Source organism: Paraburkholderia sp. CNPSo 3272 (genome assembly GCF_024206495.1).
Lineage (GTDB): Bacteria > Pseudomonadota > Gammaproteobacteria > Burkholderiales > Burkholderiaceae > Paraburkholderia.
Genome location: NZ_JAMBPQ010000002.1, coordinates 341711 through 397348, shown reverse-complemented (window position 1 = coordinate 397348; position 55638 = coordinate 341711). Strand labels below are relative to the sequence as shown.

Below are 55638 nucleotides of genomic sequence, written 5' to 3'. Positions count from 1 at the left end.
TTCCAGCTGGCTCACCGCGCCGCAGAATGCGCAGCGCCTCGGCGACTACTCGGTGCGCATGATGTCGGGCGTGCTTGGCCTCACCGATGACGCGCGCATCCAGGGGTTCATCCGCGACAGCCTGAACGCGGCGCTCGCGCGCGTCGACTTCTCGAAGTCGGCGGGCGCCATTCTCGACACGCTCACCCGGGATGGCCGCCACCAGGAGCTGCTCGACCAGATGCTCGAGCAGTTCGCCATCCTGTTGCGCGACGAGGGCACGCGCGCGTTCGTCGCGTCGGCCATCGTCGACTGGCTCAAGAGCGACTATCCGACGACCGAGAAGTTTCTGCCGAGCGAGTGGATCGGCGAGAGCGGCGCGCGCGTGGTGGAAAGCGCCGTGAACCGGCTGCTGCTGCAGGTGAGCGAGGATCGCGAACATCGTCTGCGCCAGAAGTTCGACGAGGTCGTGGAAAAGCTGATCGTGAAGCTCAAGAGCGATCCGGCGTTCCTGCGCAAGGGCGAGGAGCTGAAGGCGAGCCTGCGCGAGGGCGGTGCGCTCAACGATTACACGCGCGCGCTGTGGGACAGCCTGCGCGCGTGGCTGCGCGACGACCTGGAGCGCGAGGACTCGGCGCTGCACGCGAAGGTCGCTGCAACGGGCCAGTGGCTAGGCGAGACGCTCGCCGCCGACGCAGACCTGCGCGCCTCGCTCAACGGCCACCTCGAAGACGCCGCGCGCGCCATGGCGCCCGACTTCGCGCGCTACCTCACGCATCACATTCGCGACACCGTGAAGAACTGGGATACGCGCGAGACGGCGCGGCTCATCGAGTTGAAAATCGGCAAGGATCTGCAGAAAATCCGCGTGAACGGCACGGTGATCGGCGGCGCGATCGGGCTCGGGCTCTACTTGTGTTCGCATTTGTTCGAGCTCGTGCGGCTCAAGCTCGGGCAGTGAGATTGATTCGGATTCCAGATGAATGAATCCTGCGACGAGGCGCCTGGCCGGAGGGCGTAGGTCATCTGTAGGGAAATCACCGATGCTTCGGGAATTCTGGCGCGAGTATCATGACTTCGACAGTTTGATCACGTCAGAGCTAATTCCAACGCTCGTCCGGAAACGGACGAGCGTTTTTTTTCGTGCTTTTCCAGCGTTTGTCTTGCGGCGCGGCTAGACCGCTGCCGCCGGTGCTTCGAAGCGTTCGCCGTTTATGACCAGGGCGCCGCTCTTCGCCAGCTCCCCGGCCAGCTCGCGCAGCAGCCCGGGCCACGCGCTGCGCGGGCCGAGTTGTTGCGCCGCGGCGCGCAGCGAGGCGGCGTTTTCCAGCATCGCCAGTAGCGCGTCGAAGGTCATCGCGCGCACTTCCAGCAGCTTGAAGACGATCAGCACCTTGAGCGCGTTCTTCGCGTTGCGGGCCGGGTCGGCGCGCAGCCAGGCGAGACGCGAGAACGCGCGCTCCAGCGCCGCCTCGACGTTTGTGAACGGCTTGCCATGGCCCGGAATCACCACGCGCACGTCGAGCTTCGCGATGGCCTCAAGCACCGCGTGCTGCTCGGCGAATCCGCTTTCGCCTTCGAGTTCGGGAAAGATCACGCCGAAGCCGTGTTCCCAAAGCGCATCGGCGCTGATTAGCAGGCGCGGCCCGGCAGCGTAGAGCATCACCGAGTCGGGGTCGTGCCCCGGCGCGCCGACCACCTCCCAATCGAAACCCCCTAGCGCGAGCCGTTCGCCCGCCGCGAGCGTGCCTGTGAACGCGAATCGCTCGCAGGTCTGCCCGGTGGCGAGAAAGCTCAAGCGCGCCTCGTCCCACTCGCGCACGATAGGCGCGCTCGCCGCGGGGATCAGCGTCGCGCAGGGCCATTGCGCCTGCAGTCGCGCGTTGCCGCCGCAATGGTCGGAGTGCAGGTGCGTGTTGACGATGAGGTCGAGCGCGCGCGGGCCGAGCGCGTGGCGCACGAGCGCGAGCGTCTGTTCGGCGTGCGTGGCGTAGCCGGTATCGACGAGTGCGGCGCGCGCCTCATCGACGAGCAGCACGTTGTTCGACGACAGCCAGCCGCGCTCGAACACGCGGATCGATTCGGGGAGTGCGGGCGCGGCGCTCATGCCGATGCGTGCTCGGGTTTGGGCATGACGAGGATCGTCGCGCGCCCTGCCACGAGCGTTTCGCCTTTCTGGTTCACGGCCTCGCCCACGAGCTTCACGAGATCGCCGTTCAGGCTCGGCTTCCACCACGCTTCATCCACGCGCCACTCGAACGTGATCGTGTCGTTCGCATGTGCGGCGCGCTTGAGCTTCATGTCGAATTCGAGCCCGAGCGGTTGCGCGTACTGCGAGTAGTGCGTGGCGAGCAGCGCCATGAAATGCGCGGTGGGTTGCGTGCCCGATGCGATCAGGCCGCCAAAGCGGCTTTGCGCCGCGTAGGCTTCGTCGTGATGCAGCGGGTTCAGGTCGTTCACGAGCAATCCGAACGATTTCACCGATTCGGGCGTGAGTTGAAGCGTCGAGCGGAACGTTTCGCCGACCGTAACGACGCGGGCGGGCGCGTTCATTGTTGTTCTCCTTGCGACGCGAAGCGCCGCGCGACCCATTCCGTGTGACGTGTCTCGATCGCGTCCCAAACGGCGCGCTTGGCGTCGTCATCGAACGTCGACCAGTTCGCAATTTCGTCGATGGTGCGCAGGCAGCCCTCGCACAAGCCGCTGCGCGCATCCATGCGGCAGATATTGATGCAAGGCGAGGGCGGCGGCGCGACGGTGTCGTGAATCGCGGTCATGCTCACGCGTCGCGCAGCGCGACGTCCACCACGGGCGCGCCGGTCAGCGCTTCGAGTTCCTGTGGCGAGAGGTTGAACACCGCATGTGGATGGCCGGCCGCGGCCCACAGGCTTTCGAGCTCGAACAGATCGGCGTCGATCAGCGTGACGGGCGTCGTGGCATGGCCGATCGGGCACACGCCGCCAATGGCGTAGCCGGTCTTCTCGCGCACGAACTTCGCGTCGGCGCGGCCGATCTCGCCCACGTGCGCGGCCACTTTCTTTTCGTCGACGCGGTTCGCGCCGCTCGCGATCACGAGCACGGGCGCGTCGTCTTCGCGGCGGCGGAACAGGATCGACTTGGCGATTTGCGCGACTTCGCAGCCGAGACCCGCGGCGGCTTCGGCGGAGGTCTTGCCGGTCTCGGGCAGCATCACGACGGGCCTTGCGTGGCCGCGCTCGCGCAGCATCAGGGCGACACGGCGTGCGGAATCGGGCAGGGCGTCGAGGTTGTCGAGGGTTTCCGTCATGAGTTGATTTCCTTCGTACTGCGATTCGATGGGGCGCGTGTCACGAGCAGGCGGCTTCGCTGCGGGCCTTCGCAAGCAGGGCCTTACCCGCGCGCGAGACGTTCGCCCGGCCAATGGCGGTCGAAATGAAGTCACCCGCCGCGACGACCTGGTTCAGGTCGATGCCGGTATGGATGCCCAGGCCGTTCATGAGGTACAGCACGTCTTCGGTCGCGACGTTGCCCGTGGCGCCCTTCGCATATGGACAGCCGCCCAGGCCCGCCACCGAGGCGTGGAAAATGGCGATGCCTTCTTCGAGCGCCGCATAGATGTTGGCGAGCGCCTGGCCGTAGGTGTCGTGGAAGTGGCCAGACAGGCGCTCGCGCGGGAACACCTTCGTCACCGCTTCGAACACTTCGCGCACGCGCTTCGCCGTGCCCACGCCGATGGTGTCGGCAATGTCGATCTCGTCGCAGCCGAGCGCGGCGAAGCGCTCCACCACGTCGACGACCGAAGCGACCGGCACTTCGCCCTGATACGGGCAGCCGAGCGCGCACGACATGCTGCCGCGAATGCGCACGCCGTGCTCCTTCGCGGCTTGCGCCACCGGTGCGAAGCGCTCGATGCTTTCTGCGATCGAGCAGTTGATGTTCTTCTGCGAGAACGCCTCGCTCGCCGCGCCGAAGATCACGATCTCGTCCGCGCGCGCGGCGAGCGCGCCTTCGAAGCCGCGCAGATTCGGCGTGAGGACCGAGTAGATCGCGCCGCTGCGGCGCTCGATGCCGGCCATGACTTCAGCGCCGTCTGCCATCTGCGGAACCCATTTGGGCGAGACGAACGAGGCGGCCTCGATATTCGGAAAGCCCGCGGCCGAGAGCCGGTTGATCAGTTCGATCTTGGTTGCGGTGGGAACGAATTCCTTCTCGTTCTGCAGGCCGTCGCGCGGGCCGACTTCGACGATCTTGACTGCGGTGGGTAAGGCCATTGCCGTGTCTCCAACGATATTTTTGAAAAGGCGTCGCGATGCGCCGCCCGATGTTCAGTAACCGCGCCCGACATGCACCACGCCGCTCACGGTCTCGCCGCGAGCCAGCGCGCCAATCTTGTCGGCGACCTGCGAGATTGCTTCGTCGCGCAGCGTGAGCGCCGAACTGTGCGGCGTGATCGTGATACGCGGCTCGCGCCAGAACAGGTGATCGGGCGGCAGCGGCTCTTCGCGGAACACGTCGAGCGTCGCCGCCGCGAGCGTGCCGTTGGCGAGCGCGTCGAGCAGATCCTGTTCGTCCAGATGCGTGCCGCGCGCCACGTTCACGAGATACGCGCCTCGCGAGAGCTTGCCGAAGGTGCGCGCATTGAGCACGCTTTCGGTGTCGGGCGTGGCGGGCAGCAGGTTCACGAGCAGCTTCACGCCGTCCAGAAAGGCGTCGAACTGCTCGCCGTGCAACTCGCCCGAATACGTTTCGATGCCCTCGATCGTCTTCATGCTGCGCGAAAAGCCGCGTACCGGCACGCCGAGCGAGGCGACCGCGTGCGCGACCTGCGCGCCCAGAACGCCCAGGCCCAGCACGCCCACCGTGAAGGTCTCGTGCGGATGCGGCGCGAGCACGTGCCATTCGCGGCGCGCCTGCGCGAGCGCGTATTCGTCGAAGCGGCGCAGGTAGCGCAGCACGGCATGCTGCACGTACTCGCTCATTTGCCGGCCCATGCCCGAGTCCTCGAGCCGCACGAGCATGGCGGTGCCGGGCAGCGTACCCGGCCGTTCGCGTTCGTGGGCGAGGATCGCATCGACACCCGCGCCCAGATTGAAGATGGCGCGAAGCCCCGGCACGCCGAAGAGTTCGCGCGGCGGGTGCCAGACGACCGCATAGTCGGCGGGATCGGTGTCGCCGGGCTGCCACTCGCGCAACTCGGCATCGGGCAGGGCGCGAGCGAGGCCGTGGAGCCACGTGGAGGCGTCGGTCTGCGGGAACCAGAAAATGATCTTCATGATGGGTGAACCTGTCCCTGGTAACGGCGGTGCGGCTCGAACAGACGCGCGCTGCTGCGTTGCGTGCGGCCCGCCAGAGCCGGCAGAGCCGCGTGCACCGGCACCATTCTACTTTTTCAGGCCCGCGCCCGCCGCGCAAATCGCGGCGCGCCCGAGCGCGGCGTGTCGTGCGCCGGCCCGCGCCGGGCGCGCCGAAAAGCTAAGCAAAAAAAATTGGTTCGGCGCGCGCGGCCCGCAGGCCACAATCGATTCACGCCGTGTTCCAGCGAGGAAAAAATCATGCTTTCGTGCGCGCAAATGCGTTGGCCGCCCCGCCTCGTCACCGTGCCGGGCCTGCACGGCAGCGACGGCGCTCACTGGCAGAGCTGGCTCGAACGCCAGTTCGCGCGCTCGCTGCGCGCGGAGCAGGACGACTGGGACGCGCCCGATCTCGCGGTCTGGGGCGCGGGGCTCGCGCGCCGGCTCGCTGGCGAGCGCGGGCCGTTCCTGCTGGCCGCGCACAGCTTCGGCTGCCTCGTGGCGGCGCATGCGCTGCACACCGGCGTGCTGGGGGAAAACGGCGCCGACATTGCCGGTGTGCTGTTCGTCGCGCCCGCAAGTCCCGAGAAGTTCCGCTTTGCCGGCGCGTTCGAGGCGCGGCAGCTGCCCGTGCCCTCCATCCTCATCGGCAGCGAAACCGATCCGTGGATGCCGCTCGAAGGCGCCCGCGCGCTCGCGCAGCAACTCGGCAGCACGTTCGTGAATCTCGGCGATGCGGGTCACATCAACACGGCGGCAGGCTTTGGGCCGTGGCCGCGCGCGAAGTATTTCGTCGATACGCTCGTTCATGGCGCAGCGCCGGGGCGGTTGCGCGACGCGGTATTCGACCAGGGCGGTCCGGCGTACGCCTGAAGTCAGGGGTAGCGAACCGCTGCGCCGTGCCCGCTCAGTGCCTGAGCGCCGCTCGTAACAACCGTGCCGTATGGAGCGCGATCATCCCTTCTTCGTCGGTGCGGATCGCGAAAACGGGCACGCGGCTTTCGCGCGTGCTCACGCGCTCGTTGCCGTCACTGCTGCCCACCTCGTTGACTTGCGCGTCGAGCACGGTGCCGAAAACCGGCGCGAGCCGCTCGCACACCTGCGCGCGAACGGGCGCCGCATGCTCGCCGATGCCCGCCGTGAACACGAGCGCGTCGAGCCCGCCCAGCACCACGGCGAGCTTGCCCACGTCCTGCGCGATGCGATACGTATAGAAGTCGATTGCGAGCCTCGCCCGGTCGCTGCCGCTCGCAAGCAGCTCGCGCATGTCGCTGCTCAGGCCCGACAGCCCCTTCAGGCCCGACTCCTGATACAGCACCTTCTCGATGGCGTGGTAGTCCATGCCCTTCGCCATCATCCAGAGCACGGCGCCCGCATCGAGCGCGCCGCAGCGGGTGCCCATGGGCAGACCGTCGAGCGCGGTGAGGCCCATGGTCGTCTCGACGCTCTTGCCGTCCTTCATCGCGCACAGGCTCGCACCGTTGCCCAGATGCGCGACGACCACGCGCCCGCGCGCAATGTCGGGCGCGACCTGATGCAGGTGCCGCGCGATGTACTCGTACGAGAGACCGTGAAAGCCGTAGCGCCGCACGCCCTCGCCGTAATAGCTATAGGGCAGGGCGAAGAGCTGCGCCATGATGTCGTTGCCCGCGTGGAACGCGGTGTCGAAGCATGCCACCTGCGGCAGTTCGGGCGCGGCCTGGCGCACCGCGCGGATCGCGGCGAGATTGTGCGGCTGATGCAACGGCGCGAGCGGCGTGAGCGCGTCGAGCTCCTGGATCACTTCGTCGTCGATGAGCACCGCGTCGGCGTAGCGCGCGCCGCCGTGCACCACGCGGTGACCGATCGCGGCGGGCGGCGTGTCGCGCAGGCCCACGGCGAGCACGAGGCGCAGTAGACGAAACGCGGCGTCGTGATCGGTGACCTGCGCAACCGGAAACTTCTCGTCGACGATCAGGCGCCCGTCGGCCATATGCGCGACCACGCGCGGCGCGACGCCGATGCCCTCGATCTGCCCGCCCGCGCCATGCAGCGCGCGCGCGCCGCCTTCCACGTGGCCGTCTTCGATCACTCGAAACACCGAACACTTGATGCTCGACGACCCCGCATTCACGACGAGCACGACATGGCCTTCCATGGCCGGATGGGGCTGGACGCTGCTCACAGGATCTCCGTTGCTTTGCGCGCACGCCGCGCATGCGCGAGCAGTACGGCGATCGCGCAACTGCCGATGCGCGAGCGCACGCTGTCGGCGCGGCTCGTGAGGATGATCGGCACGCGCGCGCCGAGGACGATGCCGGCCGCTTCCGCGCCGGCGAGGAAGGTGAGCTGCTTGGCGAGCATGTTGCCCGCTTCGAGGTCGGGCACGAGCAGGATGTCGGGGTCGCCTGCAACGGGCGACGTAATGCCCTTGATGCGCGCGGCTTCGGCGCTGATCGCGTTGTCGAAGGCAAGCGGGCCGTCGAGCAGGCCGCCCGTGATCTGGCCGCGATCGGCCATCTTGCAGAGCGCGGCGGCGTCGATCGTGGAGGGCATCTTTTCGGACACGGTTTCCACCGCGCCGAGAATGGCGACCTTGGGCGTGCCCACGCCCAGCGACTGCACGAGGTCGATCGCGTTGCGCACGATGTCGGCCTTGTCGGCGAGCTTGGGGAAGATGTTGACGGCCGCATCGGTGATGAAAAGCGGCTTGTGGTACGAGGGCACGTCCATCGCGAACACGTGCGAGAGGCGCCGCTCGGTGCGCAGCCCATTCGCGCCGAGCGCGACTTCGTGGAGCAGTTCGTCGCTGTGCAGGCTGCCCTTCATGAGCAGTTCGGCCTGGCCCTCGCGCACGGCGCGTACGGCGAGTTCGGCGGCGGCGTGGCTGTGCGGCGCGTCGATGAGGGTGATGCCGTCGAGGCGCAGGTCGGCTTCCTCGGCCACCGCGCGGATCTTCGCTTCGGGGCCGACGAGGATCGGCACGATCAAGCCGAGGTTCGCGGCGTCGAGCGCCCCCGTGAGCGAGGATACGTCACAGGGATGCGCCACGGCGGTGGGCACGGGCGCGAGGCCGCCGCAACGGGCGAGCAGAACCGAATACTTGTCGGGCGATGAAGTCATGGCGGTCTCCACTAGGGCGTCCATCTGGACCATGCTGCGGCGCGCAAAGCCGTAACAGTGTAGACCAGCGCGAATGAGCCAGTCGGCTGGATGCGCGCCAGCCCGGCGCGGCATCATGACGCGCGACGGTCAGGGCCGACGGTCGCGCCTGTCATCCTTCGTTCACAGGGCGTTGCGATCATCGAGGGAGGTCCCGGGGGCCCGCCGCGAACTTGACATTCGCCGGGCCGACGCCTAAGTTTTTAGATGCCGCAGTGCAACATGATCTGGCTCTTTTCACGTCGCGGTCGCGAGGCGCACGAAGCGCGCATGCGGCCGCGAATATCTTTTGCCGGCCCCGTTGCCCGCCATGCCGCCATTCTCGGGGCGGCAGAAGAGGGGGCAGCGGCCAGGCCCCGCGCGCCATCCGTCGTGAAGGCGCGCGTCCACGGCCCGCGCCGGCCTGGCGCCTGCTCGCCGCGAGGCGGGCCGGTGCTCCCTTAAAGGAGATTCGTCTCGTGGCAGTTCCCGCCTCCTCGCCGCTCGTTTCGTCGCCGTTTTCGTTTCTGCCCAGGCTCGCATCGGGCACGTCTTTCTGGCCCTTTGCGCCTTTCTGGCCCCTCGCGGGCGCATCCGACGAGGAGTCATCGCCCGAGACGCCGTTGATCGAGGCGGCTTCGGCCGTGTCCTCGGCAGTGAACCGGGCAATCGAATCGGCGCAGGCCGCGCCGACGGCCGCGCAGCCGCTCTACGACTACCTCTACGACGCCTGCCAGCGCAGCGTGCTGTTCCTCGACGTGCTGCGCGAGCGCGGCAACCAGACTTACGTGCACGAACAGGCGGGCATGCCGCCGGTGCTCGCGTTCGACTACGAAGTGATCGTCGACGGCCGCGAACTCGACGATCCCTGCAATTACGCACTCCTGCGCATCAAGCCCGAAGAGGGCGTGCCGACCGATCCGCGCATGCGCCCCTTCGTCGTGATCGATCCGCGTGCAGGCCACGGTCCCGGCATTGCCGGGTTCAAGATGGACAGCGAAGTCGGCATCGCGTTGCGCAAGGGCCACCCGTGCTATTTCGTGACCTTCTTCCCGGTGCCCTGCGAAACGCAGACGATCCAGTCGGTCGCGCAGGCTGAAGGCGTGTTCGTGCAACGCGTGCGCGAGCTGCATCCCGACGCCGACGGCCTGCCGTTCATCATCGGCAACTGCCAGGGCGGCTGGGCCGCGGCGCTGCTCGCAGCCTCCGCGCCCACACTGGTGGGCCCGCTCATGCTCGCGGGCTCGCCGCTGTCGTACTGGGCCGGCGTGCGCGGCAAGAATCCCATGCGCTATTCGGGCGGCATGCTGGGCGGCTCGTGGATGTCCTCGCTTGCAGCGGACCTCGGCGACGGCCGCTTCGACGGCGCGTATCTCGTGCAGAACTTCGAGTACCTCAATCCGGCCAACACGTACTGGGGCAAGCTCTACAACCTCTATTCGAGAGTCGATTCCGAGCGCGAGCGCTTCCTCGAATTCGAGCGCTGGTGGGGCGGCCATTTCCAGCTGAACCGCGCCGAGATCGACTGGATCGTGCAGAACCTGTTCGTGGGCAACCACCTCACGCGCAACGAAGTGTTCGCGAAGAATGCGCGCTCCCCAGTGGACCTGCGCAACATCCGCACGCCGATCATCGTGCTCGCTTCGTGGGGCGACAACATCACGCCGCCGCAGCAGGCGCTCAACTGGATTCCCGACCTCTACGCGAGCGTCGACGAGATCGTCGCCAACGAGCAGGTGATCGTGTACTGCCTGCACGACAAGGTGGGACACCTCGGCATCTTCGTTTCGGCGAGCGTGGCCAATAAGGAGCACACCGAACTATTCTCAGCGCTCGATCTGATCGACGTGCTGCCGCCGGGCCTCTACGAAGCGAAAATCACCGACTCGACGCCGGAAGCCGGGCGCCTCGAAGCGCTCGAAGGGCGCTACGAGATCCGCTTCGAGCGCCGCACCATCGAAGACATTCTCGCGCTCGACGACGGCCGCGAGGACGAGCAGCCTTTCGAGGTGGTGCGCCGCTTCGCGGAGAACAACCAGCGTCTCTACGACCTGTTCGTTTCGCCGTTCGTGCGTGCGTCGAGCAACGCGTTCAGCGCGCATGCGCTGCGCGAGTCGCATCCTTCGCGCGTCGAGCGCAGCGTGCTGAGCGACGCGAACCCGGCGCTCGGGGTGTTGCCCGCGATGGCCGAAGCGGTGCGTGGCAGCCGCAAGCCCACCGCGCCCGACAATCCGTTCACGCTGCTCGAAAAGCAGGCGTCGGCGACCATCGAAGCTTCGTGGGACGCCTACCGCGACGCCCGCGACGCCTGGATCGAAAGCACGTTCTACAACGTCTACACCGCGCCGTGGGTGCAGGCCTGGGTGGGCGTGACGCCGAACGAGCCGCTCGAGCCCATCGCGCCGCCGCTCATGGCGCTACGCAAGGAACTCGCGCAGTACCGCCTGCGCGCGGCGCGCGCGCATCTCACGAAGGGCTCGCTCGTCGACGCGTTCATGCGCATCGCCGCGTACATCGTCGATGAAATGCATACCGTGCAGTACCGGCCGTTCCAGCGCATGCGCGAACTCGCGCGCGAGTATCTCGGCGATCGCCAGCCGAGCATCGCCGAGCTGAAGGAATCGGCGAGGCGCCAGGGCGCGATCGTGCAACTCGATCCGCAGGCCGCGATCGACGCCTTGCCCGAGATCGTGCCCGAGATGAAGACGCGCCGCGCGCTGCTCGCAGCCGTGTACCGCATCGCTACCGTGTCCGGGCCGCTCGAAGGCGAGCGGCGCGAGCGCTATCGCCACGTGCAGCGCGCGCTGGGCGTCGAGCCGGGCAGCGAGAAGACGGGGCTGCCGCCGCTCGACGGCGGCGGGTCGTCGTCGGAGGGCGGCGGTGTTTCGGGCGCCGGCGGCGGTACGGCTGGTGACGGCAGCGCCGAACAGGGCGTCCAGGCATCCTCCGCCGCACAAGCTGCGCAAGCTGAAGTCGAAGCCCCGGCGGCTCCCGCGAAGTCCTCCCGCGCGAAGGCCGCTGTTGCGGGCGAGCACGCCGCGTCCGCGAAACCCATGCGTGCGGCGCGCGCCGGTGTGAAGGTGAAGACCACGGAACCGGCCGAAGCGAAGAAGGCGCCGGCTGCCGCCAAGACGGTAGCGCGCCGCTCGCGCGCGGCATCGACGCCCACCGCCACGCGGGCCGCGGGCACGACGGCCACGCGCCGCCGCGCGACGCGCAGCGCAGGCGAGTAACGAGGCCCGTTGCCGTGTCACCCCGGACGCGCCGCATCCACCGATGCGGCGCGTCGCGTTGAGGTCGGCACACCGGCAGCCAGATCGGCAACTGCATCCGCGGCCGTCACCGGCCGTCTTCCACTGCGAGGTCAGCCATGCATACTCCTCCCGAACGGCCGCTTGCCGGCATGCGCGCGCTCGTCACCGGCGTGGCGAACGCCGATTCGATCGCTTACGGCTGCGCCCGCGCGTTCGCCGATCTCGGTGCACAGCTCGCCATCACCTATCTCAACGACAAGGCCAAACCCTACGTCGAGCCGCTCGCTAACGAGCTGGGCGCGCAGTTGCTGCTGCCGTTGAACGTCGAGGAAGACGGCCAGCTCGACGCCGTGTTCGACGCCGTGCGCGAAACGTGGGGATCGCTCGACATCGTGCTGCACTCCATCGCTTATGCGCCGAAGGAGGATCTGCAGGGCGGCCTGCTCGATTCGTCGGCGCAGGGCTTCGCGTATGCGATGGACGTGTCTTGCCACTCGTTCATCCGCATGGCGAAGCGCGCCGTGCCGCTCATGCCGCACGGCGGCACGCTCTTCGCGATGAGCTACGACGGCGCAAACCGCGTCGTGCCCAACTACAACCTGATGGGCCCGGTGAAAGCGGCGCTCGAAGCCTCCTGCCGATATCTCGCGTACGAACTCGGGCCGGTCGGCATCCGCGTGCACGCGATCTCGCCCGGGCCGCTCAAGACGCGCGCGGCCTCGGGGCTGCCCGACTTCGACCGCATGCTCGCCGAGGCCGTGGAGCGCGCGCCGCTCGGCGAACTCGTCGACATCATGGACGTGGGTTACGCCACCGCGTATCTCGCCACGCGCTACGCCCGCCGCATGAGCGGCAACACCGTGTATATCGACGGCGGTGCGCACATCATGGCTTAGCACGAAAGCCGCAAAGCAAAGCTCGCATCGGTATAAGCCGTGCGCCCCGGCTCGCTAGAATCGGGCGTTCGGTCTGCTTACGAAAATCATGCAGGCAGGCCGAAACGCCTTTCAACGACAGACGGGGATCACCATGGCAGGTTTGGGACGCACGGCGCGCTGGCTCGGCGTGGGCATCATCACATTGAGTGCAGCGGCGGCGCATGCGCAAACGTCGCTGCTGAACGTCTCGTACGACGTGACGCGCGAGCTGTACAAGGACATCAACGCGAGCTTCATCGCCGACTATCAGAAGAAGACTGGCGAGACCCTGTCGATCAAGCAGTCGCACGGCGCCTCGAGCGCGCAGGCGCTGTCGGTGCTGCAAGGCCTGCAAGCCGATGTCGTGACGATGAACCAGCCCAACGACATCGACCTGCTCGCGCAGCAGGGCCATCTCGTGCCCGCCAACTGGCGCACGCGCCTGCCCGACTCGAGCGCGCCCTACACGACGACGATGGTGTTCCTCGTGCGCAAGGGCAACCCCAAACACATCAAGGACTGGAACGATCTCGCCAGACCCGACGTGCAGGTCGTGATCGCCAACCCGAAGACGTCGGGCAATGGACGCTACGCGTATCTGGCCGCGTGGGGCTACCGCAAGCAGCAGGGCGCGAGCGACGCCCAGGCGCTCGACTTCGAGCGCGCACTGCTGAAGAACGTGCCGGTGCTGGACGCGGGCGGCCGGGGCGCGACGACGACCTTCACGCAGCGCGGCATCGGCGATGTGCTCGTGACCTTCGAAAACGAAGTCGCGCTCATCGATACTGGCGAGGGTGCGAAGGACTTCGAAGCCGTCTATCCCTCGGTGAGTCTGCTGGCGGAGCCGCCGGTGACGATCGTCGACAAGGTCGTGGACAAGCACGGCACGCGCAAGAGCGCGCAGGCGTATCTCGACTACCTGTATTCGCCCTCCGCGCAGGAGATCATCGCGCAGCATCATCTGCGTCCGCGCGATGCCGCGGTGCTCGCGAAGCATGCGAGCGAGTTCAAGCCGATCAAGACCTTCACCGTTGAGCAGGTGTTCGGCAGCTGGCAGAACGCGCAGGCGACGCATTTCGCCGATGGCGGCACGTTCGATCAGATCGTCGCGGACCGCAAGTAATTCGGGCGCGACGTAACGACAGCGCGTAATAAAAAGCGCCTCGCAGTTTGCGAGGCGCTCTTCATTTCAGGCTGCCATTCAGTACCAGCCGCGACGGCCATGCCATTCGTTGCGGCCGTACCAGCGGCGGCCGTCCCAGTAGCGGTCGCCGTGCCAGCCGATCACGACAGCCGGCGCGTAGGCCACGCGCACGGGCGGCGCGACGTAGACCGGACGCGGCGCGACATACACGGGCTGCGGCGCATAAACGGGCTGCGGCGCGACATACACCGGTGCGGGTTCAACATAAACCGGAGCGGGCACGCCGACGTTCAGGCCGACCACCACGCCGGCCATCGCGGTTTGCGAGGCGGCCAGGACGAGCGCTCCAGCACCCAGCGCGGCAAAGAGTTTGGTTTTCATTTTGAGCCCCTTCGGTTGAAGATTCGATGGCTTCAATGTAGCCAGGCGCTCGCCGGCTTGAGTTACCAAACTGCAACAAACTGCGCGCGAATTTTACCGGCGGTAATGGGAGGAAAGGGCGCTTGCCCGCCTGCGGCGGGCTTCCCGCATGTTTGGCGCAGGCGGGCGTGTTTCAATTCGTGATCGTCGGGGGAGGTCTGTAAACGGAGCGCCGGGCGCGAACGCCCGGCGCTCGTGCCGTTACTGCACCGCGACGCTCGCGAAGTTCTGGCGTCCGAACGGACTCACCTGATAGCCGCTCACGTTCGTGCGCGTGATGGCGGAGGCGGTCGGGTAGCCGAGCGGAATCCACAGCGCCTGGTCGTGGATGATCTGCTGGGCGGCTTCATAGAGCTTCACGCGCTTGGCCTGGTCGGCGGTGGCCTTGCCTTCGGCGATCAGCTTGTCGAGCTGCGGATCGCAAAAGCGCGCGAAGTTGATGCCCGACTGCACCGCATTGCAGCTAAAGAGCGGCGAGAGATAGTTGTCGGGGTCGCCGTTGTCGCCGGCCCAGCCCATGAAGAGCGTGTCGTGCTGGCCCTGCTTCGCCTGCTTGATCAGCTCGCCCCACTCGATCACCTTGATCTCGGCCTTCACGCCGATCTTCGCGAAATCGGCCTGCAACAGCTCCGCACCCGCGCGCGGGTTCGGGTTCAGCACGCTGCCGTTCGGACGCACCCAGATCGTCGTCGCGAAGCCATTGGGGAAGCCCGCGTCGGCGAGCAGCTGCTTCGCCTTCGCCGGGTCATACGGATACGGCTGGATCGACCGGTCGTAGCCCCAGGTGATGGGCGGCCAGGGATTGGTCGCGGGGGTGGCGGTGTTGTCGAAAATCGCCTTCAGGTACGTCGTGCGGTCGAACGCCATGTTCAGCGCCTGGCGCACCTTCTGGTTGTCGAGCGGCTTCTTCTGCGTGTTCAGCGCGACGAACGCCGTCATGAACGCTGGCGTCTCCACCACCTTGAGCGACTTGTCGTCCTTCGCCGCGGCCACGTCCTGGGGCTTGGGCGAGAGCGCGATCTGGCATTCGCCGGCCTTCACCTTTTGCGCGCGCACGGCGGCGTCGGGCGTGATCGCGTAGATCAGGCGGTCCACCTTCGGTTTCGGCCCCCAGTAGGTCGGGTTCACGTCGTAGCGGATCACCGCGTCCTTCGTGTAGCTCTTGAGCACGAACGGGCCCGTGCCCACCGGCTTCGCGTTGAGATCGACCTGCTTGCCGCCCTTGAGCAACTGGTCGGCGTACTCGGCGGAATAGATCGACGCGAAGCCCATCGTGAGGATCGAGAGGAAGGTGGCGTTCGGCTCGTTGAGCTCGAACTTCACTGTGTTCGCATCGACCTTCGTGACCGCCTTCACGAGCTTCACGAGGCCCATCGACTGCGCGTGCGGGAAGCCGCTCGCGCCGGCTACCTTGTGCCACGGGTTGTTCGCGTCGAGCATGCGATCGAACGTGAAGACCACGTCGTCGGCGTTGAGCGTACGCGTGGGCTTGAACCATTCGGTCGTCTGAAACGCCACGTCGGGCCGCAGATGGAACGTATAGGTCAGGCCGTCGGCGCTCACTTCCCACTTGTCCGCGAGCGCGGGCACGACCTTTTTCTGCGCTTCGTCATAGGCCACGAGCGAATTGAAGATGACGTCGGCGGACGCGTTGGTCGTGACGAGCGAATTGAATTGCACGACGTCGAAGCCGTCGGGACTCGACTCGGTGCAGACTGTCAGCGGTTTGGCGAGCGCGGGAACGGCCGCGAACGCCGCGCCAAGCGCGGTCGCGAGCACGAAAGCAGGCATGAGCGCGCGCGCGGTGGGCGAGGTGAAGCGCATGGGATCTCCGTGGTTTTCGGTGGCGGACGGCGCCCCGTTTTGTTCGATTGAGGAGAGGCGAGAAGGCTCGGAAGGGCGCCCGGACGAGCCAAGCTTATCGAAGGGAAATTGCCGAGACAACAATTTAATCCACATACCCATATGGCATGGGGGCGCCGTGCTGCAAGCCGAAGCGGCTTAGTGGCTCGCTGCGCGCGGCTTGCGCGGCGCCTTTTCGAACACGCGGTCGTAGACCCAGCGCGGCAGCGCGCGCAGCATCATCGCGGCCACGCGCATCGGCCAGGGGAACACCGCGAACGACGTGCCGCGCGCGATCGCTTGCGCGGTCTTCGCGGCGAACTGGTCCGCGTCCATCAGGAAAGGCATGCGGTAGGGGTTCTTCGCCGTCATCGGCGTGCGGATGTAGCCGGGCGCGATGGTGACCACGGGCACGCCGAACGGGCGCATTTCCACGCGCAGCGCTTCGAGATAGGCGAGCGCGGCGGCCTTCGAGGCGCTGTAGGCGCCCGAGCCCGGCAGCCCGCGCACGCCGGCCACGCTCGCGATGCCCACGAGCGTGCCGCGTCTTGCCCGCGCCATTGCCGACGCGAACGGCTCGAAGGTGGCGACCATGCCGAAGTAGTTGGTGTCCATCACGTCGCGGAACGTGGCGAGATCGCCTTCGCCCGTCAGCGCGCCGCGGCTCACGCCCGCATTGGCGATCACGATGTCGGGCATGCCGTGCTGAGCGATGAAGTCGCGCGCGGCGGCAGCGAGCGCATCGGCGTCGCGCACGTCGGCGGGATAGATGGAGATGGGGTGATCGGGGTGGGACTGCCGGAAGCCGGCAAGGGCCTCGCCGCGGCGCGCGACGAGCCCGAGGACGGCGCCCTGCCGCGCGTATTCGGCTGCGAGCGCGGCGCCAATGCCGCTCGACGCGCCGGTGATGAAGACCTTCAGTGGCGCGTCTTGCATGGCGCTAACCCTCACATCTTTTTCGCGCGGATCTGCGAGATGATGTAGTCCATCACCTGGGCCGTACCCGGCAGCGCCTTGTCTTCCGGACCCTGGACCATGGCCGGGCCGGTTTCGTATTTGCCCTGGATGGCAATGGTCGGCACGCCGTCGATCTTGTAGGCGTCGAGTAGGGCCTTGTCGCGCTGCAGCGCGCTCTGCGTCGAGAACGAGTTGTACGCTTCCATGTACTTCTTCGCATCCACGCCTTGCGTCGCGAGGAACTTCGCCTGGTCTTCCGGCGTGAGCAGGTAGTTCTTGTTCACGTGGATTTCGTGGAACACGACCGGCGTGAGCTTCTGGGCGAGACCGAGCGCGTCGAGCGCGTAGTACATCTTCGAGTGCGGGATGAAATCGTCACGGAACGCCACCGGCACGCGCTTGAACACGACGTCCGGGCCCTGCTTCTTGATCCACGCTTCGAGATAAGGGTCGAACGCGTTGCAGTGCGGGCAGCCGTACCAGAAGAACTCGATCACTTCGATCTTGCCCGCGGGCACGTCGAGCGCCTGGGGCGCCTTCAGGACCGTGTAGTCCTTGCCGGCCACGGGTGCCGCGGCCGAGGCGTGGGCCACGCCGGCGATCAGCGAAAGCGAGAGAAAAAGCGTACCGAGAAGTCGTTTCATGGCGTAGGAGTCCACTGTTCTTGGACCGGCGGCGGCCGGTTGTCTGCCGCAGGGCGCCGTTGGCGCGAAGCTGGCGCGTGCGGGTGCTGCGCGGGTGTTGCTTGTTGACGGACGCCGCGCGGCGCGCCGCGGCCCTGCCTCACGCGAACGCCGCTGAATGGCTGCGGCTTCGCTGGGCGGGCGCGGTGCGCGGCGCGCACGGCGATTACTGCTTCGTGAAGCGGATGACGGCCGTATCGATACCGGCGTCGGACAGGCGCTGACGCGTCGAGTTCATGTCGTCGAACTTCGTGAACGGACCGATGCGCACGCGATAGTACGTCACACCGCCGGCGTCGCGCTGCGTGACCTTCGACTCGAACCCCTGGAACGCGAGGCGCGCGCGCTGCTGCTCGGCGTCGCCCGATGTCTTGTACGCGCCCACCTGCAGGAAGTAGCCGGTGTTGGCGTCGCCCTGTGCGGGCACGGCGCTGCCGGGCTTGGCGCCCGGGGGCGTCGGCACCGCGGTGGCGGGCTTCTGCGGCTGGTTGTTCGCGAGGATCTGGGCCGGGTTGCTCGTCGAGTTGCTGGCCGACTGCGGTTTCTTCGCGATCGCCGTGCCGCTCGTGACGTTCTCACCCGTCGACGGTTGCGGCGCGACGGCCACGCCGTTGTTGTTGGCGTTGCTGTTCGAACCCGAGGGCGGCACTTCCACGATCTGCGGCTCTTCGAGCATGCCCGAGGACTGCGACTGGTTCGTGGTCTGCCCCGGCGCCGTGTTGGGCGGCGTGCTTTGCGCGGCCTGCGGCACCGGCTGGCCCGGCGACTTGCCCTGCAGCGCGCGGTTCGGGTCGACCTGCTCGTTGTTCTGGCCGACGTCGGAAGCGGCCGGCGGCGCGACCTTCGAGACGAACGGCGTGGGCGCGCGCGTGATGTAGAGCGCCACCACCACCGCGATCGCAAGGCCGACGATCAGGCCCAGCACGATGCCGAGAAAGGTTCCCCCGGACTGCTTCGACTGCTGTTTTGTAGTGCGGCGCGGTTTTGCCATCGTCTGAATCACCTGCAAACAAGAGAATCCTGGAATGGCCGTCCGCGCGAGGCGGCGGCCCCAAACAAGCTGCTGCGCGCGGGTCTCGCGCGTCTCGTTACATGCGCTCCGGCGCGGACACGCCGATCACGGCCAGGCCGTTCGCGAGCACCCGGCGCGTGGCCGCGAGGAGGGCGACGCGGGCGTCGCGTTCGGCGACGTCGTCGACGAGAACGCGTTCGGCATTGTAGAACGAGTGAAACTCAGCGGCGAGTTCGCGCAGGTAGAACGCCACCGCGTGCGGCGCGAGTTCGCTGGCGGCATGCGTGAGCATGTCGGGGAATTCGCCGAGCTTCGCGATGAGCGCGAGCGCGCGCTCGCTGGCAAGCGGCGCGAGATCGACCTTGGGCAGCGCGGCCGGATCGCCGCCGAACTTGCCCTGCCAGTCGCCGAGAATCGACGAGATGCGCGCATGCGCGTACTGCACGTAGTACACCGGGTTTTCGTCGTTTTCCTTCAGCGCGAGGTCGATGTCGAATACGAATTCGGTGTCGGCCTTGCGCGAGATGAGGAAAAAGCGCACGGCGTCGCGGCCGCGGCGGATGGTCGCCTCGTCGAGCAGGTCGGGCGAGACTTCGCTGCCCGGGTTCGCGCCGCCCGACCATTCGATCAGGTCGCGCACCGTCACGTAGCTGCCCGCGCGCTTGGAGATTTTCACCTCCTGGCCGTCGCGCATCACCGTGACCATCTTGTGCAGCACGTAGTCGGGATAGCCGTTCGGAATGCCGATGCCGAGCGCCTGCAGGCCCGCGCGCACGCGCGCAATGGTGCCGTGGTGGTCGGAGCCCTGAATGTTGATGACCTTCGTGAAGCCGCGCTCCCACTTCGTGACGTGGTAGGCCACATCGGGCAGGAAGTAGGTGTAGGTGCCGTCGGACTTGCGCATCACGCGGTCCTTGTCGTCGCCGTAGTCGGTGGTCTTGAGCCACAGCGCGCCTTCCTGCTCGTAGGTTTGCCCCGACGCGACCAGCGCCTCGACGGTCTTCTCGACGCGGCCTTCCGTGTACAGCGACGACTCGAGGTAGTAGCGGTCGAACTTCACGCCGAACGCCTGCAGGTCGAGATCCTGCTCGTGGCGCAGATAGGCCACGGCGAAGCGGCGGATCGCTTCGAGGTTCTCGGGGTCCTTCTCGCCCGTGACGGGCTCGCCGTCCTTGGCCGCCACGGTTTCGCCCGCGAGGTAGTCGCGCGCGATGTCGGCGATGTATTCGCCGTTGTAGGCCGCTTCCGGCCATTCGGCGTCGCCGGGCTTGAAGCCGCGCGCGCGCGCCTGGGTGGAGACGGCGAGGTTGCCGATCTGCACGCCTGCGTCGTTGTAGTAGAACTCGCGGTGCACGTCATAGCCCTGCGAGGCAAGCACATTCGAGATGGCGTCGCCGAGCGCGGCCTGGCGGCCGTGGCCCACATGCAGCGGGCCCGTGGGGTTGGCCGAGACGAACTCGACGAGCACGCGCTTGCCGGCCTCGCGCTGCGAGCGGCCGAATGCCTCGCCCTGCTCGAACACGGCGCCGATCACGGCGCGCTTCGCGTTGGCGGTCAGACGCAGGTTGATGAAGCCGGGGCCGGCCACTTCGGCCGCCTCGACGAGGCCTGCCGCCTCGGGCTGGGCGAGCACGGCGTCGACGATCTGCTGGGCGAGCTGGCGCGGGTTCGCGCGCAGGGGCTTGGCCAGTTGCATGGCGACGTTGCAGGCGACGTCGCCGTGGGCGGCGACCTTCGGGCGCTCGAGCGTGATCGCGGGCACGATGAACGCGGCCTCGCTCGCGCCTTCGGCGGCCTTCGCCACTTGGGCTACGGCTTGCGCGAGCAGGGTCTCCAGGGTGTGTTTCTGTGCGGGCAGCATGCTGGTTGCAAGTCCTGTGCGGGTAATGGGATGCGGGGCCGGCGCCCGGGGGCGTAACCCGGGGCATGGCCCCTGGCTTGCCGGCGCTGACCGCCGAATACGGGTGAGGGCGCCAGCCTCGCGGCGGGCCACCTGTTATGCGTCAATGCACGTGGGGCCTCGTTGCGGCAGGCGGCGTGGCGGCGTCCCTGATGCCAGAACGTCCGGTCGCCGCACCCTGCGGGTAATTCCGTCCTGACGGATTTTAGCAGGTGCTAATATGTGAAATGAGGTAGCGCGACATGGACCGCCTTGGCCCATCTGGCTTCGCAGGCCGGAACGTCACGCGCAGATCCAAAAAATCATAAAGGGAACAGACATGCTGGTTACTTTTAAATGCCACGCGGCGCCTGACGTTACGATGCTGGAGAACCTCGCACAGTACCTTCTCGGCATCATCGGCAAGCGGCTCGGCCCGCGCGGCGTGATTACCCACGACGAACTCGATACCGCCATCACCAAGCTCGAAGCAGCCATCGCCACGGACAAGAAAGAGCGCCACGAACAGGAAGGCCATTTCCACGAAGGCGAAGATGACCACGTGCATCACGAACTGCCGGTCGGCCTCGCGCAGCGCGCCTTTCCGTTCCTCGATATGCTGCGTGCCGCGAAGAAGGAAGACAACGACGTTTTGTGGGGTATTTGAGGTCCGTGCGTGACTTGACTGGGCGCGGGGGTGCGCCGCCGCCATGGCGCGCAGCAGCGAGCCTGTGAGGGCCGCTCCGGCGGCCCCGCCCGATTCGATGTTCCAAAGCAAAGAGCCCGCAACATTGCGGGCTCTTTGCTTTTGTTCACCTGCGGCTCGCCTTACTCGCTGGCGGCCGCCGGTTCGGCGGCGGAAGCCTCCGACTTCTTCATTTTCTTTTTCTTCGGCTTCTTCACGTGCTTTTCGGTGGGCGCCGAATACGACGTCGCCGGGCTCGCCTGCTCCGGCGCGGCCGGCTGGGCGAACGACGGCTGCGCGAGCGCCGCGACGCCGAAGGCGGTCAACATCAACATCAGCTTTTTCATACGATTTCTCCGTCGAGGTTGCTTCGATTTTGCGTTTTAAGGATTTGCTGATGAGCGAGCCGGCGCGGTGTTGCCGTATATGGCCGGGTGTCATGCAGGTGATACCGGGTCTTGCCGGGCCATCTTACAAAGCCGAAAAATCGCGCGCGCGTAATCTTCACCTTGCCGGATGGCGTATGTCGGGCGCCGACAACAGGGGGTAGCGCGACGGGGGAAAGCGCGCCGCCCGGGGCGGCGCGCCGTGCGGCTTAGAGCTGCGGCGCCAGCGCGCGGCGGGCGTCCGCGTCGGAGAGCGACATACGCTTTGCATAGTCGGCGAGCTGGTCCTGGCCGATCTTGCCCACCGAGAAATAGGTGCTGTCCGGATGCGCGAGATAGAAGCCCGAAACGCTCGCGGCCGGCAGCATGGCGAGCGATTCGGTCACGCTCATGCCGACTTCGCCCGCTTGCAGGAAGTCGAACATGTCGCGCTTCACGAGGTGATCGGGGCAGGCCGGGTAGCCAGGAGCGGGGCGAATGCCCGCGTACTTTTCGGCGATCAGCGCGTCGTTGTCGAGCGTTTCGCTGGCTGCATAGCCCCACAAATCGCGGCGCACGCGTGCGTGCAATGCTTCGGCGAACGCTTCCGCGAACCGGTCCGCGAGCGCCTTGAGCATGATCGCGCTGTAGTCGTCGTGGTCCTTCTCGAACTGCGCCTCTTTCACGTCCACGCCAATGCCCGCCGTCACCGCGAACATGCCGATATAGTCCGCCACGCCCGAATCCTTCGGCGCGATGAAGTCGGCAAGCGAGCGGTTCGGACGCGTCACGCCGTCCACCACCGGGCGCACCGACTGCTGGCGCAGGTTGCGCCACGTGAGTGCGACTTCACGGCGCGTTTCGTCCGTGTAGATCTCGATGTCGTCGTCATTCACCGTGTTCGCGGGCAACAGCGCGATCACGCCGTTGGCCTGCAGCCAGCGGCCCTGAATCAGGCGCGAAAGCATCGACTTCGCGTCGGAAAACACGCGGCGCGCCGACTCGCCGACGATCTCGTCGTTGAGGATCTGCGGATAGGGACCGGCGAGATCCCAGGTCTGGAAGAACGGACTCCAGTCGATGTAATTCGCGAGTTCGTTCAAGTCGAAATTCTTGAACACGCGGCGGCCGATGAACTTCGGCTTCACGGGCTGGAAGTTCGCCCAGTCGATCTTCGTCTTGTTCGCGCGCGCTTCTTCGAGCGTCACTAGCGGCGTGGCCTTCTTGTTGGCGTGCTGGTCGCGAATGCGCTCGTAGTCGGCCTTGAGTTCGTCGAGGTACTTCGCCGCGCCTTCGTCCGAAAGCAGGCTCGACGCCACCGACACCGAACGCGACGCGTCCGGCACGTACACGACCGGACCTTCGTAGTGCGGCGCGATCTTCACGGCCGTATGCACGCGCGAGGTGGTCGCGCCGCCAATGAGCAGCGGAATCTTCTTGATGCGGAAGTAGTCGTCGCGCTGCATTTCGCTCGCGACATAAGCCATTTCCTCGAGCGACGGCGTAATGAGCCCCGAGAGCCCGACGATATCCGCGCCTTCGACCTTGGCTTTCGCGAGAATTTCGTTGCACGGGACCATCACGCCCATATTGACCACTTCGAAGTTATTGCACTGGAGCACCACCGACACGATGTTCTTGCCGATGTCGTGCACGTCGCCCTTCACGGTCGCGATGACGATCTTGCCCTTCGCGCGCACGTCGGCGCCCGCTTCGGCGAGCAGGCGCTTTTCTTCCTCGATGAACGGAATCAGGTGCGCCACGGCCTGCTTCATCACGCGCGCCGATTTCACGACCTGCGGCAGGAACATCTTGCCCTGGCCGAACAGGTCGCCGACGATGTTCATGCCGTCCATGAGCGGGCCTTCGATCACGTTGATCGGGCGGCCGCCGCCGCCCATGATCTTCTCGCGCGCTTCTTCGGTGTCCTCGACAATGAAGTTCGTGATGCCGTGCACGAGTGCATGCGCAAGACGCTTTTCGACAGGCTGGTTGCGCCACTCGAGGTTCTCTTCCTTCTTCGCGGCGCCGGTCTTGAACTTGTCGGCGATTTCGAGCAGCCGGTCAGTGCCGTCGGCGCGGCGGTTGAGCACCACGTCTTCCACGCGCTCGCGCAGTTCGGCGTCGAGGTCCGCGTACACCCCGAGCTGGCCCGCGTTCACGATGCCCATGTCCATGCCTGCCTGAATGGCGTGGTAGAGGAACACGGTGTGGATCGCCTCGCGCACCGGGTCGTTGCCGCGGAACGAAAACGACACGTTCGACACCCCGCCGCTGATCTTCGCGTAGGGCAGGTTCTGCTTGATCCAGCGCGTGGCGTTGATGAAGTCCACCGCGTAGTTGTTGTGCTCCTCGATGCCCGTGGCGACCGCAAAGATGTTCGGGTCGAAGATGATGTCCTCGGGCGGGAAGCCCACTTCGTTCACGAGGATCTCGTAGGAGCGCTTGCAGATCTCGGTCTTGCGCGCGAACGTGTCGGCCTGGCCTTGTTCGTCGAACGCCATCACCACGCTCGCCGCGCCATAGCGGCGAATCAGCTTCGCGTGATGCACGAACTGCTCCTTGCCTTCCTTGAGCGAGATCGAGTTGACGATGGCCTTGCCCTGTACGCACTGCAGGCCCGCCTCGATCACGTCCCACTTCGACGAGTCGATCATGATCGGCACGCGCGCAATGTCGGGCTCGGAGGCGATCAGGTTCATGAAGCGCACCATCGCCGCCTTCGAGTCGAGCATGGCTTCGTCCATGTTGACGTCGATGACCTGTGCGCCGTTTTCGACCTGCTGGCGCGCCACGGCGAGCGCCTCGTCGAACTGCCCGTTGAGAATCATCCGCGCAAAGGCCTTCGAGCCGGTCACGTTGGTGCGCTCGCCCACGTTAATGAACAGCGTGCCTTCGGTCACGTTGAAGGGTTCGAGGCCGGAAAGGCGCAGGGTATGGTCAGTCATGGCGTGGGACCGGATCGTATGGTGTGGGAGCAGGACTCGGAAGCAGCGATCGTATGTGGCGTCAGGCAGCGTCGCGATACTGGCCGGGCCAGCGGCGCGGCTTGATCTCGGCGAGCGCTTTGGCAATCGCCGCAATGTGCTCGGGCGTCGTGCCGCAGCAGCCGCCCGCCACGTTCACGAGTCCGGCGCTCGCGAATTCCTTGAGCAGTGCCGAGGTATCGGCGGGCGTTTCGTCGAAGCCCGTGTCGCTCATCGGATTGGGCAGGCCCGCGTTCGGATAGCACGAGACGTAGGTGTCGCAGAGCTTCGCAAGCTCGGCGATATACGGGCGCATGAGCGCCGCGCCCAGCGCGCAGTTCAGGCCGAACGTGAGCGGCTTCGCGTGGCGCAGCGAATTCCAGAACGCTTCGACGGTCTGGCCGGAGAGAATGCGGCCCGAGGCGTCGGTGACGGTGCCCGAGATCATGATCGGCAGATTCTCGCCCGTATCTTCGAAGAGCTGGTCGAGCGCGAACAGCGCGGCCTTGGCGTTGAGCGTGTCGAAGATCGTCTCGACGAGGAAGAGGTCGCAGCCGCCGTCCATGAGCGCCTTCGCCTGCTCGTAGTACGCATTGCGCAGTTCTTCGAACGTCACGTTGCGCGCGCCCGGATCGTTCACGTCGGGCGAGATGCTTGCCGTTTTCGGCGTCGGCCCGATCGCACCCGCGGCGAAGCGCGGCTTGTCCGGCGTCGAATACTTTTCGCAGGCGGCGCGTGCGAGCTTCGCCGACTCGACGTTCATCTCGATGGCCAGTTCGCCCATACCGTAGTCGTCCTGGGCCACCGTGGTCGCGCCGAACGTGTTGGTCTCGATGATGTCCGCGCCCGCCGCGAGATACTGCTCGTGAATCTCGCTGATGATCTGCGGCTGCGTGAGCGAGAGCAGCTCGTTGTTGCCCTTGATATCGCGCGGATAGTCCTTGAAGCGTTCGCCGCGGTAGGCGGCTTCGTCGAGCTTGTAGCGCTGGATCATCGTGCCCATCGCGCCATCGAGGATCACGATACGCGAGGCAAGCAGCGCGGGAAGCGCTGCGCCGCGCGTGTATTTGGCGTCCCCGGCGGGGCGCGAGGCAAGGGCTGCGGGCTGGTTCATGGATCGCGGGCGGGCGTGGTGCCGGTTGAACTGGGAAACCCCACATTGTATCCGCTGCGGCAACGCGCCGCTGCGGGCGGCGTCGCGCGCCGGCAACCGCCGCGGCGCGCGCGGGACGGCCAAAAGAAAACCCCGCCCGGCCAAGCCGGACAGGGTTTCGTGTGAAGGACGCTGCGCGTTGAGTGCCGCGGGGTGCGCTAGCGTCAGTGAAGCACGACGGGTTGCTGCATGAGGCTGTCGAACTGTCCGAGGAATTCGTCGACTTCGTCGAGCGACTGGTCTTCGTCCATCAGCTTTTGCACGTCTTCGCGAAAACGTGCCGCCATCACGCCGTCGATGAAGATCTCGCGGCGCGCGTTTTTGTCGACGATCTCGTAGCCGCCTGCACGCATCGCGCTGTGACCGTCCTGCGGTGGGAATTCGACGACGCAATAGTTGGGACTGTTGTAGATCATTTGCATGGCGACACTCCTTTTTCCTGTGCTCCCTGACCTTCTCGGCCAATACATGGAGCGTTCGTTCTGGAATTCAAGGGGTGGGTCCCGCATCACCTCTTATGTGGACTGCTCTCCCTTTTTTACTTCCCTTCTCGACTGGTGCCACTGCCATGATGCTTTTACTTCGAACTGCTTAGACCAACTGCTTGAGAAACGTTTCGAGCAACGCGGTAAAACGGTGCGACTCCTCTACCGGGGCCAGATGCGCCGCATCGAGCACCACGAAATGCGACCCTTCTACTTCTTTTGCAAGGGCCTGCGTCACGGCCATCGGCGTGCCGCTGTCGTGGCGGCCCGCCACTGCGAGCGTCGGCACGCGCAATTGCGCAAGCCGGTTTTCCACGTCGAAATCGCGTAGCGCCTCGCAGGCCATCGCATAGCCTTCTGAAGGGGTCCGTAATAAAACGTCACAAATCCGCTGGACTGTCGGCGCATGCGTGCGCCGGAAGTCGGCGGTGAACCAGCGTGCCATCGTCGCGTCGACGAGCGTCCCCAGACCCTCGCTGCGTACTGTGGCGGCGCGCTCGTTCCATGTTTCGCGCGCTTGTGGCGGCGTATGGCTAGCGGTGTCGCAAAGCGTGAGCGTCGTCACGCGTTCCGGATAATCGAGCGCGAACTGCTGCGCGATCATGCCGCCCATCGACATGCCGACGAGATGCGCATGCTCGATGCCGGTTGCGTCGAAAAGCGCATCGAGGTCGGCGGCGAGATCGGCGAAGCCGAAGGGCTCGCTCGCGACGGCGCTCGCGCCGTGGCCGCGCACGTCATAGCGCAGCACGCTGTGACGATGGCGAAAATGTCCTGCCAGCGTGTCCCACACGCCAAGGTCGCCGCCCAGTTGGTGAATGAACGCCAGCGCGGGCCCACCGCTCCTGTCGTCGAAGACATAGTGCGTATCGATGCCGTTGACAGTCACTTGCATGGGTTCCTCCTTCGCCATCCAGGCTGGGAGTCAAGCCGTTTGCGAGGTACTGCATGCACGCGATGCTGGTGGAGCAAGCCGCGCGCCTGGGGCGCGCAGACGATGCGCGATGCGATGTTCGTTAGCTTGTGTGTCGCGTCCCTGTTTGCTGCGCTGTTTGTTGTGTCGTACCGATGTTGTCCGTCTTGTGCAGCGGTGTATCGGTTGGTTCGTGCTGGCCCGTTTGTCGGTCCGTTCGTTGACCCGTTTCTCGGTCCGTTCACTGGTCCGTTCGTTGGTCCATTGTCTGCGCGCGGCGTCGTGCTGCCGTGTTTCGTCTGCTTGTTCTTTGGCCCTTCGTGTTGCGCGCGGTGCCTTGCGATCCTTGACGCATGGCTCGATTCCAGTATGCGCTATTTCGCGCATTTGTGTTGTGAAGCGGGCCGTCCGGATCGAGCGGTGCGTGCGCTTTCTCGCTCAGGGATGCTCGGGCGCAGGGCCCGGCGAAGCGGATGAGGGTTGTGCGTCGACGGTGGACGGTCGCGGCGGTGATTCTGTTGGCTGTTCTGTCTGCATATTGGCGGGCGCCGCCGGCTGTGCGAACGGTTGCGGTTGCGCTTGTGATGCAGCAGGCGCAGAAGCCGGCGCAGCTTCCGGCGTTGCGGATTGTGCCGGGGCGGTTTCGGGCACCGCGGTGGGCGTCGGGGCGGTCGCGGCCGCTGAAGGATCGGGCGCCCGCGCGGGCGCGTTCGTCGCGGTCGGCACCGTGAGCGCGCCACGCCACACCAGTTCGAACTGGTTGCCGTTCGGTTCGGTCTGCACGATGCGCACGGGCAACCAGCCGAGCGACTGCGCGAGCCACACGTCGATGCGACGCTTGTCGCCCTCGCGGCGCGGCAGACGCATGAAGTGGCGAGCCGTGACATAGCCGTGATCCGTACTCACGGTCTCGTCGCCGATCGTGGTGATGGGCCAGGTCTCGCCGCTGTCGTTGTCCGCGACATAGAACTCGCGCGTGACGCCTGGCTTGTATGCGTCGGGGTCGCCGCGCACGAGGCTCGCGAGCTGCATCACCATGCTGAAGCGGTCCTGCGCGCCATCGGGCAGCCCGAGCGAGTTGGGCGTGCGCGTGAACACGATTTGCTTGTCGGTGCGATTGAAAACCGTCACATCCGAAGGACGATGGCCGCGCTTTTCGATGTACTGATCCGGTGCGAGGCCGAAGGCGTCCACGCGGCCCTTGCTCGTCCAGCTGAACTCGCCCACGAAGGGCAGCGGCACACGCACGACCATCTCGTAGCGTTGCCCGTCGCTCGACCAGTGGATCGTGCCGGGCTGATTGCGCACGCCGTTATAGAAGGTGTCGTACTGCAGTTCGCCCGACGGCGGCACCGAAAACTTCAGTCCATGCGAGGCCTGCGTGGCTGGCGCCGAAGGCTCTTTGCCGTTGCCGGGCGCCGTGCTTGCGGTCCCGCTCGTGCCGGCGGCGCTGGCGGTGGCTGGCGATGCGGCTGCGGGCGCGGACGCCGCCTGCGTATCCGGCGGCGAGGCCGGCGCTTTGGGGTGGGGCTTCGGCGGCGTCACCGCGTGCAGCGTATGCGGCTCGGCGGCATTCGGCGCTGGTTTGGGCGCGGCATGCGCAGGCGCCGCCGCGGGCCCCGCGGGTTTTGCTTCGCGCTCGATGCGCTCGGGTTTGAGGAGCGCCACTTGCACCGGCACGCGCACGTGCGCGACAGGCGGCGGCGCGCCGTGATGCCGCTCGAACCATTCGGCCGCGAGCCAATGCAGCGCCGTGACCGCGACGAACACACCGACCCAGCGCCACGCGCGCACGCGCTGCGGCGTGTGTGAGTCGGTGTCGAGGCGGCGTGCCTCGCGCGGGGCGGCTGGGGTGGACATCGGCGGTTCGTGGGTCGGGTATCGGTCGTACGTTAATGTGACACAACCCGCTGGGTGCTTGCAGAAAGGCGGATGCGCTCGGGCGGGTCACATATGCGCCGGCCCGGCCACACGGCCCTCAGCGCGGCGTTGGACTGTACCCCAATTCGTACGACAGCTTTTCGGCGCACGCGCGCAGCGCGGTGTCCACGGCGCCGTTCCAGGCGATATCGAACGCGCCTTCGTGACCGAGCGCGATGAGCCCGAGTGCGAGTTCGCCGCTCGCGTCGAAGACGGGCGTGCAGAACGCGTGGATGGTCGGCAGCAACATGCCTTCCACGCGGGCAGCGCCATGCTCGCGAACTTCTGCGAGCGCCTGTTCGAGCGCATCGGCCGTGCGCGGTGTCGAGCCGTACGAAGAGTGCTGTGCGCCCGCGAGTTCGCGCTCGATCATCGGGGCCGTCTTGCTGCGCGGCAGGTAGGCGGCAAACAGCAGGCCGGTCGCGGAACTGAGCATCGGCATGACGTCGCCGAGCTTGAGCGACGCTTTCGCGGGATGGCTCGACTCAAGCCAGTGCACGACTGTCGGCCCCTGATTGCCCCACACGGCGATGCCCACGGTGATGTCGAGCGCGTCGCGCAATTCGGTGAGCGCGAGGCGCGCGAGCTTGACGCCGTCCACGCGCGCGAGACGCGCGAGTCCAAGCTGCAACGCGAAGCCGCCCAGTTCGTAGCGCCCCGAGAGCGGGTCCTGCGCGACCACGCCGAGGCGCATGAAGCTCACGAGATAGCGGTGCGCCTTCGCCGGGCTCATGCCCGCGCGCTGCGCGAGGTCGCGCAGCATCATCGCGCGCGGCTCGCTGGTTAGCACTTCGAGCAGGCGAAAACCCACTTCGATCGACTGGATGCCCGAGCGCAGTTTTTCTTCGCCGGGTTCGGCGCCTTCCGCAGCTTCGGCGGTCTCGAGAGTATCGGCGAGATCTTCGGCGCTCGTGGCGTCTGGGGCGCTCGTGCGCGGCGAGGCGGATCGGACGGTTGGCGGCATGGATGCGTTGTGGTGTTCAAACGTACGGCGACCGTACGGCAACTGAGGGCTTGCGGCGCGCCTGCTTGGGGCCCGCCGATTCACCATCGTAGAATACATTTCCCTTATCGTCACTCACGTCTGATTCCATGAAACTTGCCACGCTCAAGGACGGCACCCGCGACGGCCAGCTGATCGTCGTTTCCCGCGACCTGCGCAGCGCCGCCATCGCCGACGCGATCGCGCCCACCCTGCAGCGCGTACTCGACGACTGGCGCTTCTACGCGCCGCAGCTTGCCGAGCTATACGACGCGCTCAACTACGGGCGCGCGCGCAACGCGTTCAGCTTCGACGCGCGCGATTGCATGGCGCCGCTACCGCGTGCGTACCAATGGGCGGATGGCTCGTCGTACGTGAATCACGTCGAACTCGTGCGGCGCGCGCGCGGCGCCGAGATGCCCGCCGAATTCTGGACCGACCCGCTCATGTACCAGGGCGGCAGCGACGACTTCATCGGGCCGTGCGACGACATCGTGTGCGCGTCCGAGGCGTTCGGCATCGACTTCGAGGCCGAAGTGGCCGTCGTGACCGGCGACGTGCCGATGGGCGCAAGCCCCGACGAAGCGTTGCGGGCCGTGCGGCTCGTCACGCTCGTCAACGACGTCTCGCTGCGCAATCTCATTCCCGCGGAACTCGCGAAGGGCTTCGGCTTTTTCCAGAGCAAGCCGGCCAGCGCATTCGCGCCGGTGATGGTCACGCCCGACGAACTCGGCGATCACTGGCGCGAAGGGCGCGTGCACCTGCCGCTCATCGTGCACTGGAACGGCAAGAAGGTGGGTCAGCCCGATGCCGGCACGGACATGGTGTTCCACTTCGGCCAGCTGATCGCGCACGCTGCGAAAACGCGCAATCTGCGCGCGGGCGCCATCGTCGGTTCGGGCACGGTCTCGAACAAGGACACAAAGCGCGGCTACTGTTGCATTGCCGAGAAGCGCTGCCTCGAAACGATCGAAAGCGGACAGGCGAGCACCGAGTTCATGAAGTTCGGCGACAGCGTGAAGATCGAGATGCTCGACGAAGCGGGCAAGTCGATTTTCGGCGCGATCGATCAGGCTGTGGCGTCGCTGCACGGCGAGCCATGACACGCCAACGCTGAAGGGTTTCGCCGGATGCCGCGCGCCACGCGTGCGGCTACACTGGCGAACGCCCTTGTTCTTCGAGCGCATCGGGCAGACCAGTCAAGGTACGAGCCGTAGAAGCACGCAGCATCCGAACGTAAAACGACAAGGAGACACCGTGAACGCTTCTCGCCCCAGCCGTCTTGCGCTACGCATCGCCTCGGTCTTCAGTATCGGTGCACCCACGCTCGCGCTCGCGCAGGTCAAGATCGGCCTCGTGCTTTCGCTCACGGGTCCGGCCGCCTCGCTCGGCATTCCCGCGCGCGACACCGCCGCGATGTTCCCCACCGAGATCGCGGGCCAGAAAGTCCAGTACATCGTGCTCGACGACGCCTCCGACACGACCCAGGCTGTGCAGGACACGAAGAAGCTCATCGATGAGCAGCATGTCGATGCGATCATCGGCTCGTCGATCACACCCAACTCGCTCGCGATGCTCGACGTGATCGCGCAAGGCGAGACGCCTACGATCTCGCTCGCATCGTCGGCGAAGATCATCGAGCCCGTCGACGACAAGCGCCACTGGATGTTCAAGACGCCGCAAACCGACGCGATGATGGCCGGCGCGATCATGGAGCACGCCGCCGCGCACAACGTGAAGACGCTCGCCTATATCGGCCAGGCCGACGCGCTCGGCGAGACGTTCTATGCCGAGATCGCCAAGGCCGCGCAACAGCACGACATCAAGCTCGTCGCGAACGAGCGCTTCAATCGCACCGACCCGAGCGTGACGGGGCAGGTGCTCAAGATCGTCGCGGCGCGCCCGGATGCCGTCGTGGTCGGCGCGGCCGGTACGCCCGCCGCGCTGCCGCCCAAGGCGCTCAAGGAGCGCGGCTACAAGGGCGTCATCTATCACAACCACGGCGTGGGCAACCGCGACTTCCTGCGCGTGTGTGGCGCCGACTGCAACGGCACGTTCCTTCCCGCAAGCCAGGTGCTCGTGGCCGCGCAGCTGCCCGAGGACCAGCCCGGCCGGCGCCTCGCGCTCGACTATATTTCGCGTTACGAAGCCCGTAACGGCGCGGGCACCGTGTCGGCATTCGGCGCGTACACGTGGGACGCGGGGCTCCTGCTGCAGAACGCGATACCCGTTGCGCTCAAGTCGGCAGCGCCCGGCACGCCCGCGTTTCGCCACGCGCTGCGCGACGCACTCGAAGCGACGCACGGGCTGCATGACACCAATGGCGTCCTCAACATGAGCGCCACCTATCACCTCGGCCTCGACGCGCGAGCGCGCGTGATGGTCGAGATCCGCGATGGCAAGTGGATGTATCAGCCGCATTGATGAGCGGCACTGCCATCGCTTTCAAGTAATCAGCAATCCGAAGCAAAGGAGTCCTCCCATGAACGATCCTTTTTACGCCCACTATCACGCTTTGCGCGTGCGGCGGCACGAGCACGGCATCGTCGAGATCGTGATGAGCGGCGAGGGCACGAACAAGAGCGGCCTCGCGACCGCCGACGCCAACATGCACCGCGAACTCGCCGAGATCTGGCGCGACGTGGACCGCGATCCCGACGCGCGCGTCGCCGTGATTCGGGGCGAGGGCAAGGGCTTTTCGGCGGGCGGCGACCTGCAGCTCGTCGAGGACATGGCCACGCATTTCGACGTGCGCGCACGCGTGTGGCGCGAGGCGCGCGACCTCGTCTACAACGTGATCAACTGCGGCAAGCCGATCGTCTCGGCCATGCACGGTCCGGCGGTGGGCGCGGGGCTCGTCGCGGGACTACTGGCCGACATTTCCATCGCCACCAAAACAGCGCGCATCATCGATGGCCATACGCGCCTCGGCGTCGCAGCGGGGGACCACGCGGCGATCGTGTGGCCCCTGTTGTGCGGCATGGCGAAGGCGAAGTATTACCTGTTGCTGTGCGAGCCGGTGAGCGGCGAGGAGGCGGAGCGCATCGGTCTCGTCGCGCTCGCCGTGGACGAGAACGACCTGCTGCCGAAGGCGTTCGAGGTGGCGAAGCGCCTCGCCACCGGTTCGCAAACCGCCGTGCGCTGGACCAAGTACGCGCTCAACAACTGGCTGCGCATGGCGGGGCCGAACTTCGACACGTCGCTCGCGCTCGAATTCATGGGCTTCGCGGGGCCCGACGTGCGCGAGGGCGTGCAGTCGCTGCGCGAGCGGCGCGCGCCGGAGTTTCCGGGCGGCGATCCATTTTGATTTGCGCTTTCTGCCGATTTCTGGTTTTACGCGCGCTATTATCGAAGAGACCGTTTCGTGCCGCCCACGCGCGCGCATTTGACCACCTATCTATGCGAGGGAGTACCGCATGACCGACTCAGCAGGCACCACGCCGCCGTTCCCGGGCTTTCCAGGCTTTCCGCCCGCCGAAATGCTCGACCAGATGTGGGGGATGATGCGCCTCACGCCGTTCGGCGGCGCGTTTGCGGGCGGCGAGCCGGGCGTGGCGCAAGCCTTCGGCCCGCCGCTTTCGATGATGTCCGACATGATGACGCCGCTCACCAACATCGAGGAGCTCGACAAGCGCATCACCGATCTGCGCGCCGTCGAGCAATGGCTCAAGCTCAATCTCGGCATGTTGCAGTCCGCCATCCAGGCGCTCGAAGTGCAGCGCGCCACGCTCTCCACGCTGCGTGCGTTCGGCGCGTTCGCGCAGGCGCAGATGACGCCGACGCACGCCGAATCCGAAGCGCCGAGAGCGGGCGCCGCGCGCGAGCGGGCCGCCGAGCCCGAGACCGCGAACGCTGGCGCTGCGCCCACGGGCGCGGCCGTCGCGCCGCCGGGCTTCGACGCCGGTTCGTGGTGGAATCTCGTGCAGGCCCAGTTCAACCAGCTCGCGCAATTCGCGATGGCGCAGCCCGCCGCCGCGGCGCAGGCCGCGCAAGCGGCGGCGGAAGCGGTGAGCGAGGCGCAGGCGAAGACCGAAGCCGCCGCGGCCAAACGCAGCAGCACCGCACGGCGGAACAACAGCGCCGGCAACACCGGCAACACCGGTAACGCCAGCAACGGCAATGGCAACAGCGGCGGCGCGGGCCGCAGCGCGCCGCGCGGCGCGAAGAAGGCGCCGGCGCAGCCCGAATAAGGCGCGCGGCGTCACGCCCACCCCGGAAGTGCTCGCGGCGCGCCCCGACATCGACCGCTATCCGACGCTCGCGCGTCGCGAGCGTGTTCCTCGACTCGCTCGGCGCCCGTGATTTCACGCGTGAGTTGCGCACTGGGTTACCGCGACACGCTCGCCCCAAGCGACGTTCTTTTGACTTGGCTCAAAGCTCCGACAGACGGCGCGAGCAACGATTTCGGGGCGTGGCGGAACTGAAACATCGGCATGCTATTATTGTGTAAGGTTTTTCTGGTCATTTGTGGGAGTTGCGGGCGGCGTTACGGCGCTTCGCCGCGCGGGTTCCACGGCCTTGACGGGCGGAATGTTGCCCATTGGAAAATCGGCCAGCAAGGTGGTCAAAAGGACGTCGACGTGCGGCGCGAAAGTGCGACATTGTGTCGCGCGGGCCTGCGGCGATGGCTCGCGCGCCTCGCGGGTTTCGGTGGTGATCAGCGGTATCAGGCGGCCGGATTCGAGGAACGGAGCAGCTACCCAGAATCCAGGACGGCGCCTTCATTCCGGTTGGCTGGATTGTCGTGTGGCAGCGCGTATTGCGTTCGCTGCTCTGCGATTGCGTCCAGAGGGCCGGATACCGCGTAAAATTAAATGCTTTTTGCCTGCGCGGCCGCGTTGTATGCGGGCACGCGGCACGCTACGAATTCGTCATGCGCGCGTTTTGCGCAGATCAGGGGCGGGACTATGAACACGATGCTTTATCCGGAACTTTACAAATCGCTCGAATCGGTCCGATGGGACATGGAAAAGGACATTCCCTGGGACAAGTTCGATGCGTCGCTCCTTACCGATGAGCAGGCCGCGACCATCAAGATGAACGCGATCACCGAATGGTCGGCGCTGCCGGCCACGGAAATGTTCCTGCGCGACAACCACCACGACAGCGACTTTTCGGCGTTCATGAGCGTGTGGTTCTTCGAGGAGCAAAAGCATTCGCTCGTCCTCATGGAATACCTGCGCCGCTTCAAGCCGGAAATGGTGCCGACCGAAGAAGAACTGCACGCCGTGCGCTTCGAGTTCGATCCGGCGCCGCCGCTCGAAACGCTCATGCTGCACTTCTGCGGCGAAATCCGTCTGAACCACTGGTATCGCCGTGCCGCCGAATGGCACACGGAGCCGGTCATCAAGGCCATCTACGAAACGATTTCGCGCGACGAAGCGCGCCACGGTGGCGCCTATCTGCGCTACATGAAGAAGGCGCTCAACAATTTCGGCGACGTCGCGCGCGCGGCGTTTGCGAAGATCGGCGTGCTGATGGCTTCGGCGCGCCGCACCGAAAAGCCGCTGCACCCGACGAACCTGCACGTGAACCAGGCGCTGTTCCCGCGCGACACCGTGCAGTCGCGCCTGCCCGACCCGGAATGGCTCGAGCGCTGGCTCGACGAGCAGATCCGCTTCGACGACGGCTGGGAAAAGAAGGTGATCGAGCGCATTCTGCACAACCTCTCGATCCTGTTCGAGCGCACGTTCACCACGGCACAGGAACTGAACCGCTATCGCAAGGAAGTGGTGCAGCGCCTGCAGGCCGAGCAAGGCACGCAACAGCCGGCCTGATGCGCCGAGACAGCTCGCGTGCGCGCCTTGCGTGGCGCGCCGCGACCGGGACGGCCCGAAGCGCTTCTCGCGTGACGGGCCGTTTTCATTGGCGCGCGGCTCAACGGCCTGCTCAATGCGGCTAGCCTGCTGCGAACCGCGCCCATTTTTTTATCCGAGCCTCATTCCATGCCCGCTACCTTCGAACGCAAGATCACGACCCGCGAGGCGCTCGCGCAACTGCGCGCCTCGCTGCCCGGCCCTGTGGTGTTCACCAATGGCGTCTTCGACATCCTGCACCGCGGACACGTCACCTATCTCGCCGATGCGAAGGCGCTGGGCGCCACGCTGATCGTCGGCGTGAATAGCGACGCTTCGGTGAAGATGCTCGGCAAGGGCGACGACCGCCCCATCAACAACGAGAACGACCGCATGGCGCTACTGGCGGCGCTGGAGAGCGTGGACTGGGTCGTGAAGTTCGGCGAGCAAACGCCAGTCGAGCTGATCGGGGCCTTGCGCCCGGACATTCTCGTGAAGGGCGGCGACTACGACATGGACGCGCTGCCCGAGTCGGCGCTGGTGCGCGGCTGGGGCGGACGGGCGCTCGCGATCGCGTTCGAGCACGACCGCTCCACGACGAAGCTGCTGCAGAAAGTGCGCGCGCAGGAAGGATCGAAGTAAGTCTCGACATACGTCTGCCTCGTGCGGCGGACGATGCAAAGCCGGCCGGAGAACGGGCCGCCCAACGCCGGGGCGGGCCCGTTCTCCGGCCGGTTGCGTTTGAAGCGCGGCTTACTGCGTGAGGGTCGACGCCTGCACCGACGGTACCGTCACCGGGCCGCCGACGGTCGGCACATCCGCCGATTCGGAGGGCCGGATCGCCTTCACCACGAGCCGCTCGGGGTGGGTCTGCCGGTTCAGGTGCTGGGTTTCGCGCGTACCCGACGAGGGCGTCGGGCCGAACACGCCGCCAATGGCCGCAAAGGCCAGGCCGTTGGCGAGAATCAGAATGGCGATCAGCCAGCGCAGCATCGTGTGAAGCTCCTTCGAAATCGTTCGTTCGTTTTCAGGGCCGGAGGCGGGCGGCGCGTGGGTCGCGCGCGCCTCAGGACTGCGCCGCGATGAGCGCCAGCCCCGACAGCACCAACGCATCGTGGCGAGTATGCGGCACCTTGAGCGCCGCTGTCACTTCGGCCGCCGCGCCGCCGCTCACCACGAGCCGCACCGGCATTCTCCACGCATCCTGCAAATCTGCCGAGGCGCGCTCGACGAGCGCGGCCTGCGCAAGCGCGCAGCCCGCCGAGATCGAGCTTCGCGTGTCGGCGGCGAAGGCGATGCCCGGGTGGGCGGCATTCGCCATGCCGCCGGCGACCACGGGCAGTTGCGCGGTGTGCTCGCCGAGCGAGCGCATCATGAGCGTGAAGCCCGGCGCGATCATGCCGCCCACGAACGTGCCGTCGGCGCGCAGCGCTTCGAGCGTGGTGGCGGTGCCGAATGTCGCGATCAGGAGCGGCTCGTCCGGATAGGCGGCGTGCGCGCCGATCATGCCGGCCCAGCGGTCGCTGCCGAGCGCGTCGGGCGTGGCATAGCTGTTCGTCACGCCGCACTGCTGCGCGCAGGCCCGCACCGCGGTGCGCGGGAGTCCCGGCCAGTGCGTCTCGACCAGCGCGCCGAGGCGTTCGCCCACCGCCGCGCCCGCGACGTTCGAGATCCACGCGCCGGCGGGGCGGGGCAGCGTCGCCCATTCTTCGCTGCTACCAGCTTCATGAGCGATGGGCGCGGATTGCGCGCCGTCGTCGCGCACATGATCCATCGTTCCCGCGTGCAGGCGCGACCCGTCGGGCGCGACGAGCGCCCATTTGATCCGGCTGTTGCCTGCGTCGATCAGGAGGAAGGGGCCGCGGCTCATGCGCCGCTGTCCGCGAGCCGCAGCGACACGTCGCCGGCCGTGACGGTCTCGCGCCCGTTCGGCGTATCGAGGAGCAACTGGCCGAGCTCGTCCACACCGGCCGCCGTGCCGCGCAGCAATTCCTTGCCTTGCTCGTAGATGGCGACCTCGCGGCCCGCATACGCGTGGCATGCGTTCCAACGCGCCTGGAAGGGCGCAAAGCCCGCCGCGCCGAAGCGTTGCAGCGCGGCTTCGAGCGCGTTGAGCTCGGCGGCGAGCGTGTCGGTGAGGTTGGCGTTCGGCCACGCGCGCGAAAGCGCCGTGGGCGTCGTGCCGGGCACGACCGCCGCGCTGCCGCCGGCGGCGTTGAGCGCCTCGACTTTGGCGGCGAGCGCATCTTCGCCGCGCACGTTCGTGCCGATGCCGATCACGACGGCCGTCGCGTCGGCGGTGGTCCAGGCTGTCTCCACGAGGATGCCCACCAGCTTGTCGCCTTCGAGCAGCACGTCATTGGGCCACTTGAGCGCGATTTGTCCTGGCGCGGTCACGGGCAGCGTGCGCAGGCCGTCCACCAGGGCCGAACCGATGGCGAGGCTCAAGCCCGCGAGCCCTTCGATGGGACGTGGCAGCACGCAGCCGATCGAGAACAGCAGCGCGTCGCCGGGCTGCGCGACCCAGGTGCGGCCGCGCCGGCCGCGGCCTGCCGTCTGCAGATAGGCCACGCGCACGATCGGGCGTGCGAGGGCGCCGCGCTTTTGCGGCAGCGCCTTCAGGCGCGCCATGAGGTCGGCGTTGGTCGAGCCGGTTTCCTCGACGATCTCGATGGGCCAGTCGTGTGCGGCCGGGCCGAACAACGTGATCGCGCGGTTGCGGTCGATGCGCCAGTCGCCGGCGCTCGGAGTCTCGGGAGTGGGGGGCGTCGCATTCATGTCTCATATTGTAGTGGCTGGCGCGCGGGTGACAGCCCGCCACGCCCGTTTCGACCCGAAATGTGGGCAATCCACATGCCACCCACAGGCGGCCCACAGGTTATCCACGGAATTGTCCACAGGGGCGAAGGTGTCCGACGGGATCGGAAGCTGACCATCGCACCGCCGGTTTCCGCGCAATCTGCCTAATCTTGTGGCAATTCACAGGCCGCCCACAGGCAGTCCACAAGTTATCCAGAGAGTTGCCCACAGTTCGCCTCGTGTCTTAAAGCCGGCCGTGCGCTCTCGGGCCGACGAAACGGGGCGCGTTCGCTACAATGTTTGCTCACCCCGTCCGTCGAGTGCTTACCCTTGAACCAAGACACGCCGCCCGGCCTTGAAGTCTCGGCCGGCACCCACGGAAAGACCGTGCGCCTGTCGGGCCAGTGGACGGCGCTCGCGCTCGCGCGCGACCGCGACCAGGGCGGCGCCGCGCGCCGCCTGCGCGCGCTCGCCGAAGAGCGCGTAGGCGTTTGGGACCTCTCGCGCGTGGAGCGCATGGACCACGTGGGTGGCCAGGCGCTCTGGCGCGTCTGGGGCCACAAGCTGCCGGCCGATCTCGTCGACCTCACGCAAACGCAGCGCGACATCTTCGAGCGCATCGCCCTGCTCGACTCCGTGCGCGAGCCGGCGGAGCGCATCGTGCGCATCGATCCGGTCACGCAGCTCGGCCTCGCGATCTTCTCGTTCTTCGATCACCTGTACGGCGGCATCGCCATGTTCGGGCGCGTGATCCTCGATCTGCTGCTCGTGGTGCGCAAGCCCAAGGTCACGCCGTGGATCGAGATTTCGGCGAACATCTACAACGCCGGGGCGCGCGCGCTGCCGATCACGGCGCTCGTCGCGTTTCTGATCGGCATCGTGCTGTCGTACCTCTCGGCGCAGCAATTGCGCCTCTTCGGCGCGAACCAGTTCATCGTCAATATCCTCGGCCTCGCGGTGATCCGCGAACTCGGGCCCGTGCTCTCGGCGATTCTCGTGGCGGGGCGCTCCGGCTCGGCGATCACGGCGCAGATCGGCGTGATGCGCGTGACCGAAGAACTCGACGCCATGCGCGTGATGGGCATCTCGCACGGCCTGCGCCTCATCCTGCCGCGCGTGATCGCGCTCGGCATCGCGATGCCGCTGCTCGTGATCTGGACCGACATCATTGCGTTGCTAGGCGGCGCGATCGCGGCGAAGATCGTACTGGGCATCGACATTTCGTGGTTCATGCGCTCGATGCCCAGCGTCGTGCCGATCGCCAACCTGTGGATCGGCCTCGGCAAAGGAGTGGCGTTCGGCATGCTGGTGGCGATCGTGGGCTGTCACTTCGGCTTTCGCATCAAGGCGAATTCGCAGAGCCTGGGCGAGGGCACGACCACGTCAGTCGTCACGTCGATCACGATCGTGATCCTCGCCGACGCCGTGTTCGCGATCCTGTTCCAGAACGTGGGGCTTTCATGAGCACGACTGGCACGACGGTTACGACGATCGAGACGAAAACGACCGGCACGATCACCACGCCGCTCAAGGAGGTCGCGCAGGATCTGCCGCTGCCGACCATCGGCGAGCCGGTGATCGAAGTCCACAACCTCTCGAAGCGCTATGGGCGCAACATCGTCCATCAGCATCTGAACCTCGAAATTCGCCGTGGCGAGATCGTCACGCTGGTGGGCGGCTCGGGCTCGGGCAAGACCACGCTCGTGCGTCAGATCCTCGGGCTCGAGAAGCCGACCTCGGGCACCATCAAGATGTTCGGCGAGAACATCACGACCATCGACGCCGAGCGCGCCCGCCTCATGCGCACGCGTACCGGCATGCTGTTCCAGCAAGGCGCGCTGTTCTCCTCGCTCACGGTGTTCGACAACATCGCCCAGCCCGTGCGCGAGCTCGGCAAGGTGCCGGCCGCCCTGCTGCGCGACATCGTGATGCTCAAGCTCGAAATGGTCGGGCTGCCGTGCAAGCACGCCTCGAAAATGCCGGCAGCGCTCTCGGGCGGCATGATCAAGCGCGTGGGCCTCGCGCGCGCGATCGTGCTGGAGCCGGAACTGCTCTTTCTCGACGAGCCCACGGCGGGGCTCGACCCGCGCTCATCGGACGAAGTGGTGGACCTCATCAGCACGCTGCACCGGGCGTTGGGGCTCACCGTGGTGCTCGTCACGCACGATCTCGACGCCATGGTCGCGCTCTCCACGCGCGTGGCCGTGCTGGCCGAGCGCCGCGTGCTCGTGGCGGCGCCCGTGGAGGAGGCGGCGAGCGTCGATCATCCGTTCATCCGCGAGTACTTTCTGGGCATGCGCGGTCGCCGCGCGCTCCAGGCGCTGCCGCCCGAGCGGCGCGCGAAACTGCCGCCCGCGGCGCTCGCCCCCGCAGCCGTGGCGTACAAGCCGTGGTAGGGCCTGCGCACGCCTCTATCCGGCTCGATCGGCCCGACCGGCTCAACCGGCGCGCCGTGGCCGCCAAAGAAGGAATCTGACGATGGAAAACAAACCGCATGCGTTCTGGGCGGGCATGTTCACGATAGGCCTGCTCATCGTGATCGCGCTTGTCGTCATCTTCTTCAGCGCCGACCGCTCCGTGCGCGTGCCGTACGACCTCATTTCGCGCTCGAGCGTGACGGGCCTTTATCCGGACGCGGCGGTGCGTTTTCGCGGTATCGACGTGGGCAAGGTGCAGTCGATCAAGTTCGATACCCAGCATCCGGGCCAGATCCGCATTCGCATTCTCGTCGACCAGAAGGCGCCGATGACGCGCTCCACCTTCGGCTCGCTCGCGCTGCAGGGCGTGACGGGCATCGCGTTCGTGCAGCTCGACGACAACGGCATCGACCTCTCGCCGCTGCATTCTTCCCCGGCGCGCGTGGCCGAGCTGCCGCTGCGCCCGGGCTTGCTCGATCAGCTCCAGCGCCGCGGCGACGCGCTCCTGCGCAAGCTCGACAATATAGCCGGCGATATCGACGAAATGCTCTCCGAGGACAACCGCAAGCAGGTGATGCAGGCCGTGAACAGCCTGCAGCAGGCCGCGAGCAGCGTGAACGTGCTCGCCGAGCAGCTCCAGCCCGCCACGAAGCAGCTACCGGGCGCGGTAACGCAGCTGCAGCACACGCTGCAGTCGACCAACACGCTGATCACGAGCATGAACCGCCCAGACGGCCCGTTCCAGACCAACCTCAACAAGGCCGGCACGGCGGCGGCCCAGGCCGGCGCGGCGCTCACCTCGATCGACGTCTCGATCCAGGACCTGTCGGCGCGCGTGGGCTACGACACGCTGCCGCGCGTCGACTCGCTCACCGACGACGTGCGTTCGGCCATGCGCGCCGTGGACCGCGCGGCGGGCACCTTCAGCACGAGCCCGCGCAGCGTGCTGTTCGGCGGCGCGCCGCAGCCGGCGCCCGGGCCCGGCGAGGCGGGCTTTGCCTGGCCGGCTACTGCGGGGACGAGGTAGGCCGCGCCGCTGCCTGACGGCCTTACGCGACATCATTCGATGCAGTTTCGCGCCGCGCATGCGCCGCGCGCCAAAGAAGGAAACGCAATGTCACGCACATCACGCCTGCCACGATCGATGCAACGCGCTGCAGCGGCCGGCTCAGCCTGGCTGGCGGCGCTCGCGCTCGGTGCGCTCCTCGCCGCCTGTGCGAGCAATCCGGCGATCAACGAGGCTCGCTACGACCTCGGCCTGCAGTCGTCGCAGGAAGCGCCTGGCGCCCAGGCCGCCCCGGCTGCACCCGGCGCGCCGGGTGCCAGGCCGCTTTTGAAGGTGCTGGCGGTGAGCGCGCCGCCGCCGCTCGATAACGACGGCATCCTCTACCGGATGAATTTCGACTCGCAGCGCACGGCGCGCTACGCGAACAGCCGCTGGACGATGTCGCCCGCGCGGTTGCTCACGGAACGTCTGCGCACGTCGCTCGGCGCGCACGCTACGGTGCTCGCGGGCGGTGACGCCGTGCAGGCGCCGATGCTCAAGGTCGAGCTGTACGAGTTCGAGCAGGTGTTCGAGAGCCCGACGCAAAGCGCGGGCGTGCTGGCTGCGCGCGCAACGCTCATGCAGGGCGGCAGGGTGCTGGCGCAGCGCTCGTTCGCCACGCGCGCGCCGGCGCCCACGCCCGATGCCGCGGGCGGCGTGCGTGCGCTGCAGGCGGCCAGCGACGACTTCGCCAATCAATTGGGCGCGTGGCTGAGCACGCAGTCGTTCGCGGGCACGCCTTGAGGGACATGAACAGGCGTCGTGCGATCACCGTGCGCGGCGCGGCGTTGGGGGCAAGGGCGGGATAGCGGATGATCGAAGCGGGACGGCTCCGGCTGCGCGCCCCGCAAGGCGGGCGGCGCGGGATGGACGGCGACGAGGGCGGCCATAGCGGTGGCCAAAGCGGTGGCGAAAGCAGCGGCCAAAGCAGCGGCCAAAGCAGCGGCCAAAGCGGCGGCCAAAGCGGCGGCCAAAGCGGCGGCCAAAGCAGCGGCCAAAGCAGCGGCCAGGGCGCTGGCGACGAACGCGGTGCAGTCGCCAGCGGCGACACGCCTGCATCCGCGTCGTCAGCGCCATCGCCATCGCCTGCCGCCGCACGCGAGCCGCTGCCGCGCCAGGCCTCGACGCTCTCGCGCCAGGCGCTCGCGCTTTACACGGCGCTGATCGTCTACGGCTCCTGGTATCCGTTCACTGGCTGGCGCTCGCTCGGCCTCAGTCCCTTCGCCTATCTCGGCGACCCGTGGCCGCGCTACTGGACGGTTTTCGACATCGTCACCAACGTGCTCGGCTACATGCCGTTCGGCGCGCTCGTCGTGCTCGCCGCCTGGCCGCGCTGGCGCGGCTGGTTCGCGGTGCTGCTCGCGGCCATTGCGGGCACGCTGCTCTCGGGCGTGATGGAGGCAGTGCAGACCTGGCTGCCCACGCGCGTCGCGTCCAATCTGGATCTCGCCTCGAATGCGCTCGGCGCGTTGCTCGGCGCACTCGTGGCCGCGCCCGCCACCGGCGCGCTGCTCGAGCGCGGCTTCCTGCGCCGCCTGCGCTTTCGCTGGTTCGAGCGCGACGCGGCCGTGCTGATGGTGCTCGCGGCGCTCTGGCCGTTCGCGACGATGTATCCCACACCGCGCCTCTTTGGCCTCGGCGAGTGGGCGCGCGCGCTCTGGCAGCGCCTCGATGTCTCGATGCAGGACGCTGTGCTCGCCTGGACGCCCGCCGCCTGGCATCTGCGCTCGCTGCCCGACATGCTCGCCGCGCGTGTGCCCGATAGCGGCTGGGAGGCGATCGTCACGACGCTGAATCTGTTCGGCGCGGCGGCGTTCGCGACGCTCCCCATGCGCTCCCGGGCGCCGCGCGCGCGGCTCGTCATCGTGTTGATCGTGGTGACGCTCGTCGTCAAGGTAGGCGCGACCTTTTTGCAGTCGCAAAGCGGCCTGATTTTCGACTGGGCGACGCCGGGAGCGCTCGCGGGCCTCGTGTGGGGCACGCTGCTCGCGTTTCTCGCCTTGCGTCTGCCGCGCGCCGTGCGCGCCGCGGCGGCGACGCTGGCGCTCGCGGTGGCCCTAGTGTTCGTGAACGTGCTGCCCGTGAACCCGTATTTCGACGTCGTGCTCGCCGACTGGCGCCAGGGCCGCTACCTGCATTTCAACGGCCTGGCGCGCTGGCTAGCATGGACGTGGCCTTGGGCCGCGCTCGCGTGGACGGCGTTCTCGCTCGAACGCGCGTGGCTCGTGCGGCGCGCGCGCCGGGCCGCGAAGCGCGCTCGCCACGACCGCTGAGAGCGCGCTGCGCTCGCCTGAGCGTTCGCGCCGCGCTCGTTATAATCGACCGGATCGCCGCGCAGCCACGCTCGCGCGCCACGCAATGTATTGCCGCCAAGGCGGGCCACACGCTTTCAGCAAGCCTGCGCTCGCTGCGCGACACTCACCGGTGCCCCACGCCATGACCGATTCGTTCTACAAGTACCACGTCTTTTTCTGCCTGAACCAGCGCGACCCCGGCGCGGACCGCCCGAGCTGCGCGAATTGCAACGCACAGGCCATGCAGGAGTACGCGAAGAAGCGCGTGAAGCAGCTGGGCCTCGCCGGTCCCGGCCAGGTGCGCATCAACAAGGCGGGCTGTCTAGACCGCTGCGAGGAGGGCCCGGCCGTCGTCGTGTATCCGGAAGGCACCTGGTACACGTATATCGACGAGAGCGACATCGACGAAATCGTCGTCTCGCATCTGCAGAACGGCCAGGTGGTCGAGCGCCTGAAGATCGATCGCTGATTGACCCCAATGCAGGGCCCAAAAGTACCCGTAAGGACTGCCGCACGATGAACGCCCAGACACAAAAATTCCAGATCGACGGTCCCGTCGGCAAGATCGAATGCGCGCTCGACGTGCCCGACGCCGGCACGACGCCGCGCGGCATTGCGCTCGTCGCGCATCCGCATCCGCTCTTTGGCGGCACGATGGACAACAAGGTTGCGCAAACGCTCGCGCGCACGCTGGTGCAGCTCGGCTACACGACGTATCGCTCGAACTTTCGCGGCGTGGGCGAAACGGCGGGCACGCACGACAACGGCATCGGCGAACAGGACGATCTGCTCGAACTCATCGCCTACATGCGCGCGCAACCAGGCCAGGCCGACGTGCCGCTCGTGCTCGCGGGCTTTTCGTTCGGTACTTTCGTGCTTTCGCACGTCGCGAAGCGCTATCTCGAAGCGGGCGGCGCGATCGAGCGCATGGTGTTCGTCGGGACGGCCGCGAGCCGCTGGGAAGTCGCGCCCGTGCGCGACGACACGCTCGTGATCCACGGCGAACTCGACGACACCGTGCCCATTCTCTCGGTGTACGAATGGGCGCGTCCGCAGGAATTGCCTATCGTCGTTATTCCGGGGGCAGAACATTTTCTGCACCGCAAGCTCCATATCCTCAAGCGCATCATCGTCGAAGCGTGGCGCTGATGTGTCGGGCCCGCTGTTTCGGGGCCCGATGCAACCCGTTCGTCACCCCGCGTATGCCGGGCAGAAATGCGTGAAAAATGCACCACAGGTACGCGCAAACGTGTGACTTAGCGAAAATTCGCCACGACGTGCCGCGTATAATGTTCGCCAATTTTGTGCTTGCTGCGCCGCGATCGGCGCATGCACGGCACCCGCATTCCCGCTTTCACCGACCGTGCGCCGCATGGCGCGTTACGTTCATCCCGTCCCAATTCCGCCCGACCTGAACCTATGCGTTTTCTCTCCTCTGGCCAACCGTCTTCTTTTGTTCCTTCCACCATCGTTCGTAACGTCACGCTTGCAGTGCTCCTGCCCGCCTCGCTGCTGGCGAGCGCGAACACGTTCGCCCGCACGCCCGCACACACCGCGGGCGTGAAAGCGCAGGCGCAGCCGCAAACGGCGGTGGCTGTGGGCACCCCCGCAGACAACGTGCTCGGCGGGCTGCCCCCTCCCGGCGTGAATGCACGCTCGTGGGTGCTCGTCGACGCCACCGCGAACCAGGTGCTCGCCTCCGGCAATGCAGATGAGCGTGTCGAGCCCGCATCGCTCACGAAGCTGATGACCGCGTACCTCGTGTTCGAGGCGCTGCAGAGCAAGAAGATCACGATGGATCAGGTCGTCACGCCGAGCGAAGCCGTGCGCCGCGTGAAAAACGACGAGTCGCGCATGTTCATCGAAGCGAACAAGCCGGTCTCGGTGCATGACCTCGTGTACGGCATGATCATCCAGTCGGGCAACGACGCGGCCATCGCGCTTGCCGAACTGGTGGGCGGCAGCGAAGCGAACTTCGTCAACATGATGAACGCCGAAGCACAGAAGCTCGGCATGACGCACACGCACTTCGCCGACGTCAACGGTATGCCCGACCCCAATCACTACACGTCGGCCGGCGACCTCGCCACGCTCTCCGCGCGTCTGATCCGCGACTATCCCGAGTACTACGACATCTTCTCGGTCAAGGAATTCAAGTACAACAACATCAAGCAGCCGAACCGCAACCGCCTGCTGTGGATCGACCCGACGGTCGACGGCCTGAAGACCGGCCACACCGAAGCTGCGGGCTACTGCCTGATCGCGTCGGCCAGGCGTCCGCTCGCGGGCGGCGGCAACCGCCGTCTCGTCTCGGTGATGATGGGCGAGCAGAAGGAACACGACCGCGTGCAGGACAGCCTCAAGATGCTGAACTACGGCTATAGCGCGTACGACACCACGCGCATCTATCAGGCGAACCAGGCCGTGGCGACGCCGCGCGTCTACAAGGGCACGCTCGACGCCGTGAAGGTCGGCGTGCAGAAGGATCAGTTCGTCACGCTGCCCAAGGGCGCCGCCGACAAGGCCAAGCCGCAGGTCGAACTCAGCAGCCCGCTGATTGCGCCGCTCGCGGTTGGCCAGAAGGTCGGCACGGCGAAGTTCGTGGGCGCGGACGGCAAGGTGCTCGCGCAGGTTCCGCTCGTCTCGCTCGAAGCCGTACCGCAGGCCGGCGTCGTCGGCCGCGTGTGGGATTCGCTCATGCTCATGGTCAACAAGAAGAAGTCATGACGCCCGCTTCAGCGACGCAGGCGGGCGAGCCGCTTGTCTGGCTCAACGGCGAGATCACGCCGCTTGCCGAAGCGCGCATTCCCGTGCTCGATCGCGGCTTCATCTTCGGCGACGGCATTTACGAAGTCGTGCCCGTCTATGCGCTCGCCGATGATGCAGGCACGGTGCGCGTGCCGTTTCGCATCGCGCAGCACCTCGCGCGTCTGAAGCGCTCCCTCGAGAAGGTCGGCATTGCGAATCCGTTCGACGAAGCGGGCTGGCGCGCACTGGTCGAGCGTTTGATCGAGGCGAACGAAGCCGCGCTCGCGCTCGCGCGCGATGCCCACGCCAACTTCTACGTGCAGGTCACGCGCGGTGTGGCGCCGCGCGGCCACGCCTTCCCGGCGGCGGCCACGCCCACCGTGTTCGCGATGGTCAATCCGCTCAAGCTGCCGGGCGTTGCACAGCGCGAGCAAGGCGTGCGCTGTGTGACGGCAGAAGACAAACGCTGGCTGAATTGCGACATCAAGTCGACTTCGCTGCTCGGCAACGTGCTGATGGCGCAGCACGCGGCGGAAAACGATGCATTCGAAACGATCCAGCTGCGCGACGGCTGGCTCACCGAAGCGTCTTCGTCGAACGTTTGGGTCGCGAAGGGCGGCGCGCTCGTTGCACCGCCGCGCAGCAACCGCATTCTCGAAGGCATTCGCTACGGCCTGATCGAGGAGCTGGCCAAGGAATGCGGCGTGCGCTTCGAGGCGCGCGAGGTCGCCGAAGCCGAACTGCGCGAGGCGGACGAGATTCTCGTGACCTCGGCAACCAAGGAAGTGCTGGCGGTCGTCGCGCTCGACGGCAAGCCGGTGGGCGGCGGCAAGCCGGGGCCGGTCTACGCCGCGCTCCACGCGGCGTACCAGCGCGCGAAGCAACGCGAGGCGCAGGCATTGCGCGCAGCGGCTGCCGAGCTACAGCAAGTGGAGAAATGAACGTGACACAACAGGCAAGCAACCCCGCAGCGAAAGAATCGCTGATCGAATTCCCCTGCGACTTCCCGATCAAGGTGATGGGCAAGACGCATCCGGAATTCCAGGACACCATCGTGACGGTGCTGCGCGAATTCGACGGCGGCTTCGACGCCACGACCATCGAGACCCGTCCTTCGAGCGGCGGCAACTACACGGGCCTCACCGTGACGGTGCGCGCCACGAGCCAGGCGCATCTCGACGACATCTATCGAGCCCTCACCGGGCATCCGATGGTGAAGATCGTGCTGTAAGCGGGCGGAAGGCGTTCACATGAAAAGGGCCGCAACGTGCGGCCCTTTTTGCATCCGGCGCCGCATCCGGCCCCTCGGGTCGTCAAGGCATGTCGCCCACGCGCGCACGTTGCGCCGCGGCGGCGGCCGTCATCAGCGGACCGGCCTCGCAAGCGTCCTCGTAGAGCCGCCGAAAGCGCGCGACCTCGTCGAACACCCAGTCCCGGAACGCTTGCACGCGCTCGGTCTGCATGCGTTGCGGCGGGCAGATGAAGTAGTAGCGCCACGGGCTCGGTCCGTCGATGTCCTTGAAAAGGCGCACGAGGCGCCCGAGCGTGATCTCGTGCATGGCGAGCGAGCGGCGCACGAGCGCGATGCCCTGGCCGTCCATGGCCGCCTGCAAAAGGTTCGACGAATCCTGGTAGAGCACGCCGCGCTTCGGCTCGGGCAGGTCCTGGAGGCCCGCGGCGTCGAACCACGGGCGCCAGAGTTCGTCGTCCGAGCGCAGCAGCGGCAGCTTCGCGAGTTCGTGTGGATTGGTGGGCAGCCTCCCGCCGTTGAAATCGGGCGAGCAGGCGGGAAAGAAGATTTCGTCGAGCAGCAGTTCGGCGTGCAGCCCCGGATAGTGCCCGTAGCCAAAGCGGATGGCGACATCGACGTCGTCGCGCGCGAAGTCCGTGAGCGAATTCGTCGATTGCAGCTCGACGTCCCACTGCGGATGCGCCTCGATGAAGCGGCCGATGCGCGGCGTGACCCAGCGCGCCGCAAACGACGACAGCATTGAAACGACGAGCCGCCGGTCGCGGTCGCCGGCGCGGATTTCCTGGGTGGCGTGCGCGAGCTGGCTGAGCGCGTCGCGCACCTGGCCGGCGTAGCGGCGGCCGGTGTCGGTCACGCGCACGCGTTTGCCGTCACGGGCGAAGAGCGCCACGCCCAGTTCCGCTTCGAGCGCGCGAATCTGGTGGCTCACTGCGCCATGCGTGACGAAGAGTTCGTCGGCGGCGCGCGAGAAGCTTTCGTGGCGGGCGGCGGCTTCGAAGGCCTTGAGCGCATTCAGCGCGGGTAGCTGGCGCAGATCCATATCGTATTTTTTCTCACATAGGCGTGAAAATTCATCGTTTTGCTCGACCCCTTATGGTGTCTACGATTGTAGCTATCGAAGCAGGTCATTCGGAGTCGAAAATGAGAGAAATTTCTTCGGATATCACGTTTGAAGTGGCGGCCGACCAAACGGCCTCGGTGCGCGTCACGCGCAGCACGCGGCTGACCGTGAAGTGCGGCACCGTCTGGGTCACGCGCAGCGACGACACCGCCGACTACTGGCTCGAGCCCGGCCACACGCTGCGGCTGCGGCGCGGCGAGCGCCTGTGGATCGGCGCGGAAGGCGGCGCGGCTGCGTGGGTGGGGTTCGCGGTGCCTGCACGCCTGAGTGAGCGCGTGGTCGACCTGGCCGCGCGCGCCGCACAGCGCGCGGGTGTTCATATCGGCGACGGATGGCGCACGGTTTGACCTGACTGGCAGCTCAAAAGCGGCGACGATGGGAATGCCACCCATCGCCGCTATCTGCAGCATGCCCGGCGCGCTCGTCCCGAATTCGGTAAACTCCCGAAATCATGTGCGCCACCCCGGTTTCACCCTCGCAAATTCCTTCCGACCCCGGCGCGGCCGCGGTCGCGTCTCAAACGGCAAGTTCGTCCATCGTCGTGCGCTGGCGCGGCAACGACGCTTATCAGACGAGCTTCGACGCCATGCGGGAGTTCACGGCCGCCCGTGACGCCAATACGCCCGATGAAATCTGGCTCGTCGAGCATCCGCCCGTGTTCACGCTCGGCCAGGCCGGCAAGCCCGAGCACCTGCTCGTGGCGAACAGCGGCATTCCCCTCGTACAAATCGATCGCGGCGGGCAGATCACGTATCACGGGCCGGGCCAGGTGGTGGCCTACCTGCTGCTCGACTTGCGGCGCAGGAAGCTGATGGTGCGCGAGCTCGTCACGCTCATCGAGGACGCCGTGATCGAAACATTGGCGGCGTATAATCTCGCCGGCGAGCGCAAGGCCGGCGCGCCCGGCATTTACGTGCCGCAGGACGCCAGCGGCGCGAGCGCCGCGCATACGGGCGCGAAGGTCGCCGCCCTCGGGCTGAAGATCCGCAACGGCTGCAGCTATCACGGCGTGAGCCTGAATGTGTCGATGGATCTGGGCCCATTTCTCGCGATCAATCCGTGTGGATACGCCGGTCTCGAAACCGTCGACATGGCCACGCTTGGCGTTCAGGCGAGCTGGCGCGACGTAGCGGGCACGCTGGCGGCACAGCTCGAGGCGCATCTCGCGGCGCACGCAGCAACACTTCCGACGGTAGCCGAAGCGGCTGCCACCGGCCCTTCAGCCGAAGCAGCCGGGATGAACCCGGCCGCAGAGGCGGCTGAAAAGGAAGCGGCCGCTTACGCGGCCGCGATGGACCCGGCCGAAGCGGCCGTATCAGGCGGGCAACCGCCGCAACCGCAGGCTGACGTCGCACCGGCGGCCTGACTGGATCGAAAGCATGACTGACATCACTGCGAACCCCGCTGGCACCGACGCCGACGCCGTTCCCTACGACGCCACCGCAAAACAGAAGGCGCAGGCCAAGACCTCGCGCATTCCGATCAAGGTCATTCCCATCGAGAAGCTCAAGAAGCCCGAGTGGATCCGCGTGAAGGCGGCCACGGGCAACTCGCGCTTCTACGAAATCAAGAACATTCTGCGCGAGCACAACCTGCACACGGTGTGCGAGGAAGCGAGCTGCCCGAACATCGGCGAGTGCTTCGGCAAGGGCACCGCGACCTTCATGATCATGGGCGACAAGTGCACGCGCCGCTGCCCGTTCTGCGACGTGGGCCACGGCCGCCCCGATCCGCTCGATCCGGACGAACCGGCGAACCTCGCGCGCACCATCGGCGCGCTCAAGCTCAAGTACGTCGTGATCACGAGCGTGGACCGCGACGACCTGCGCGACGGCGGCGCCGGCCACTTCGTGGAGTGCATCCGCCAGGTGCGCGAGCAGTCGCCCGAAACGCGTATCGAGATCCTTACGCCGGACTTCCGCGGCCGTCTCGACCGCGCGCTGCAGATCCTCAACGCCGCGCCGCCCGATGTGATGAACCACAATCTCGAAACGGTGCCGCGCCTCTACAAGGAAGCGCGCCCGGGTTCGGACTACGCGCACTCGCTCAAGCTGCTCAAGGACTTCAAGGCGCTGCATCCCGAAGTCGCGACGAAGTCGGGCCTGATGGTGGGTCTCGGCGAAACCGAAGAAGAAATTCTTCAGGTGATGCGCGACCTGCGCGCGCACGACGTCGACATGCTGACGATCGGCCAGTACCTGCAGCCTTCGGAGCACCACCTGCCGGTGCGTTCGTACGTGCATCCCGACACGTTCAAGATGTACGAGGAAGAGGCGTACAAGATGGGCTTCACGCACGCGGCCGTCGGCGCGATGGTGCGTTCGAGCTATCACGCCGACCTGCAGGCGCATGGGGCAGGGGTGGTTTAAACAACTCACCACTTGTCGCAAGCCCGCAATCGAAAAGCCCGCTGAAAAGCGGGCTTTTTGCTTTTTTGCGTTGCGCCGCGCCCGAGCAGCGCAATGCGCGCATCGCTTCCAGCACCATCCACCTCAACGCGAAATGCAATGCTTCAGCAGCGTCATTAGCTAACGCGGATAAGTTAGAACCGCTCACCGCGAGACTCCCTATAGTCGGAACCTTCATTCACTCGAACGTCGTTCCGCCGGAGTCTCTCGATGAACCCTCGCGCTATCCCTGCATTCGCACGCCGCCCGCACATCGCCGCCGTCGCATTCGCCGCCGCCTGCCTCGCTAGCGCGTTCGGCGCGCCGCGCGCGCACGCCGAAACGCGCGAGGTCGTGATCGCGTATCAGGACATGGTGGTGCCGTGGCGCTACGCGCAGGCAACGGGCGAAGTCGAGAAGGAAACGGGCTACAAGGTCACCTACCGCAAGCTCGCGAGCGGCGCCGATGTGATCCGCGCGCTCGCCTCGGGCTCGGTGCAGCTCGGCGAAGCCGGTTCGAGCCCGATCGCGGCGGGCCTCTCGCAGGGCGTGGATCTCTCGCTGTTCTGGATTCTCGACAACATCAACGACGCCGAAGCGCTCGTCGCGCGCGACGGTTCGGGCGTGACGAGCATCGCGGGTCTGAAGGGCAAGACGATCGGCGTGCCGTATGTCTCGACCTCGCACTTCCACGCACTCGTCGCGCTGCAGAACGCGGGCGTGAATCCCGCCGATGTGAAGATCGTCAACCTGCGTCCGCCTGAGGTCGCGGCCGCCTGGCAGCGCGGCAACATCGACGCGACCTACATCTGGGACCCCGTGCTCGTGCAGGTGAAGAAGAACGGCAAGGTGCTGATTACTTCGGGCCAGGTGGCGAAGGCCACGGGCAAGGCGACCTTCGACGGCTTCGTGGTCGACCGCAAGTTCGCGAAGGACAACGGCGACTTCGTCGCGAAGTTCGTGAAGGTACTGGCCGCCGCGGACGCCGATTACAGCGCGCATCGCACTGCATGGAACGCGGCCTCGCCGCAGGTGAAGGCGGTGGCGAAGGAGTCGGGTGCGAATGCCGCCGAAGTGCCCGCGAGCCTCGCGCTCTACGCGTTCCCCACGCCCGCCGAGCAGGCCTCGAAGACCTGGCTGGGCGGTGGCGCGCAGTCGGGGGCGGCGCAGTCGCTGCTCGCCACGGCGGCCTTCCTCAAGGAGCAAGGCACGATCCAGAACGTGCTGCCCGACTATTCGGTAGGCGTCGATCCGCAGTACGTGCAGCGCGCGGCTGCGCATTGAACGCAAGGAGCAACCCATGAGCGCGCTCGCGATCCGCGATCTCACCGTCATCTACGAGGGCGCGCGGCGTGACGCTGCGCCGAACGTCGCGCTCGCGAATGTGAACCTCGAAGTGGCGAGCGGCGAGTTCGTCGTGGCGCTCGGCGCTTCGGGCTGCGGCAAGACCACGTTGCTCAACTGCATCGCCGGCTTCATCGAGCCGGCGCTTGGCGAGGTGCGCGTGAACGGCGCGCGTGTGGAGGGGCCGGGCGCCGAGCGCGGCGTGGTGTTCCAGAAGCATGCGCTCCTGCCGTGGCTCGACGTGCTCGACAACGTCGCGCTCGGCTTGCGCTTTCAGCGCGTGCCGAAAGCGCAGCGCGAGCGCATCGCGCGCGAGCAGCTCGCGCTCGTGGGCCTGGAGCGCCACGCGCGCGAACGCGTGTATGCGCTTTCGGGCGGCATGCAGCAGCGCGTGGGCATTGCGCGCGCGCTCGCGAGCGATCCGCAGATCCTGCTGATGGACGAGCCGATGGGCGCTCTCGACGCCATGACGCGCGAGCAGGTCCAGACGCTCGTGCTCGACGTCTGGGCGCGCACGCAGAAGACGGTGTTCTTCATCACGCACAGCGTGGAGGAGGCGCTCTTTCTGGCGACGCGCATCGTCGTCATGACGCCGGGGCCGGGGCGCATCGAGCGCGAGTACGAGGTGCCGTTCGCGCGCCAGTATCTCGCCACGCGTGACGCGCGTGCCGTGAAGTCGTCGGCGGAATTCATCGCGTGGCGCGAGCGGCTGGTGGATTTGCTGCACGCGGACGCGGGCGCTCACGTACACGAGGAGCCGGTATGAGCGTGCCGCACGAATCGTTGAGAGAAGTCGCGCTGAAAGCGGCCCGCGCGCTGCCCCGCACTGACGAGGCGCACGCGGCGCACACGGCGCGCTCCAAAGTCTGGCGCATGCCCGGCGAAGGCCCCACGGCTGTGCTGAGCGCGGCGTCGGTGGCGGCGCTCGCGCTGCTCTGGTGGCTCGCGACGCACCTGCACTGGCTGCCGCCGCTCTTCCTGCCGACGCCGGAAGCCGTCTGGCAAGCCTTCACGGACGCGCTGCACGGCCGCATCCAGGGGGGGCTGCCGCTCTCCGAGCATCTGTTCTGGAGCGCGCTGCGCGTGTTCGGTGCGTTCCTGCTGGCGGTGGTGACGGCCGTGCCGGTCGGCATCCTGATGGGCGTCTCGCGCATCGCGCGCGGCCTGCTCGATCCGCCGCTCGAGTTCTACCGGCCGCTGCCGCCGCTCGCCTACCTGCCGCTCGTGGTGATCTGGTTCGGCATCGACGAAACGGCCAAGATCGTCGTGATCTGGCTCGCCTGTTTCGCGCCCATCGCCATGGCCGCGCGCGCCGGCGCGAAGAGCGCGAGCGTCGAGCAGATCCGCGCGGCGGCGTCGCTGGGCGGCAGCCTCGCGCAGATCGTGCGCTTCGTCGTGCTGCCCGCCGCGCTGCCGGAGATCCTCACGGGCCTGCGCATCGCCATCGGCTTTGGCTGGACTACGCTCGTGGCCGCCGAGATGGTCGCCGCGACGGCAGGTCTCGGGCAGATGGTGCTCAACGCGTCGAGCTTCCTGCGTACCGACGTCGTGGTGATGGGCATCGTGCTGATCGGGCTCATTGCCTGGCGCTTCGACCTCGCCATGCGCGCGCTCGAACGGCGCCTCGTGCCGTGGAAGGGACGCGGCTAAGGCGGCTCCCGTCTTTCTGGAAATCCGAACGCTCATAGGGCGCGATTCTGGAAAACCAGATTCGCGCCTTGGTTCGTTGGATAAAAATCCTTATAAATCAATGGCGTGAGCGGTTGCGCTAGCTGGCATTCTCCTTGCAAATAAGAACGCGCGGCCACCCCGGCCGCGACAAAAAAAACAGCAAGGAGACAGCCGATGTCCGATCCCCTCTTCCGGTTTCGCTGATCCCCAGTTTCGACCTGTCGCGGCCCGAACTCGATTCGTTCGGCCATTGGCTTAACTCATTTGCAGGAACCATCGTGAAGAAACCTCTCCACAAAGTCCTCTATTTCCAGGTGATCGTGGCGATCGTCATCGGCGTGATCCTCGGCCATTACTGGCCCGCCATCGGCATCGACATGAAGCCGCTCGGCGACGCCTTCATCAAGCTCATCAAGATGGTGATCGGGCCGATCATCTTCTGTACCGTCGTGACCGGCATCGCCGGCATGGAGGATATGAAGAAGGTGGGCCGCGTGGGCGGCAAGGCGCTGCTGTACTTCGAGATCGTCTCGACCTTCGCGCTCGTGCTCGGCCTGATCGCCACGCACGTGCTGAAGCCGGGCGCGGGCTTCAACGTCGACGTCCATTCGCTCGACGCCAAGGCCGTGGCCAGCTACGCCGAAAAGGCGCATGGCCAGAGCAGCGTCGACTTCCTGATGCACATCATTCCGGACACGATCACCTCGGCGTTCGCGCAGGGCGAAATCCTGCAGATTCTGCTGATCGCCCTGCTGTTCGGCGCCGTGCTCACGCAACTGGGCGAGCGTGGCCGCGTGGTGACCGAGTTCATCGACAGCAT

At 66.7% G+C, this 55638-nt stretch carries 55 protein-coding genes (2 of these 55 only partly in view); 29 read left to right on the top strand and 26 right to left on the bottom strand.

The genetic code is table 11. The features are described 5' to 3' along the window. On the top strand, positions 1-940 hold the 3' portion of the coding sequence (locus tag M3I53_RS04175) for a DUF445 domain-containing protein (protein ID WP_254314739.1). Its footprint begins 365 nt before the window's first position; the window shows 940 of its 1305 coding nt (coding positions 366-1305); its start codon lies beyond the left edge, outside the window; its stop codon occupies positions 938-940. A 213-nt stretch (positions 941-1153) separates the two neighbouring features. Here the strand turns inward: M3I53_RS04175 and M3I53_RS04170 are convergent, their stop codons facing one another. From M3I53_RS04170 to M3I53_RS04145, 6 genes are read right to left on the bottom strand one after another with little or no spacing between them, the layout of a single operon-like run. Next, on the bottom strand, positions 1154-2086 hold the full coding sequence (locus M3I53_RS04170) for an MBL fold metallo-hydrolase (protein ID WP_254314678.1): 933 nt from the start codon (positions 2084-2086) through the stop codon (positions 1154-1156). Further along, entirely contained in the window at positions 2083-2532 is a 450-nt protein-coding gene (locus M3I53_RS04165) for a MaoC family dehydratase (protein WP_254314677.1), read from the bottom strand. The genes M3I53_RS04170 and M3I53_RS04165 overlap by 4 nt, the downstream gene beginning before the upstream one ends. Beyond that, positions 2529-2756: a DUF1289 domain-containing protein gene (locus M3I53_RS04160; protein ID WP_254314676.1), complete on the bottom strand. Its 228-nt coding sequence runs from the start codon at positions 2754-2756 to the stop codon at positions 2529-2531. The genes M3I53_RS04165 and M3I53_RS04160 overlap by 4 nt, the downstream gene beginning before the upstream one ends. 2 nt (positions 2757-2758) lie before the next feature. Then, a complete protein-coding gene (locus tag M3I53_RS04155) occupies positions 2759-3265 on the bottom strand; it encodes a YbaK/EbsC family protein (protein ID WP_028201753.1) in 507 nt (168 codons plus the stop codon). Positions 3266-3305: 40 nt separating this feature from the next. Beyond that, the gene (locus M3I53_RS04150; RefSeq protein ID WP_254314675.1) at positions 3306-4229 is read right to left on the bottom strand and encodes a hydroxymethylglutaryl-CoA lyase; all 924 of its coding nucleotides are present in this window, start codon (positions 4227-4229) and stop codon (positions 3306-3308) included. Positions 4230-4283: 54 nt separating this feature from the next. After that, entirely contained in the window at positions 4284-5231 is a 948-nt protein-coding gene (locus M3I53_RS04145; protein ID WP_254314674.1) for a glyoxylate/hydroxypyruvate reductase A, read from the bottom strand. A 279-nt stretch (positions 5232-5510) separates the two neighbouring features. Here M3I53_RS04145 and M3I53_RS04140 point away from each other — a divergent pair, with 279 nt between their 5' ends. Beyond that, entirely contained in the window at positions 5511-6122 is a 612-nt protein-coding gene (locus tag M3I53_RS04140) for an alpha/beta hydrolase (RefSeq protein ID WP_254314673.1), read from the top strand. A 34-nt stretch (positions 6123-6156) separates the two neighbouring features. On the opposite strand, the gene M3I53_RS04135 is transcribed toward M3I53_RS04140, so the two are convergent. Together M3I53_RS04135 and M3I53_RS04130 are read right to left on the bottom strand one after the other, a co-directional pair. Beyond that, positions 6157-7386 (bottom strand): acetate/propionate family kinase, encoded by a 1230-nt coding sequence (locus M3I53_RS04135; protein WP_254314738.1) that lies wholly within the window; start codon positions 7384-7386, stop codon positions 6157-6159. Positions 7387-7409: 23 nt separating this feature from the next. Further along, entirely contained in the window at positions 7410-8351 is a 942-nt protein-coding gene (locus M3I53_RS04130; protein ID WP_254314672.1) for a bifunctional enoyl-CoA hydratase/phosphate acetyltransferase, read from the bottom strand. 497 nt (positions 8352-8848) lie between these two features. On the opposite strand from M3I53_RS04130, the gene M3I53_RS04125 reads away from it, so the two are divergent. The 3 genes from M3I53_RS04125 to M3I53_RS04115 all read left to right on the top strand — a co-directional run bounded on the left by M3I53_RS04125 (position 8849) and on the right by M3I53_RS04115 (position 13663). Then, on the top strand, positions 8849-11602 hold the full coding sequence (locus M3I53_RS04125; RefSeq protein WP_309249480.1) for a DUF3141 domain-containing protein: 2754 nt from the start codon (positions 8849-8851) through the stop codon (positions 11600-11602). A 137-nt stretch (positions 11603-11739) separates the two neighbouring features. Continuing rightward, the gene (fabI, locus tag M3I53_RS04120) at positions 11740-12519 is read left to right on the top strand and encodes an enoyl-ACP reductase FabI (protein ID WP_254314671.1); all 780 of its coding nucleotides are present in this window, start codon (positions 11740-11742) and stop codon (positions 12517-12519) included. 133 nt (positions 12520-12652) lie between these two features. Beyond that, complete coding sequence (locus M3I53_RS04115; RefSeq protein ID WP_254314670.1) at positions 12653-13663, top strand: sulfate ABC transporter substrate-binding protein; 1011 nt, start codon at positions 12653-12655, stop codon at positions 13661-13663. A 78-nt stretch (positions 13664-13741) separates the two neighbouring features. Here M3I53_RS04115 and M3I53_RS04110 read toward each other — a convergent pair whose 3' ends face one another. The 6 genes from M3I53_RS04110 to argS form a co-directional block, all read right to left on the bottom strand. Next, positions 13742-14065 carry a hypothetical protein gene (locus M3I53_RS04110; RefSeq protein WP_254314669.1) on the bottom strand — a complete coding sequence of 108 codons (324 nt, stop codon included), beginning with the start codon at positions 14063-14065 and terminating at the stop codon, positions 13742-13744. Between the two features lie 240 nt (positions 14066-14305). Then, entirely contained in the window at positions 14306-15895 is a 1590-nt protein-coding gene (locus M3I53_RS04105; RefSeq protein ID WP_254314736.1) for an ABC transporter substrate-binding protein, read from the bottom strand. 210 nt (positions 15896-16105) lie between these two features. Then, positions 16106-16882 carry an SDR family oxidoreductase gene (locus M3I53_RS04100; protein ID WP_254314668.1) on the bottom strand — a complete coding sequence of 259 codons (777 nt, stop codon included), beginning with the start codon at positions 16880-16882 and terminating at the stop codon, positions 16106-16108. A gap of 11 nt (positions 16883-16893) precedes the next feature. After that, complete coding sequence (locus M3I53_RS04095; RefSeq protein ID WP_254314667.1) at positions 16894-17547, bottom strand: thiol:disulfide interchange protein DsbA/DsbL; 654 nt, start codon at positions 17545-17547, stop codon at positions 16894-16896. 205 nt (positions 17548-17752) lie between these two features. After that, positions 17753-18577: an SPOR domain-containing protein gene (locus tag M3I53_RS04090; RefSeq protein WP_375542460.1), complete on the bottom strand. Its 825-nt coding sequence runs from the start codon at positions 18575-18577 to the stop codon at positions 17753-17755. 97 nt (positions 18578-18674) lie between these two features. Further along, positions 18675-20459 (bottom strand): arginine--tRNA ligase, encoded by a 1785-nt coding sequence (gene argS, locus M3I53_RS04085; RefSeq protein WP_254314665.1) that lies wholly within the window; start codon positions 20457-20459, stop codon positions 18675-18677. Between the two features lie 358 nt (positions 20460-20817). Between argS and M3I53_RS04080 the strand changes: the two genes are divergently transcribed. Further along, positions 20818-21144: a DUF1840 domain-containing protein gene (locus M3I53_RS04080; protein WP_069265127.1), complete on the top strand. Its 327-nt coding sequence runs from the start codon at positions 20818-20820 to the stop codon at positions 21142-21144. A gap of 161 nt (positions 21145-21305) precedes the next feature. On the opposite strand, the gene M3I53_RS04075 is transcribed toward M3I53_RS04080, so the two are convergent. The 7 genes from M3I53_RS04075 to M3I53_RS04045 all read right to left on the bottom strand — a co-directional run bounded on the left by M3I53_RS04075 (position 21306) and on the right by M3I53_RS04045 (position 30042). Continuing rightward, positions 21306-21509 carry a hypothetical protein gene (locus tag M3I53_RS04075; protein ID WP_028201768.1) on the bottom strand — a complete coding sequence of 68 codons (204 nt, stop codon included), beginning with the start codon at positions 21507-21509 and terminating at the stop codon, positions 21306-21308. A 248-nt stretch (positions 21510-21757) separates the two neighbouring features. Continuing rightward, positions 21758-24490 carry a methionine synthase gene (metH, locus tag M3I53_RS04070; RefSeq protein WP_375542464.1) on the bottom strand — a complete coding sequence of 911 codons (2733 nt, stop codon included), beginning with the start codon at positions 24488-24490 and terminating at the stop codon, positions 21758-21760. A 46-nt stretch (positions 24491-24536) separates the two neighbouring features. Beyond that, complete coding sequence (locus tag M3I53_RS04065; protein ID WP_254314663.1) at positions 24537-25607, bottom strand: homocysteine S-methyltransferase family protein; 1071 nt, start codon at positions 25605-25607, stop codon at positions 24537-24539. Positions 25608-25810: 203 nt separating this feature from the next. Then, entirely contained in the window at positions 25811-26068 is a 258-nt protein-coding gene (locus tag M3I53_RS04060; RefSeq protein WP_028201771.1) for a DUF3567 domain-containing protein, read from the bottom strand. Positions 26069-26237: 169 nt separating this feature from the next. Beyond that, on the bottom strand, positions 26238-27026 hold the full coding sequence (gene pcaD, locus M3I53_RS04055; RefSeq protein ID WP_254314662.1) for a 3-oxoadipate enol-lactonase: 789 nt from the start codon (positions 27024-27026) through the stop codon (positions 26238-26240). A gap of 456 nt (positions 27027-27482) precedes the next feature. Then, positions 27483-28904, bottom strand: coding sequence for a DUF3108 domain-containing protein (locus tag M3I53_RS04050; RefSeq protein WP_254314661.1), 1422 nt, complete (start codon positions 28902-28904; stop codon positions 27483-27485). 118 nt (positions 28905-29022) lie between these two features. Continuing rightward, positions 29023-30042, bottom strand: a complete 1020-nt coding sequence (locus M3I53_RS04045; protein WP_375542459.1) for an IclR family transcriptional regulator — start codon at positions 30040-30042, stop codon at positions 29023-29025. Between the two features lie 14 nt (positions 30043-30056). Here M3I53_RS04045 and M3I53_RS04040 point away from each other — a divergent pair, with 14 nt between their 5' ends. From M3I53_RS04040 to rfaE2, 6 genes are all read left to right on the top strand, one after another. Then, entirely contained in the window at positions 30057-31049 is a 993-nt protein-coding gene (locus M3I53_RS04040; RefSeq protein WP_254314659.1) for a fumarylacetoacetate hydrolase family protein, read from the top strand. Positions 31050-31239: 190 nt separating this feature from the next. Further along, positions 31240-32370: an ABC transporter substrate-binding protein gene (locus M3I53_RS04035; RefSeq protein ID WP_254314735.1), complete on the top strand. Its 1131-nt coding sequence runs from the start codon at positions 31240-31242 to the stop codon at positions 32368-32370. A 58-nt stretch (positions 32371-32428) separates the two neighbouring features. After that, on the top strand, positions 32429-33253 hold the full coding sequence (locus tag M3I53_RS04030) for an enoyl-CoA hydratase/isomerase family protein (protein ID WP_254314658.1): 825 nt from the start codon (positions 32429-32431) through the stop codon (positions 33251-33253). 109 nt (positions 33254-33362) lie between these two features. Then, positions 33363-34136 (top strand): PhaM family polyhydroxyalkanoate granule multifunctional regulatory protein, encoded by a 774-nt coding sequence (locus M3I53_RS04025; protein WP_254314657.1) that lies wholly within the window; start codon positions 33363-33365, stop codon positions 34134-34136. A gap of 717 nt (positions 34137-34853) precedes the next feature. Beyond that, complete coding sequence (locus tag M3I53_RS04020; protein WP_028201777.1) at positions 34854-35723, top strand: acyl-ACP desaturase; 870 nt, start codon at positions 34854-34856, stop codon at positions 35721-35723. A 168-nt stretch (positions 35724-35891) separates the two neighbouring features. Beyond that, a complete protein-coding gene (gene rfaE2, locus M3I53_RS04015) occupies positions 35892-36383 on the top strand; it encodes a D-glycero-beta-D-manno-heptose 1-phosphate adenylyltransferase (protein WP_254314656.1) in 492 nt (163 codons plus the stop codon). A 111-nt stretch (positions 36384-36494) separates the two neighbouring features. On the opposite strand, the gene M3I53_RS04010 is transcribed toward rfaE2, so the two are convergent. The 3 genes from M3I53_RS04010 to M3I53_RS04000 all read right to left on the bottom strand — a co-directional run bounded on the left by M3I53_RS04010 (position 36495) and on the right by M3I53_RS04000 (position 38519). Next, a complete protein-coding gene (locus tag M3I53_RS04010) occupies positions 36495-36734 on the bottom strand; it encodes a hypothetical protein (protein WP_254314655.1) in 240 nt (79 codons plus the stop codon). Between the two features lie 73 nt (positions 36735-36807). Further along, positions 36808-37611, bottom strand: coding sequence for a type III pantothenate kinase (locus M3I53_RS04005; protein WP_254314654.1), 804 nt, complete (start codon positions 37609-37611; stop codon positions 36808-36810). Beyond that, the gene (locus tag M3I53_RS04000) at positions 37608-38519 is read right to left on the bottom strand and encodes a biotin--[acetyl-CoA-carboxylase] ligase (RefSeq protein ID WP_254314653.1); all 912 of its coding nucleotides are present in this window, start codon (positions 38517-38519) and stop codon (positions 37608-37610) included. Before M3I53_RS04000 ends, M3I53_RS04005 begins: the two co-directional genes overlap by 4 nt. A 351-nt stretch (positions 38520-38870) precedes the next feature. Here M3I53_RS04000 and M3I53_RS03995 point away from each other — a divergent pair, with 351 nt between their 5' ends. The 10 genes from M3I53_RS03995 (at position 38871) to M3I53_RS03950 (ending at position 48275) form a co-directional block, all read left to right on the top strand. Beyond that, the gene (locus M3I53_RS03995; protein ID WP_254314652.1) at positions 38871-40004 is read left to right on the top strand and encodes an ABC transporter permease; all 1134 of its coding nucleotides are present in this window, start codon (positions 38871-38873) and stop codon (positions 40002-40004) included. 50 nt (positions 40005-40054) lie between these two features. After that, a complete protein-coding gene (locus tag M3I53_RS03990; protein WP_375542463.1) occupies positions 40055-40936 on the top strand; it encodes an ABC transporter ATP-binding protein in 882 nt (293 codons plus the stop codon). An 82-nt stretch (positions 40937-41018) separates the two neighbouring features. Next, on the top strand, positions 41019-41984 hold the full coding sequence (locus tag M3I53_RS03985; RefSeq protein WP_254314650.1) for an MlaD family protein: 966 nt from the start codon (positions 41019-41021) through the stop codon (positions 41982-41984). Positions 41985-42071: 87 nt separating this feature from the next. Next, positions 42072-42746 (top strand): ABC-type transport auxiliary lipoprotein family protein, encoded by a 675-nt coding sequence (locus M3I53_RS03980; protein WP_375542458.1) that lies wholly within the window; start codon positions 42072-42074, stop codon positions 42744-42746. 68 nt (positions 42747-42814) lie between these two features. Next, the gene (locus tag M3I53_RS03975; RefSeq protein WP_254314649.1) at positions 42815-44275 is read left to right on the top strand and encodes a VanZ family protein; all 1461 of its coding nucleotides are present in this window, start codon (positions 42815-42817) and stop codon (positions 44273-44275) included. A 163-nt stretch (positions 44276-44438) separates the two neighbouring features. Then, the gene (locus M3I53_RS03970; RefSeq protein WP_069265095.1) at positions 44439-44765 is read left to right on the top strand and encodes a ferredoxin; all 327 of its coding nucleotides are present in this window, start codon (positions 44439-44441) and stop codon (positions 44763-44765) included. Positions 44766-44812: 47 nt separating this feature from the next. Further along, entirely contained in the window at positions 44813-45445 is a 633-nt protein-coding gene (locus tag M3I53_RS03965; RefSeq protein ID WP_028201788.1) for an alpha/beta hydrolase, read from the top strand. Positions 45446-45715: 270 nt separating this feature from the next. Next, positions 45716-47023 carry a D-alanyl-D-alanine carboxypeptidase family protein gene (locus tag M3I53_RS03960; protein WP_254314648.1) on the top strand — a complete coding sequence of 436 codons (1308 nt, stop codon included), beginning with the start codon at positions 45716-45718 and terminating at the stop codon, positions 47021-47023. Continuing rightward, a complete protein-coding gene (locus M3I53_RS03955) occupies positions 47020-47985 on the top strand; it encodes an aminotransferase class IV (protein ID WP_254314647.1) in 966 nt (321 codons plus the stop codon). Before M3I53_RS03960 ends, M3I53_RS03955 begins: the two co-directional genes overlap by 4 nt. After that, positions 47982-48275, top strand: coding sequence for a DUF493 family protein (locus tag M3I53_RS03950; RefSeq protein WP_254314646.1), 294 nt, complete (start codon positions 47982-47984; stop codon positions 48273-48275). Before M3I53_RS03955 ends, M3I53_RS03950 begins: the two co-directional genes overlap by 4 nt. A gap of 82 nt (positions 48276-48357) precedes the next feature. Here M3I53_RS03950 and M3I53_RS03945 read toward each other — a convergent pair whose 3' ends face one another. Beyond that, complete coding sequence (locus tag M3I53_RS03945) at positions 48358-49335, bottom strand: transcriptional regulator GcvA (protein ID WP_254314645.1); 978 nt, start codon at positions 49333-49335, stop codon at positions 48358-48360. A 101-nt stretch (positions 49336-49436) separates the two neighbouring features. Between M3I53_RS03945 and M3I53_RS03940 the strand changes: the two genes are divergently transcribed. The 6 genes from M3I53_RS03940 to M3I53_RS03915 all read left to right on the top strand — a co-directional run bounded on the left by M3I53_RS03940 (position 49437) and on the right by M3I53_RS03915 (position 54797). Beyond that, positions 49437-49763, top strand: coding sequence for a DUF2917 domain-containing protein (locus M3I53_RS03940; RefSeq protein WP_254314644.1), 327 nt, complete (start codon positions 49437-49439; stop codon positions 49761-49763). Positions 49764-49867: 104 nt separating this feature from the next. Continuing rightward, the gene (lipB, locus tag M3I53_RS03935) at positions 49868-50782 is read left to right on the top strand and encodes a lipoyl(octanoyl) transferase LipB (protein WP_254314643.1); all 915 of its coding nucleotides are present in this window, start codon (positions 49868-49870) and stop codon (positions 50780-50782) included. Positions 50783-50795: 13 nt separating this feature from the next. After that, positions 50796-51785, top strand: coding sequence for a lipoyl synthase (lipA, locus tag M3I53_RS03930; protein WP_254314642.1), 990 nt, complete (start codon positions 50796-50798; stop codon positions 51783-51785). Between the two features lie 249 nt (positions 51786-52034). Further along, positions 52035-53087: a taurine ABC transporter substrate-binding protein gene (gene tauA / locus M3I53_RS03925; RefSeq protein ID WP_254314641.1), complete on the top strand. Its 1053-nt coding sequence runs from the start codon at positions 52035-52037 to the stop codon at positions 53085-53087. A gap of 16 nt (positions 53088-53103) precedes the next feature. Beyond that, a complete protein-coding gene (locus M3I53_RS03920) occupies positions 53104-53913 on the top strand; it encodes a taurine ABC transporter ATP-binding protein (protein WP_254314640.1) in 810 nt (269 codons plus the stop codon). Then, entirely contained in the window at positions 53910-54797 is an 888-nt protein-coding gene (locus M3I53_RS03915) for an ABC transporter permease subunit (protein ID WP_254314639.1), read from the top strand. The genes M3I53_RS03920 and M3I53_RS03915 overlap by 4 nt, the downstream gene beginning before the upstream one ends. 32 nt (positions 54798-54829) lie before the next feature. Here the strand turns inward: M3I53_RS03915 and M3I53_RS03910 are convergent, their stop codons facing one another. Beyond that, complete coding sequence (locus M3I53_RS03910; RefSeq protein ID WP_141710677.1) at positions 54830-55069, bottom strand: hypothetical protein; 240 nt, start codon at positions 55067-55069, stop codon at positions 54830-54832. Between the two features lie 24 nt (positions 55070-55093). Here M3I53_RS03910 and M3I53_RS03905 point away from each other — a divergent pair, with 24 nt between their 5' ends. After that, positions 55094-55638 carry the 5' end (the start) of a dicarboxylate/amino acid:cation symporter gene (locus tag M3I53_RS03905; RefSeq protein WP_254314733.1) on the top strand. The gene runs 742 nt beyond the window's last position, so the window shows 545 of its 1287 coding nt (coding positions 1-545); the start codon lies at positions 55094-55096; the stop codon falls past the right edge of the window.

Coding starts and splice junctions, on each gene's coding strand:
- M3I53_RS04170 (WP_254314678.1), bottom strand. CDS start 2,086: ATGAGCGCCGCGCCCGCACTCCCCGAATCGATCCGCGTGTTCGAGCGC.
- M3I53_RS04165 (WP_254314677.1), bottom strand. CDS start 2,532: ATGAACGCGCCCGCCCGCGTCGTTACGGTCGGCGAAACGTTCCGCTCG.
- M3I53_RS04160 (WP_254314676.1), bottom strand. CDS start 2,756: ATGACCGCGATTCACGACACCGTCGCGCCGCCGCCCTCGCCTTGCATC.
- M3I53_RS04155 (WP_028201753.1), bottom strand. CDS start 3,265: ATGACGGAAACCCTCGACAACCTCGACGCCCTGCCCGATTCCGCACGC.
- M3I53_RS04150 (WP_254314675.1), bottom strand. CDS start 4,229: ATGGCCTTACCCACCGCAGTCAAGATCGTCGAAGTCGGCCCGCGCGAC.
- M3I53_RS04145 (WP_254314674.1), bottom strand. CDS start 5,231: ATGAAGATCATTTTCTGGTTCCCGCAGACCGACGCCTCCACGTGGCTC.
- M3I53_RS04140 (WP_254314673.1), top strand. CDS start 5,511: ATGCTTTCGTGCGCGCAAATGCGTTGGCCGCCCCGCCTCGTCACCGTG.
- M3I53_RS04135 (WP_254314738.1), bottom strand. CDS start 7,386: ATGGAAGGCCATGTCGTGCTCGTCGTGAATGCGGGGTCGTCGAGCATC.
- M3I53_RS04130 (WP_254314672.1), bottom strand. CDS start 8,351: ATGACTTCATCGCCCGACAAGTATTCGGTTCTGCTCGCCCGTTGCGGC.
- fabI (WP_254314671.1), top strand. CDS start 11,740: ATGCATACTCCTCCCGAACGGCCGCTTGCCGGCATGCGCGCGCTCGTC.
- M3I53_RS04115 (WP_254314670.1), top strand. CDS start 12,653: ATGGCAGGTTTGGGACGCACGGCGCGCTGGCTCGGCGTGGGCATCATC.
- M3I53_RS04110 (WP_254314669.1), bottom strand. CDS start 14,065: ATGAAAACCAAACTCTTTGCCGCGCTGGGTGCTGGAGCGCTCGTCCTG.
- M3I53_RS04105 (WP_254314736.1), bottom strand. CDS start 15,895: ATGCCTGCTTTCGTGCTCGCGACCGCGCTTGGCGCGGCGTTCGCGGCC.
- M3I53_RS04100 (WP_254314668.1), bottom strand. CDS start 16,882: ATGCAAGACGCGCCACTGAAGGTCTTCATCACCGGCGCGTCGAGCGGC.
- M3I53_RS04095 (WP_254314667.1), bottom strand. CDS start 17,547: ATGAAACGACTTCTCGGTACGCTTTTTCTCTCGCTTTCGCTGATCGCC.
- M3I53_RS04090 (WP_375542460.1), bottom strand. CDS start 18,577: ATGGCAAAACCGCGCCGCACTACAAAACAGCAGTCGAAGCAGTCCGGG.
- argS (WP_254314665.1), bottom strand. CDS start 20,459: ATGCTGCCCGCACAGAAACACACCCTGGAGACCCTGCTCGCGCAAGCC.
- M3I53_RS04080 (WP_069265127.1), top strand. CDS start 20,818: ATGCTGGTTACTTTTAAATGCCACGCGGCGCCTGACGTTACGATGCTG.
- M3I53_RS04075 (WP_028201768.1), bottom strand. CDS start 21,509: ATGAAAAAGCTGATGTTGATGTTGACCGCCTTCGGCGTCGCGGCGCTC.
- M3I53_RS04065 (WP_254314663.1), bottom strand. CDS start 25,607: ATGAACCAGCCCGCAGCCCTTGCCTCGCGCCCCGCCGGGGACGCCAAA.
- M3I53_RS04060 (WP_028201771.1), bottom strand. CDS start 26,068: ATGCAAATGATCTACAACAGTCCCAACTATTGCGTCGTCGAATTCCCA.
- pcaD (WP_254314662.1), bottom strand. CDS start 27,026: ATGCAAGTGACTGTCAACGGCATCGATACGCACTATGTCTTCGACGAC.
- M3I53_RS04050 (WP_254314661.1), bottom strand. CDS start 28,904: ATGTCCACCCCAGCCGCCCCGCGCGAGGCACGCCGCCTCGACACCGAC.
- M3I53_RS04040 (WP_254314659.1), top strand. CDS start 30,057: ATGAAACTTGCCACGCTCAAGGACGGCACCCGCGACGGCCAGCTGATC.
- M3I53_RS04030 (WP_254314658.1), top strand. CDS start 32,429: ATGAACGATCCTTTTTACGCCCACTATCACGCTTTGCGCGTGCGGCGG.
- M3I53_RS04025 (WP_254314657.1), top strand. CDS start 33,363: ATGACCGACTCAGCAGGCACCACGCCGCCGTTCCCGGGCTTTCCAGGC.
- M3I53_RS04020 (WP_028201777.1), top strand. CDS start 34,854: ATGAACACGATGCTTTATCCGGAACTTTACAAATCGCTCGAATCGGTC.
- rfaE2 (WP_254314656.1), top strand. CDS start 35,892: ATGCCCGCTACCTTCGAACGCAAGATCACGACCCGCGAGGCGCTCGCG.
- M3I53_RS04010 (WP_254314655.1), bottom strand. CDS start 36,734: ATGCTGCGCTGGCTGATCGCCATTCTGATTCTCGCCAACGGCCTGGCC.
- M3I53_RS04005 (WP_254314654.1), bottom strand. CDS start 37,611: ATGAGCCGCGGCCCCTTCCTCCTGATCGACGCAGGCAACAGCCGGATC.
- M3I53_RS04000 (WP_254314653.1), bottom strand. CDS start 38,519: ATGAATGCGACGCCCCCCACTCCCGAGACTCCGAGCGCCGGCGACTGG.
- M3I53_RS03985 (WP_254314650.1), top strand. CDS start 41,019: ATGGAAAACAAACCGCATGCGTTCTGGGCGGGCATGTTCACGATAGGC.
- M3I53_RS03980 (WP_375542458.1), top strand. CDS start 42,072: ATGTCACGCACATCACGCCTGCCACGATCGATGCAACGCGCTGCAGCG.
- M3I53_RS03975 (WP_254314649.1), top strand. CDS start 42,815: ATGATCGAAGCGGGACGGCTCCGGCTGCGCGCCCCGCAAGGCGGGCGG.
- M3I53_RS03970 (WP_069265095.1), top strand. CDS start 44,439: ATGACCGATTCGTTCTACAAGTACCACGTCTTTTTCTGCCTGAACCAG.
- M3I53_RS03965 (WP_028201788.1), top strand. CDS start 44,813: ATGAACGCCCAGACACAAAAATTCCAGATCGACGGTCCCGTCGGCAAG.
- M3I53_RS03960 (WP_254314648.1), top strand. CDS start 45,716: ATGCGTTTTCTCTCCTCTGGCCAACCGTCTTCTTTTGTTCCTTCCACC.
- M3I53_RS03955 (WP_254314647.1), top strand. CDS start 47,020: ATGACGCCCGCTTCAGCGACGCAGGCGGGCGAGCCGCTTGTCTGGCTC.
- M3I53_RS03950 (WP_254314646.1), top strand. CDS start 47,982: ATGAACGTGACACAACAGGCAAGCAACCCCGCAGCGAAAGAATCGCTG.
- M3I53_RS03945 (WP_254314645.1), bottom strand. CDS start 49,335: ATGGATCTGCGCCAGCTACCCGCGCTGAATGCGCTCAAGGCCTTCGAA.
- M3I53_RS03940 (WP_254314644.1), top strand. CDS start 49,437: ATGAGAGAAATTTCTTCGGATATCACGTTTGAAGTGGCGGCCGACCAA.
- lipB (WP_254314643.1), top strand. CDS start 49,868: ATGTGCGCCACCCCGGTTTCACCCTCGCAAATTCCTTCCGACCCCGGC.
- lipA (WP_254314642.1), top strand. CDS start 50,796: ATGACTGACATCACTGCGAACCCCGCTGGCACCGACGCCGACGCCGTT.
- tauA (WP_254314641.1), top strand. CDS start 52,035: ATGAACCCTCGCGCTATCCCTGCATTCGCACGCCGCCCGCACATCGCC.
- M3I53_RS03920 (WP_254314640.1), top strand. CDS start 53,104: ATGAGCGCGCTCGCGATCCGCGATCTCACCGTCATCTACGAGGGCGCG.
- M3I53_RS03915 (WP_254314639.1), top strand. CDS start 53,910: ATGAGCGTGCCGCACGAATCGTTGAGAGAAGTCGCGCTGAAAGCGGCC.
- M3I53_RS03910 (WP_141710677.1), bottom strand. CDS start 55,069: ATGGCCGAACGAATCGAGTTCGGGCCGCGACAGGTCGAAACTGGGGAT.